43 protein-coding genes (2 of these 43 cut by a window edge) are annotated in these 57671 nt (G+C 43.9%); 19 read left to right on the forward strand and 24 right to left on the reverse strand.

Annotation, left to right across the window (positions count from 1 at the left end):
* On the reverse strand, nucleotides 1-1724 hold the 5' portion of the coding sequence (gene xsc, locus OCT63_RS00500; protein ID WP_050643312.1) for a sulfoacetaldehyde acetyltransferase. 88 nt of this gene lie to the left of the window's left edge; 1724 of the gene's 1812 nt are visible here — the first part of the coding sequence; it begins with the start codon at nucleotides 1722-1724; the stop codon falls past the left edge of the window.
* A 265-nt stretch (nucleotides 1725-1989) separates the two neighbouring features.
* Here xsc and OCT63_RS00505 point away from each other — a divergent pair, with 265 nt between their 5' ends.
* Nucleotides 1990-2970, forward strand: coding sequence for an AAA family ATPase (locus tag OCT63_RS00505; RefSeq protein WP_269982991.1), 981 nt, complete (start codon nucleotides 1990-1992; stop codon nucleotides 2968-2970).
* A 3-nt stretch (nucleotides 2971-2973) separates the two neighbouring features.
* The gene (locus OCT63_RS00510) at nucleotides 2974-4695 is read left to right on the forward strand and encodes a cobaltochelatase CobT-related protein (protein WP_269982992.1); all 1722 of its coding nucleotides are present in this window, start codon (nucleotides 2974-2976) and stop codon (nucleotides 4693-4695) included.
* Between the two features lie 50 nt (nucleotides 4696-4745).
* Here the strand turns inward: OCT63_RS00510 and OCT63_RS00515 are convergent, their stop codons facing one another.
* Both OCT63_RS00515 and pta read right to left on the reverse strand, forming a co-directional pair.
* Nucleotides 4746-5513 (reverse strand): sulfite exporter TauE/SafE family protein, encoded by a 768-nt coding sequence (locus tag OCT63_RS00515; protein ID WP_269982993.1) that lies wholly within the window; start codon nucleotides 5511-5513, stop codon nucleotides 4746-4748.
* Between the two features lie 58 nt (nucleotides 5514-5571).
* Entirely contained in the window at nucleotides 5572-6690 is a 1119-nt protein-coding gene (gene pta / locus OCT63_RS00520) for a phosphate acetyltransferase (RefSeq protein WP_269982994.1), read from the reverse strand.
* Nucleotides 6691-6844: 154 nt separating this feature from the next.
* Here pta and OCT63_RS00525 point away from each other — a divergent pair, with 154 nt between their 5' ends.
* Both OCT63_RS00525 and OCT63_RS00530 read left to right on the forward strand, forming a co-directional pair.
* Complete coding sequence (locus tag OCT63_RS00525; protein ID WP_269982995.1) at nucleotides 6845-7633, forward strand: IclR family transcriptional regulator; 789 nt, start codon at nucleotides 6845-6847, stop codon at nucleotides 7631-7633.
* 94 nt (nucleotides 7634-7727) lie between these two features.
* On the forward strand, nucleotides 7728-9155 hold the full coding sequence (locus OCT63_RS00530; RefSeq protein ID WP_269982996.1) for an NAD-dependent succinate-semialdehyde dehydrogenase: 1428 nt from the start codon (nucleotides 7728-7730) through the stop codon (nucleotides 9153-9155).
* A 232-nt stretch (nucleotides 9156-9387) separates the two neighbouring features.
* On the opposite strand, the gene OCT63_RS00535 is transcribed toward OCT63_RS00530, so the two are convergent.
* Complete coding sequence (locus OCT63_RS00535; RefSeq protein ID WP_269982997.1) at nucleotides 9388-11571, reverse strand: malate synthase G; 2184 nt, start codon at nucleotides 11569-11571, stop codon at nucleotides 9388-9390.
* 155 nt (nucleotides 11572-11726) lie between these two features.
* Nucleotides 11727-12680 (reverse strand): LysR family transcriptional regulator, encoded by a 954-nt coding sequence (locus tag OCT63_RS00540; RefSeq protein WP_017057927.1) that lies wholly within the window; start codon nucleotides 12678-12680, stop codon nucleotides 11727-11729.
* Nucleotides 12681-12821: 141 nt separating this feature from the next.
* On the opposite strand from OCT63_RS00540, the gene OCT63_RS00545 reads away from it, so the two are divergent.
* Nucleotides 12822-14420 carry an isocitrate lyase gene (locus OCT63_RS00545; RefSeq protein WP_269982998.1) on the forward strand — a complete coding sequence of 533 codons (1599 nt, stop codon included), beginning with the start codon at nucleotides 12822-12824 and terminating at the stop codon, nucleotides 14418-14420.
* 220 nt (nucleotides 14421-14640) lie between these two features.
* The gene (locus OCT63_RS00550) at nucleotides 14641-15198 is read left to right on the forward strand and encodes an RNA 2'-phosphotransferase (protein ID WP_161678637.1); all 558 of its coding nucleotides are present in this window, start codon (nucleotides 14641-14643) and stop codon (nucleotides 15196-15198) included.
* 157 nt (nucleotides 15199-15355) lie between these two features.
* Here OCT63_RS00550 and OCT63_RS00555 read toward each other — a convergent pair whose 3' ends face one another.
* Nucleotides 15356-15730: a cystatin family protein gene (locus OCT63_RS00555; RefSeq protein WP_269982999.1), complete on the reverse strand. Its 375-nt coding sequence runs from the start codon at nucleotides 15728-15730 to the stop codon at nucleotides 15356-15358.
* Between the two features lie 248 nt (nucleotides 15731-15978).
* Nucleotides 15979-18432 carry a M9 family metallopeptidase gene (locus OCT63_RS00560; protein WP_269983000.1) on the reverse strand — a complete coding sequence of 818 codons (2454 nt, stop codon included), beginning with the start codon at nucleotides 18430-18432 and terminating at the stop codon, nucleotides 15979-15981.
* A gap of 419 nt (nucleotides 18433-18851) precedes the next feature.
* Between OCT63_RS00560 and OCT63_RS00565 the strand changes: the two genes are divergently transcribed.
* Entirely contained in the window at nucleotides 18852-20087 is a 1236-nt protein-coding gene (locus OCT63_RS00565; RefSeq protein ID WP_269983001.1) for an acyl-homoserine-lactone synthase, read from the forward strand.
* Nucleotides 20080-22650: a quorum-sensing autoinducer 1 sensor kinase/phosphatase LuxN gene (gene luxN / locus OCT63_RS00570; protein ID WP_269983002.1), complete on the forward strand. Its 2571-nt coding sequence runs from the start codon at nucleotides 20080-20082 to the stop codon at nucleotides 22648-22650. Before OCT63_RS00565 ends, luxN begins: the two co-directional genes overlap by 8 nt.
* Before the next feature lie 188 nt (nucleotides 22651-22838).
* Here luxN and OCT63_RS00575 read toward each other — a convergent pair whose 3' ends face one another.
* The 3 genes from OCT63_RS00575 to OCT63_RS00590 form a co-directional block, all read right to left on the reverse strand.
* Nucleotides 22839-24167: a GGDEF domain-containing protein gene (locus OCT63_RS00575; RefSeq protein WP_060469305.1), complete on the reverse strand. Its 1329-nt coding sequence runs from the start codon at nucleotides 24165-24167 to the stop codon at nucleotides 22839-22841.
* Entirely contained in the window at nucleotides 24164-25144 is a 981-nt protein-coding gene (locus tag OCT63_RS00580) for an ABC transporter substrate-binding protein (protein ID WP_269983003.1), read from the reverse strand. The genes OCT63_RS00575 and OCT63_RS00580 overlap by 4 nt, the downstream gene beginning before the upstream one ends.
* Nucleotides 25145-25537: 393 nt before the next feature.
* On the reverse strand, nucleotides 25538-26326 hold the full coding sequence (locus tag OCT63_RS00590; protein WP_060469303.1) for an AraC family transcriptional regulator: 789 nt from the start codon (nucleotides 26324-26326) through the stop codon (nucleotides 25538-25540).
* 98 nt (nucleotides 26327-26424) lie between these two features.
* On the opposite strand from OCT63_RS00590, the gene OCT63_RS00595 reads away from it, so the two are divergent.
* From OCT63_RS00595 to OCT63_RS00605, 3 genes are all read left to right on the forward strand, one after another.
* On the forward strand, nucleotides 26425-27318 hold the full coding sequence (locus OCT63_RS00595) for a DMT family transporter (protein WP_269983004.1): 894 nt from the start codon (nucleotides 26425-26427) through the stop codon (nucleotides 27316-27318).
* Between the two features lie 618 nt (nucleotides 27319-27936).
* Nucleotides 27937-28440, forward strand: coding sequence for an acyl-CoA thioesterase (locus OCT63_RS00600; protein WP_269983005.1), 504 nt, complete (start codon nucleotides 27937-27939; stop codon nucleotides 28438-28440).
* A gap of 247 nt (nucleotides 28441-28687) precedes the next feature.
* On the forward strand, nucleotides 28688-28933 hold the full coding sequence (locus tag OCT63_RS00605; protein ID WP_060469302.1) for a hypothetical protein: 246 nt from the start codon (nucleotides 28688-28690) through the stop codon (nucleotides 28931-28933).
* Nucleotides 28934-28942: 9 nt separating this feature from the next.
* Here OCT63_RS00605 and OCT63_RS00610 read toward each other — a convergent pair whose 3' ends face one another.
* From OCT63_RS00610 to malE, 5 genes are all read right to left on the reverse strand, one after another.
* Nucleotides 28943-30595 carry an ABC transporter substrate-binding protein gene (locus OCT63_RS00610; RefSeq protein WP_269983006.1) on the reverse strand — a complete coding sequence of 551 codons (1653 nt, stop codon included), beginning with the start codon at nucleotides 30593-30595 and terminating at the stop codon, nucleotides 28943-28945.
* An 87-nt stretch (nucleotides 30596-30682) separates the two neighbouring features.
* The gene (locus OCT63_RS00615; protein WP_269983007.1) at nucleotides 30683-31294 is read right to left on the reverse strand and encodes an outer membrane beta-barrel protein; all 612 of its coding nucleotides are present in this window, start codon (nucleotides 31292-31294) and stop codon (nucleotides 30683-30685) included.
* A 558-nt stretch (nucleotides 31295-31852) separates the two neighbouring features.
* Complete coding sequence (malG, locus tag OCT63_RS00620; RefSeq protein WP_050632832.1) at nucleotides 31853-32743, reverse strand: maltose ABC transporter permease MalG; 891 nt, start codon at nucleotides 32741-32743, stop codon at nucleotides 31853-31855.
* Nucleotides 32744-32754: 11 nt separating this feature from the next.
* A complete protein-coding gene (gene malF / locus OCT63_RS00625) occupies nucleotides 32755-34326 on the reverse strand; it encodes a maltose ABC transporter permease MalF (protein WP_269983008.1) in 1572 nt (523 codons plus the stop codon).
* Nucleotides 34327-34407: 81 nt separating this feature from the next.
* The gene (gene malE / locus OCT63_RS00630; RefSeq protein ID WP_060469298.1) at nucleotides 34408-35592 is read right to left on the reverse strand and encodes a maltose/maltodextrin ABC transporter substrate-binding protein MalE; all 1185 of its coding nucleotides are present in this window, start codon (nucleotides 35590-35592) and stop codon (nucleotides 34408-34410) included.
* 665 nt (nucleotides 35593-36257) lie between these two features.
* Between malE and malK the strand changes: the two genes are divergently transcribed.
* A complete protein-coding gene (gene malK, locus OCT63_RS00635; protein WP_269983009.1) occupies nucleotides 36258-37370 on the forward strand; it encodes a maltose/maltodextrin ABC transporter ATP-binding protein MalK in 1113 nt (370 codons plus the stop codon).
* A 213-nt stretch (nucleotides 37371-37583) separates the two neighbouring features.
* Here the strand turns inward: malK and OCT63_RS00640 are convergent, their stop codons facing one another.
* Both OCT63_RS00640 and OCT63_RS00645 read right to left on the reverse strand, forming a co-directional pair.
* Complete coding sequence (locus OCT63_RS00640) at nucleotides 37584-37784, reverse strand: hypothetical protein (RefSeq protein ID WP_017057910.1); 201 nt, start codon at nucleotides 37782-37784, stop codon at nucleotides 37584-37586.
* A gap of 224 nt (nucleotides 37785-38008) precedes the next feature.
* Nucleotides 38009-39925, reverse strand: coding sequence for a methyl-accepting chemotaxis protein (locus tag OCT63_RS00645; RefSeq protein ID WP_060469295.1), 1917 nt, complete (start codon nucleotides 39923-39925; stop codon nucleotides 38009-38011).
* Between the two features lie 454 nt (nucleotides 39926-40379).
* On the opposite strand from OCT63_RS00645, the gene OCT63_RS00650 reads away from it, so the two are divergent.
* From OCT63_RS00650 to OCT63_RS00675, 6 genes are read left to right on the forward strand one after another with little or no spacing between them, the layout of a single operon-like run.
* Nucleotides 40380-41336, forward strand: coding sequence for an AAA family ATPase (locus OCT63_RS00650; RefSeq protein ID WP_161684818.1), 957 nt, complete (start codon nucleotides 40380-40382; stop codon nucleotides 41334-41336).
* Nucleotides 41337-41346: 10 nt separating this feature from the next.
* Nucleotides 41347-42273, forward strand: a complete 927-nt coding sequence (locus OCT63_RS00655) for a DUF58 domain-containing protein (RefSeq protein ID WP_060469293.1) — start codon at nucleotides 41347-41349, stop codon at nucleotides 42271-42273.
* Nucleotides 42270-42755: a DUF4381 domain-containing protein gene (locus OCT63_RS00660; protein WP_060469292.1), complete on the forward strand. Its 486-nt coding sequence runs from the start codon at nucleotides 42270-42272 to the stop codon at nucleotides 42753-42755. Before OCT63_RS00655 ends, OCT63_RS00660 begins: the two co-directional genes overlap by 4 nt.
* Nucleotides 42748-43740 (forward strand): vWA domain-containing protein, encoded by a 993-nt coding sequence (locus tag OCT63_RS00665; protein WP_161684820.1) that lies wholly within the window; start codon nucleotides 42748-42750, stop codon nucleotides 43738-43740. Before OCT63_RS00660 ends, OCT63_RS00665 begins: the two co-directional genes overlap by 8 nt.
* On the forward strand, nucleotides 43733-45703 hold the full coding sequence (locus OCT63_RS00670; RefSeq protein ID WP_161684822.1) for a vWA domain-containing protein: 1971 nt from the start codon (nucleotides 43733-43735) through the stop codon (nucleotides 45701-45703). Before OCT63_RS00665 ends, OCT63_RS00670 begins: the two co-directional genes overlap by 8 nt.
* 2 nt (nucleotides 45704-45705) lie before the next feature.
* The gene (locus tag OCT63_RS00675; RefSeq protein ID WP_269983010.1) at nucleotides 45706-47385 is read left to right on the forward strand and encodes a BatD family protein; all 1680 of its coding nucleotides are present in this window, start codon (nucleotides 45706-45708) and stop codon (nucleotides 47383-47385) included.
* A gap of 108 nt (nucleotides 47386-47493) precedes the next feature.
* On the opposite strand, the gene OCT63_RS00680 is transcribed toward OCT63_RS00675, so the two are convergent.
* The 5 genes from OCT63_RS00680 to OCT63_RS00700 form a co-directional block, all read right to left on the reverse strand.
* Nucleotides 47494-49638 carry a sensor domain-containing diguanylate cyclase gene (locus tag OCT63_RS00680; protein WP_269983011.1) on the reverse strand — a complete coding sequence of 715 codons (2145 nt, stop codon included), beginning with the start codon at nucleotides 49636-49638 and terminating at the stop codon, nucleotides 47494-47496.
* Nucleotides 49639-49985: 347 nt separating this feature from the next.
* On the reverse strand, nucleotides 49986-50735 hold the full coding sequence (gene pstB, locus OCT63_RS00685) for a phosphate ABC transporter ATP-binding protein PstB (RefSeq protein WP_269983012.1): 750 nt from the start codon (nucleotides 50733-50735) through the stop codon (nucleotides 49986-49988).
* 75 nt (nucleotides 50736-50810) lie between these two features.
* Nucleotides 50811-51674, reverse strand: coding sequence for a phosphate ABC transporter permease PstA (gene pstA / locus OCT63_RS00690; protein ID WP_029627204.1), 864 nt, complete (start codon nucleotides 51672-51674; stop codon nucleotides 50811-50813).
* 65 nt (nucleotides 51675-51739) lie between these two features.
* Nucleotides 51740-52669 (reverse strand): phosphate ABC transporter permease subunit PstC, encoded by a 930-nt coding sequence (gene pstC, locus OCT63_RS00695; protein ID WP_017057899.1) that lies wholly within the window; start codon nucleotides 52667-52669, stop codon nucleotides 51740-51742.
* Nucleotides 52670-52793: 124 nt separating this feature from the next.
* The gene (locus OCT63_RS00700; RefSeq protein WP_017057898.1) at nucleotides 52794-53615 is read right to left on the reverse strand and encodes a phosphate ABC transporter substrate-binding protein; all 822 of its coding nucleotides are present in this window, start codon (nucleotides 53613-53615) and stop codon (nucleotides 52794-52796) included.
* 466 nt (nucleotides 53616-54081) lie between these two features.
* Here OCT63_RS00700 and OCT63_RS00705 point away from each other — a divergent pair, with 466 nt between their 5' ends.
* Nucleotides 54082-55725 (forward strand): methyl-accepting chemotaxis protein, encoded by a 1644-nt coding sequence (locus OCT63_RS00705; protein WP_269983013.1) that lies wholly within the window; start codon nucleotides 54082-54084, stop codon nucleotides 55723-55725.
* 93 nt (nucleotides 55726-55818) lie between these two features.
* On the opposite strand, the gene OCT63_RS00710 is transcribed toward OCT63_RS00705, so the two are convergent.
* Nucleotides 55819-56376, reverse strand: coding sequence for an Lcl C-terminal domain-containing protein (locus OCT63_RS00710; RefSeq protein WP_017057896.1), 558 nt, complete (start codon nucleotides 56374-56376; stop codon nucleotides 55819-55821).
* Nucleotides 56377-56378: 2 nt separating this feature from the next.
* Nucleotides 56379-57671: the 3' portion of an Lcl domain-containing protein gene (locus OCT63_RS00715; protein WP_269983014.1), read on the reverse strand. The gene runs 192 nt beyond the window's last position; the window shows 1293 of its 1485 coding nt (coding positions 193-1485); the start codon falls outside the window, past its right edge; it ends in the stop codon at nucleotides 56379-56381.

Consider the following 57671-nt stretch of genomic DNA (forward strand, 5'->3'; position numbering starts at 1 on the left):
ATGATTTCAATGATGGTTGTTTTGCCTTCGTTCATTTGCATGTCGATGGCTTTTTGAAGAGTTGGGCCTACATCTTCTAGCTTATCAACCGTGATACCTTCAGCGCCCATTGCTCGTGCGATTTCCGCAAAACTTTGGTTATCCAGTTCACCAGCAACAAAGCGTCGGTTGTAGAAGTCGACTTGGTTCTTCTTCTCTGCACCCCATTGACGGTTGTGGAATACCACGGCTGTCACTGGAATGTTATGACGAACACATGTCATGGTCTCCATCAAGCTCATACCCCACGCACCGTCACCTGCATAAGAGATAGCAGGGCGATGAGGTGCGGCCGCTTTAGCACCAATGATGGTAGGGAACGCGTAGCCACAGTTACCGAAACTCATTGCCGCAAAGAAGCTGCGTGGTTTTTCAAAGCGTAAGTAGCTGTTTGCCACTGAGTTGATGTTACCGATGTCCGTAGAGACCATTACGTCTTCTGGCATCGCTTTTTCTAGTTCACGCAATACTTGGCGAGGGTGTAGATATTCGCCACCAGAGAACGGAGTCTCGTGCGAATTTTCTTCAATCATATCTAAGCTGAACGAATCACGTTCGTGCGTCCACTCATCAAGCTCTTTTTCCCACAATGCTTTTTCTGTTGCCACTGTGTCTTGGCGAGCGCCTTTGTTGTCATCACACAACAATGCACGACCTTCCAGTCTTTCAGCTAATGCCACAGCCGCTGCTTTTGCGTCGCCACAGATACCAACAGAGATCTTCTTAACGAGGCCAAGCATCTTGTTGTCTGCATCGATCTGAATGATTTTCGCGTCTTTTGGCCAGTAATCCATGCCATGTTGAGGCAAGGTACCGAATGGACCAAGACGTGTACCCAGAGCGATAACCACATCCGCTTGAGCCATCAACTTCATTGCTGCTTTCGAACCTTGGTAGCCTAAAGGACCACACCATAATGGGTGACTCGCAGGGAAAGAGTCATTGTGTAGGTAGCTGTTTACTACGGGTGCGCCTAGTCGTTCTGCCAATGCCGCACACTCTTGAACTGCATCAGCCATTACCACACCGCCACCAGAAATGATGACTGGGAATTTCGCTTCAGCAATCAGGTCTGCCGCTTCATTCAGAGACTTCTCACCACCAGGACCACGGTCCAAGCGCGCTGGTTTAGGGATCTCGGTTTGAGTTTCGCCGTAGAAATAGTCACGTGGAATATTCAGTTGAGTCGGACCCATTTCGCTCATTGCGCGGTCAAAGCATCGACCTGTGTATTCCGCCATACGGTCTGGGTGCGTTACGTGTCCTTGATACTTAGTAAACTCTTGGAACATTGGAAGTTGGTTACACTCTTGGAAACCACCTAAGCCCATTGTTTTGGTACCTGTTTCTGGCGTCACAATCACGACCGGGCTGTGTGCCCAGAATGCCGCGGCAATCGCAGTTACACAGTTACTAATACCAGGGCCATTTTGCCCGATAACCACACCATGGCGACCAGATACACGAGAGTAACCATCTGCCATGTGAGCAGCACCTTGCTCGTGTACCACTGGGACCAATCGAATGCCAGCAGGAGCAAAGATATCCATTGCGTCCATAAATGCTGACCCCATGATGCCGAACATGTCGGTAACATCATTAGCAACCATAGTTTCAACGAACGCTTCTGATGGTGTCATTGTTACTGTGCCGGAAACAACCGTACGTTTTTCTTGCTCACTCATTCTTCCATTCTCCTTGAGTTAACCAAAATTTCATTTTTCGGAATGAATTGTCTCTTTTTCGAATTCATTTTCACCTTAGTAGTAGATTTTTTGCGCGTCAACTTTTTATATTAAATTGGAACAAATCATTCTAATTAATAAAACTGGATCACATTATTGATAGTTTTTCGTACAAAAAGTGTCGTTAACTTAGAGTGAGCTGTTAATAATCGGTGACATATCGCCCATCGAGGCAGTCAATGGAAGCTATTGAGAGGGAACAAAAATGAATGATCCGGAATTGATACCTACACAACCAGTAAATGTGAGAGAGTGTTTTGGAATCGACAGCAACCTAACGGTATTGGCGTTTGAACATGCGGGAGAGTATGTACCCAAGGTCGATCCTAACTACTGTTTTGATCCTGAAGTAACGCTAGCGATATTGGCGGGGTTCACCTCTAATCGCCGCACGCTGATACAAGGTACACACGGAACGGGCAAGTCTTCTCACATTGAACAAATTGCCGCGAGATTAAATTGGCCGTGTTTAAGGATCAACTTAGACGGACACTTAAGCCGCTTGGATTTCATAGGAAAGGACAGCATCGTCATTAAATATGGAATGCAGGTGACGGAGTTTAAAGAAGGCATTCTTCCGCAAAGCATCCAGCAACCCATCGCTCTGGTGTTAGACGAATACGATGCTGGCCGACCAGATGTGATGTTTGTGATTCAACAACTCTTAGAGCAAGACGGAAAATACACCTCTTTAGAGCAAAACCGAGTGATCACACCTCACCCTTCTTTTCGCCTATTTGCTACCTGTAACACGCTGGGGTTGGGTAATTTCTCGGGGTTATATTCCGGAACTCAAGTACTTAACCATAGCCAACTTGACCGATGGAACATCATCGCCACGCTTAACTATCTAGATCCGCGACATGAAGCCAAGATCGTGTTATCCAAGCGCCCAGAACTGAACAATGAAAGTGGTCAGCAATTAGTTGAGAAAATGATCGCAACCGCTGGTTTAACGCGAAATGGTTTTATAGTGGGCGATCTGTCGACGGTAATGTCTCCGAGAACCGTGATCACATGGGCCGAAAACATTCGAATATTCGACGATGTAGCGACGGCATTTAGACTGTCATTCTTGAATCGCTGTGAAGACGAAGAGAAAGAACTGGTTAGCGAATACTATTTCCGTTGCTTTGGTGAATATTTAGAAACACCTACTCAAAACTATTCACACTCGGAGTCGTAAACCATGGCCAATGTTTCTTCTCAGCAGAAAAAGATCCTCGACCTTGGTGTGTCTGTCGCTAGAGCGATCAGTGGTGAACTGAACCTGAACTATCGGGGAGAGCGTCTCTATAACGGCAACAGCCCCTGCTATTATCAGTCTGCACACACCAACGATCTCACCTTTGTGTCCCGCCATGAGCTAACAAACAGCAAACTTTCAATGCAAGGCAAGATCGATTCATCGGCACTGCGACTGCTGCTTTCCGACACTGAACTTCACTGTTCACTGCGACCTAAAAACGAAGTCGAACGTCTGCTGTATGATTTCTGCGAGCAGGTACGAATTGAATCTCAAGTCCCGCCTTATCTAAAAGGCGTGACCACCAGCATCCAATTCAACTTTGCGTATTGGAGCGACCAATATCATCAAAATGGCTTCACTGAATCACGAATCGGCATGTTACTGTTCACGCTGATGCAGGTCATCCACACCCGCTTAACCGGTATTCCAGTTTCGGAACCGATTGCTGAAACCATTGAATCGACACGTGCGGGCATCGTGCCTATTTTCGGAAGCAGCCTGAAGCGCTTAAAGGAACATAGAACCAACCAACGACAGTTTGCTCACTGCGCCAATAAACTCGCCTCTGTAGCGCAAGAGCTCATCAACCAAGAACAAGAGAGTAATAACTCGCCAACACCTACGGTTGAAGAAGACATCAAGATTCTCGCGCAGCTGGCTCTTATCGTTGATGGCGACATTCAAGATGAAGACGTCAATACTGACATCACAGGCAATAGCAAGGTGTTCGAGCTGTCGGGCGCTAATTATCAGGTATTCAATTCAGAATTTGACCAAGTGGTCGCCGCAGATAAACTCGTCAGGCGCACCCTGTTACTCGAACTGAGGCAAAAGCTCACCGATGACATTATGGCGAGACAAGTGAACACTCGCCGCTTGGCCGCTATGCTCACCCGCTTTGTTGCGACTCCGCAAAGGAATCGACGTCAGGATCATTTGGAAGAAGGCATTGTTAACGCCACTACCATCACCAAACTCATCACGTCACCGCTGGATCGTGCTGTCTTTTATCAGCCTGACATTGGCGCATCTCATCAATGTGCCATCACGTTTTTAATGGACTGTTCGGGATCGATGCAAAAACACAGTCACAAACTCAGTCTGTTGATGGATACGATTCTCAAATCCGTTGGGCTAGCCAACATCCCTTTCGAAATTATCGGCTTCACCACCAACAACTGGAATGGTGGCAAGGTTTACCGACAGTGGCTCAAGCAAGGTCAACCGAAACACCCAGGCCGTTTAAACGAAGTTCGACATATCGTGTTTAAAGATTTTGATACCCATTGGAGACGCTCTCGCCTTGGTATTGCCAGCCTTCGAAAAGCAGACATCTTTAAAGAAGGAATTGATGGCGAAGCGGTTCAGTTCGCTAGCCAGCGCTTGCAGCAACATAGCGCACCGCGAAAGATGTTGATCGTTTTCTCAGACGGCTGCCCTATGGATACCGCCACCAGCACAGCCAATGATCAGTTCTATTTGGATAACCACCTAAAACAAGTCATTGAACGCGAGTCGAATAGAAACAGTATCGAAATTCATGGCGTGGGAATGGGCGTCGATTTGAGCCCGTACTATCGCAGCAACATCACGTTAGATGTACAAGAGAGCTGCTTGTTTGGGTTATCTAGGAGTATCTTTGAGATGCTAAAGCGTGTTTAAACAGAAAGGCTTAGGCTAGCGAATCACTAGCCTACTTTGTAGAGAATGGTTTACGAAGCGCCAAACAACGACCGTGCCGATACGGCCATCAAATACCCACCAATCAACATCAACACAATAAATACTAACTTTCTAAGTTGGTCATTCGACAATGGTGGCGGGAAGCGCCGAGCAAACATAGTCACAAGCGCCACCAAGGGAACAGCAATAGCAGACAACCACAGTATGCTCGCTTCCATATCGCCTGCAGCGTAGACATTGACGGTACGAGACATCGATGTACAAGCGAACACCATCAGCAGCGTGCTTCGCACCAGATCGAGTGTAAAAGGTTGCCGATAGAGATGGTAAACAATCGGTGGACCCGCCATCCCAAACAGCCCGCCCGCTAGGCCAGAACTAAAGCCAGACACCAAAAAGGATACGGTTGTCGAGCGTTCTGTTCTGGTTTTAGGCTTGAACATAAAGCTCAGACCTGCGAATAACACCATAGCGCCCAATAGCCCTCGCAGGATATGCGTCGCCGACTCGCTCAACTCGTCCAGTAAAAACACACCAAGCGATACGCCGGGGATAATACCGATCACTAACACCACCAGAATTTTGAGTTCCCCAAGAAGTGGCTTACCCATCAACGCGACCAAACAATTAAACAAGGTCACGATACTGACCACGGCGGCAATCACGGGCAACGAAACCAGATTAAGGCTGACCGTAAGACCAATCACGATGATACCAAGCCCAAACCCTGTGACAGTTTGGAAATAGGTACCTACCGCAATGGTGGCAAGAATGGCGAGTAAAACAAGTAGCTCCATTGGCAATCCTAGTTAGGTCTTTTTTAGTTAGTATGAGTGCGATCTTTAAGTGTGAGCCTTAGTATCTAAACTCAAATTCTGATTCTTCTCTTTCTTTAGCTTCTTGATTTGTTGTAGCGTATTGATCTTCTGGAGCTTTTTGAGCATCAGCTTCAATATCCGTCGTTGCATTTACCGCTTTAGCTTGTTGTGCTTGTACGGCAGTCACCGCGATTACATTAAAGATATCTTCGACGCTGCACCCTCTGGATAAGTCATTGGCAGGTTGATTCAGCCCTTGCAACAACGGACCAATCGCAACCGCGCCACCTAGCCTTTCAGCAAGCTTGTAGCCGATATTGCCAGCTTCTAAGTTAGGAAATATCAACACGTTAGATTCCCCCTTCACCTCGGAATCGGGCAATTTTTTCGCCGCAATTTCAGTCACAATTGCCGCGTCGAGTTGAACGTCCTGATCAACCGCAATTCCTGGGCAACGCTGCTTCACTAACTGGGCGGCATTACGCACCTTATCAACCGATTCATGCTTGGCACTGCCATTGGTCGAAAACGAGAGCATTGCCACTTTCGGCTCTTCCATCAACAGCGTTTGTGCACTGTTTGATGCCGCCACTGCAATTGATGCAAGCTCGGTTTCATTGGGGTTAATCACCAACCCACAATCACTGAAAATCATGCCACCTTTAAGGTTATGGAAAGGCTCGCACAACATCATTAAAAAGAAGCTAGACACCAACTCACTGTCTGGCGCCGGCCCAATAATCTGCAGCGCCGCTCGTACCACATCAGACGTGGTGTAAACCGCACCATTCACGGTACCGTCGACCAGCCCTTCCCTTACCATCAAATTGGCAAAAATCAGTGGGTCTTTGATCTTCTCCAATGCATCTTCATAAGTCATGCCTTTCGCTTTTCTTAACTCATACAGTCGTCCAGCCAACACAGCTTTGAGTGCTGATGTTTGTGGTGAAACAATATGAATGCCCGCGAGGTTAATATGATGCAGCTGAGCGGCTTCGATAATCGCCTTTTCGTCGCCCACCAGCGTGATATAAGCGAGCTGTTTATCTATCGCTAATCGTGCCGCTTTCAGTACACGAGGGTCTTCAGCTTCGCTCAAAACCACACGCTTACGATCTAAGTGCGCCTTATCAATAATCCGTTCAATTGCTTTCATCTTAAAATTCCATTTATTGAAACTAATTATTCCGTAATTTGCATTTATATTATTGAAATAATAAAAAAGGTCAAACTTTATTCAGATAATTGAAGAATATTAATTTGATATGTACACTCTTACACATAGACATATCGCAAGGATGAATCACTGTATGCAAACAGAAACACCACAAGTTCAAGGAGATACGCCCACTCTCCGACTTTTTGCACTATTAGAGGTGATAGCGCAAAAAGACGAGTTTATTTCCCTTCAAGGGCTCGTCGAAGAAACCGGACTACCGAAACCCACTCTGCACCGTATGCTGCAACAATTAGAGTCCGCAGGCATCATTCAAAGAGACGGTGATGAAAAGCATTACAGCTCTGGCATTCGACTCAGAAAGTTGGCTGAAAACCTACTGTTTAACAGCACAATGCACAGTGCAAGACGCACGATTCTTGAAAACCTTCGAGCAGAAGTCGGCGAGAGCTGCAACCTAACCGCACTATCGAGCGGTGAGATCATCTACCTTGACCGTGCAGAGACCGAAGCGCCACTTCGCTTCCACTTGCAGCCTGGCTCTCGCGTTCCTGTGCACTGCTCAGCGACAGGCAAACTGTTTTTGGCTCACATGTCGAAATCACAACGCAGAAGACTGATCGAAAACGTGCCACTGACTCAGTACACAGTCAAAACCATCACTGACTACTCAGTGTTAGAGCAAGACATCGAACAAGCGAAGATCCAAGGCTTTGCGATTGATGATGAAGAGTTTCTACCGGGTTTGGTGTGTATTGCGGTACTCATTCCATCGCCAACCGGTCAATCCAATCTCGGTTTAGCAATCCAAGCACCAGTGATTCGAGTGAAACCAGGCGAAGCGATCAAGTTCCTACCTGCTCTACAAAAAGCCGCGAAAGCATTGGCAAAGATAGAGGCAGACAACTGGGCGCAAGAATAACCTTGGTAGGCTAAAGCGAATCATCAGCACTGCCATAGACATCAACTCAATAACAGCACCAACACGTGTTAAGTAATCATCAAGAAGGAATCACATGCTAGAAATTAATAACCAGCGCTTACTCTCTTTTATGGTGACAGAAGCGAATAACGCGGTTGCCGTGAGCAATCCAGCAACGGGTGAGCTTATTGGGCATGCGCCTATCTCATCTGAGGCGGAATTAGACAGTGCTATCGAGCGAGCTCATATTGCGCAGAAAGAGTGGGCGAAAATTCCTGCTAAATCTCGTGCTGCGATATTGAAGGCTTGGCATCAACTGATCCTTGAAAACAAGGATGATCTTGCTCACTTAATGACGATTGAACAAGGCAAGCCGTTGGTAGAAGCTGCTGGCGAAGTGGTTTATGGTGCAAGCTTTATTGAATGGTTCGCCGAAGAAGCCAAGCGCACTTATGGTGACTCGATTCCAAGTACCGCTGGGGATAAGCGTTTAGTGACAATCAAGCAGCCAATTGGCGTCGCATGTGCCATCACACCGTGGAACTTCCCGATTGCGATGATCACTCGTAAGGCTGCGCCTGCTCTAGCGGCTGGGTGTAGTTTTATTGTGAAGCCTTCTGACGAAACGCCACTTTCTGCGTTTGCTGTTGTTGAGCTGGCTTATCAAGCGGGTGTCCCTAAAGATCTGCTTCAAGTGGTATTGGGTGACAGCCCAGAACAGATTGGTGAGCTATTCACATCACATCCATTGATCAAAAAGATCTCTTTTACAGGCTCTACTCGCGTCGGCAGTATCTTGATGGCTCAAGCGGCAAAAGGCATCAAACGTACCTCAATGGAGCTTGGTGGTAATGCTCCATTTATTGTGTTTGACGATGCCGATATCGATGCTGCGGTTCAAGGTGCAATGGCTTCGAAATTCCGTAATGCAGGCCAAACCTGTGTTTGTGCTAATCGATTCTATATTCACAGCAAAGTACACGATGAGTTTGTGGCGAAATTCGACCAAGCGGTGCAGCAACTCAAAATTGGCAACGGCTTAGACGAAGGCGTAAATATTGGCCCCGTGATCAATGAAAGAGCGAAACAGAACATCCAAGGTTTGATTGACCGCGCCATTGAACAAGGTGCATTGCCTGTAACCCCAACGCAAGAGCTTGCGGGCCTATTCATTCAGCCTGTCATTCTTAAAGACGTGAAGCACGATATGGACATCGTTCAACAAGAGATCTTTGGCCCTGTCGCTCCTGTTATGAAGTTCGACAGCGATGAAGAGCTGATCGAAATGGCGAACGATACAATCTATGGTTTAGCGTCTTACTTCTACAGCCAGAATATCCACCGTGTGTGGAAGGTAGCAGAAGCACTTGAATACGGTATGGTTGGCATTAATGACGGCATGATCTCAACTGAGGTTGCACCTTTCGGTGGTGTTAAGCAGTCAGGTATTGGCCGCGAAGGCGCTAAAGAAGGCATCGATGAGTACATGGATATTAAGTATCTATGTTTTGGTGGAAAATGAGGTTAGTAGTAAATACGTTTTATCACTAAGTCAGTTCTTCCCTTTCCATTCCCGAAAACACTCAAAAAAAAGCCGCGCTATATAGCGCGGCACCTTGGGCTCGGTTTAAATGGGTATTTATTTTCTTAGTAGTTTTATTATTGAGTGACGTTGTTATTTAGTTATTCTGTAACACGGTTACGTTGCTTTGCTATTTTGTTCTCTAGCTATCTAACAATTTAGCAGCCTTGTTTTATGCAAGTGCTTTTAACTTCAGTCGCATAGCATGCAATACAGGCTCGGTGTAACCACTTGGCTGAGCACAGCCTTCAAATACCAACTGACACGCAGCTGAAAACGCAATGCTGTTTTCAAAATCAGGCGCCATATTTTGGTAGCTTGGATCCCCTGCATTTTGCTCATCAACCACTGCTGCCATGCGCTTCATGGTTTTCATTACTTGGACTTCATCGCAAATACCGTGACGTAACCAGTTAGCGATGTGTTGGCTTGAAATACGTAGCGTCGCTCGGTCTTCCATTAGCCCTACATCGTTAATATCAGGTACTTTCGAACAACCTACGCCTTGGTCAATCCAACGCACTACGTAACCAAGAATACCTTGCGTATTATTGTCCAATTCATTTTGGATATCTTGAGCAGTCAGCTTTTGATTGCCTAGCAACGGGATAGTAAGAATATCGTCAACATTTGCTCTCACACGCTCGCGAAGCTCTTTCTGACGGCTTGGTACATTCACTTTATGGTAGTGCAAAGCATGCAGAGTCGCCGCCGTTGGTGATGGAACCCAAGCAGTATTTGCACCCGCTTGTGGGTGTCCGATTTTTGCATCCATCATCTTCGCCATGTTATCTGGTTCTGGCCACATACCTTTACCAATCTGGGCTTTACCTTGCAGGCCACAAGCTAAGCCAAGATCAACGTTTTGATCTTCGTATGCGCCGATCCAAGTCATGGTTTTAAGCTGTGTTTTAGGAGCAAACGGACCCGCTTCCATACTGGTATGGATCTCATCACCTGTTCGATCTAAGAAACCTGTGTTGATGAACACGACACGGTCTTTTGCTGCGCGAATACACTCTTTCAAGTTCACAGAGGTACGACGCTCTTCGTCCATGATGCCGACTTTAATCGTGAAGCGATCCAAACCTAATGCATCTTCAATGCGGCCAAACAACTCATTGGTGAAAGCCACTTCTTCTGGGCCATGCATCTTAGGTTTAACAATATTGATGCTGTTCGCGGTCGAGTTTTGGTACGGGCTATTACCCTTTAAATCGTGCATTGCGATAAGCGATGTCACCATGCCATCCATGATACCTTCAGGCACTTCATTACCTTCGGCATCAATAATCGCAGGGTTAGTCATTAGATGGCCCACATTGCGTATGAACAACATGCTGCGACCTTTAAGCGAGATTTCACCCCCCGTCACACTGGTGTATTGACGATCAGGGTTCAGATTACGAACAATGGTTTTGCCGTTTTTCTCTAGCGACTCTTGCAGATCACCCTTCATTAAGCCTAACCAGTTTCGGTAAGCCAATGCTTTGTCTTCGCCATCAACCGCAGCGACCGAATCTTCGCAATCCATAATCGTGGTCAGTGCCGATTCCACCAGCACATCTTTAATACCTGCAACATCGACGCTACCAATTGGCGCGCTCGGGTCGATTTGAATTTCGATATGGAGATTGTTGTGTTTAAGCAGGATACAAGAAGGCGCGCTTGCGTCTCCTTGATAACCAATAAACTGGTTACGATCAATGAGAGTGACTTCTTCGCCATTATCTAGCGTTGCTGTCAGCGTGTTGCCGATGCTCACATTGCTGATGCTGTATTTGGTCACGTCTTTATGAGAAACACCATTCAGCGGTGCGGCGTCATCAAGGAACCCGCGAGCATAGCTCACGACTTTAGCGCCACGAACAGGGTTAAAGCTTCCACCTTTCTCTGCACCGTCGCTTTCGCTGATCACATCGGTGCCGTAGAGCGCATCGTATAAACTGCCCCAGCGCGCATTAGCCGCGTTAAGTGCAAAACGTGCGTTCATAATAGGCACCACAAGCTGCGGCCCAGCTTGGGTTGCGATTTCAGGCTCTACGCTTGCGGTGGTAACTTGGAAGTCTTCGCCTTCTGGCACTAGGTAGCCAATCTGCTGTAGGAACTTTTTGTACTCTGCCGCATCCAGTGTTTGACCAGCACGTTCTTGGTGCCACACATCGATTTGATGTTGAAGATCGTCGCGCTTGATAAGCAGAGCTCGATTCTTTGGTGCCAAATCTTTAAGGATGGCTGCGAAAGATTGCCAAAAGTCTTCTGCAACAATGCCTGTTCCAGGAATGACTTGCTCATTAATTAATTGGTAGAGGGTGCTATCAATGTTCAAGCTTCCCTGTTGAATACGACTGCTCATAAAATCTCTCTCAAGCTAACTGATGACTACTCAATATATTTACTTAACTGACTTAAATTTAAATAACTCGTTTAAACTTACTTAACAGGCGTAAATTTAGCTAATTTATGCCAGTTATACTGAATATTCATATAAAAAATACCATGCAAGCTATGTTATTCCGTCACACCGCTTTCTATTTCATTGGCGACGCTTTTAATCAATCGGCGCATCCACTGATGGTCTGGATTGGTTTGTAATAATGGGCTCCACGCCATTTTCACCTCAAAAGGTTCAATCGCAAATGGGGCTGGTTTGATTAACAAATTAGGATTGTTGCGCTGCAATTGCGCGGCTTTAGTTGGAATAGTAAGGATAAGGTTTTTCTGCTGAGCAAAGAGAATCGCAGATAGGTAATGTCGGGTAAACACCGTGATATTGCGGGTTTTACCAATGCGCATTAATGCTTCATCTATCCAACCGAGCTTTTGCGCTTCACTTGGGTTGATCCCGACTCCAGTTCCCATACCCGTCTTACTTACCCAAATGTGTTGCGCCTTTAAATAAGACAAAATATCAAAGTTGTCGGCTATTGGATTGTCACAGCTAAATAGGCAAGAAAACCCGTCGTGCCAAAGGCTCATCTGATGGAAGGACTGTGGAATATCATCAAAACGGTTGATGATAATATCAACAGTGCCTTGTTCTACATCCTGATAGCTCACATCACTTGGCGTCATTATATCCAGTCGTATTTTCGGTGCTATCTCACTCAACTTCTTGAGCAACGGCTGAATAAGGGTTGATTCAGCATAATCACTCGCCATGATACGGAACACACGTTCACTATCTTCTGCCCTAAACTCAGTGGTGGGTTGCAGCGTCTTTTCTACATTTGCCAATATGTTGCGAACCAGCGGCTGCAACTTTTGCGCGCGCTCAGTTGGAACCATTCCTTCACTGGTTCTCACCAACAGTGGGTCTTCAAACAGATCACGCAATCGGCGCAGCCCATTACTCATAGCTGGCTGAGTGATTCCTAATTGATTTGCAGCTCGTGTTACATTTCTTTCGCGTAGCAGCATATCTAAATACACAAGTAAATTAAGGTCTATACGAGCAATATTCATAAGAAAAATACCGAATATAATAACTATAAATTAACAAAATTATCACATACATGGTTATTCTTTGTCCATGGTTAGATTTAATCCAAATCAAATGACCTCGCCGAATTGGCCAACATGTCCACGTGAAACTAAGGAATAGTTATGTCGCAAATTACACAAGATATCGAAAAGATTGAAGTTGCAAAAAGCGCTGCTGGTGCTCCATGGGATGCAATTAACCCTGAATCTGCTGCTCGTATGCGAGCTCAAAACAAATTCAAAACCGGTTTAGATATTGCGCAATACACGGCTGATATTATGCGTGCAGACATGGCGGCTTACGACAAGGATAGCTCTCAATACACTCAGTCTTTAGGTTGCTGGCATGGTTTCATCGGCCAACAAAAACTGATCTCAATTAAAAAGCACTTTGATGGCAAGACAGATCGCCGCTACTTATACCTTTCGGGTTGGATGGTAGCTGCACTTCGCTCTGACTTCGGTCCACTTCCAGACCAATCAATGCATGAGAAAACATCGGTTGCAGGCCTAGTAGAAGAGCTATACACATTCCTGCGCCAAGCTGATGCACGTGAACTGGGTGGTTTATTCCGTGAGCTAGACGCTGCACGTGAAGCAGGCGACGTTAACCAACAAGACCTTATCCAAGACAAAATCGACAATCACGTAACACACGTGGTGCCAATCATCGCGGATATCGATGCAGGTTTCGGTAACGCAGAAGCGACCTACCTAATGGCTAAGCAGATGATTGAAGCGGGCGCATGTTGTCTACAAATTGAAAACCAAGTTGCCGATGAGAAGCAATGTGGTCACCAAGATGGCAAAGTAACGGTGCCACACGCTGATTTCCACGCAAAACTTCGTGCACTTCGTTACGCTTTCCTTGAACTAGGCATCGACAACGGCGTTATTGTTGCTCGTACCGATTCTCAAGGTGCTGGTCTAACAAAAGAAATCGCCGTAGTGAAAGAGCCGGGCGACCAAGGTGATGTCTACAACTCATACCTAGATGTTGAAGAGATCGATGTTGCAGATATGGCAGAAGGTGACGTTTGCTTTAACCGTGACGGCAAGCTAGTTCGACCTAAGCGTCTACCTTCAGGCTTATACCAATTCCGCGAAGGTACCGGTGAAGACCGTTGTGTATTTGACTGTATTGAAGCTATTAACGCAGGTGCTGATCTACTTTGGATTGAAACTGAGAAACCACACATCGGTCAAATCAAAGAGATGATGGACGGCGTTCGCGAAGTTCACCCTAACGCGAAACTGGTTTACAACAACTCTCCATCATTCAACTGGACACTAAACTTCCGTCAGCAAGCTTACGATGCATTGGTTGCTGAAGGTAAAGATGTATCAGCTTACGATCGTGCGAACCTAATGAGCGCGGAATACGACGAAACTGAACTGTCTGCAAGTGCTGACGACAAGATTCGTACATTCCAAGCGGACGCATCTCGTGAAGCGGGTATCTTCCACCACTTGATCACTCTACCGACTTACCACACTGCTGCTTTGTCTACCGACAACCTAGCTAAAGAGTACTTTGGTGACCAAGGCATGCTGGGTTACGTTGCTAATGTTCAACGTAAGGAAATCCGCCAAGGTATCGCCTGTGTTAAACACCAAAATATGTCTGGTTCAGATATGGGTGACGACCACAAAGAATACTTTGCTGGCGAAAATGCACTAAAGGCAGCGGGTGAAGCGAATACGTCTAATCAATTTGATTAATCGTTAACAGCGTTTCCCCTCTAAAATCTCCCCTTCCCTTTTCCCTGTTAGGTGCTGGGAGGGAGGAGGTTTTGGGATGAAGCTAGTACTGCCAGCTTCATCTCAAAGCCTCAGATTTGTGTTCCACACCACTGTTGCCCTGAAAAATTCTGTTTAAACTGAGCACATTCTGTTTGATGATTTTTCTATTTATTGACATGCCTATTTATTGAGAGTGCCTATGACTTCAATACCGACACACCTACAAGATGCTAAAACACTGCTGTCAGAAAATGGTTTCGCTACTGGTGAGACTTGGTATCACGGTACATCTTCTGCCTTACTTGATTCAATTAAAGCTCAAGGGCTCAAGCGCTCTGGCGACAAATCACTCACCGAAGCTGCCTTAAAAACCATGGCTACTATCGGAAACGACTACACAGAATCCGTCCAACCTATCTTTTTAACTCAGAGTAAAGAGCTCGCGTATTACTGGGCTCAACAAACCGTTCGCGAGCGCAGTGTTCGTTTTGCAGGTACAGAACTACCAGTCGTGTTAGCGGTGAACCTATCAGAACAACAACGTGAAAAAGTAAGACCAGACGTTGGTGCTATGAGTCTACTAATGATGAGTACGGGAGAGCAATTCATAGAACACTTGGGGCAGATCTATCAAGAAAACAACATTGCAGGCCCTGACATAGAATTACGTACTGCTGATCGCATGGACTATCTCAACAAACTTGGGATGGCATATATTGATGAAGACATAAGTCGTGCTTGTGTGAAAGAGTTATAGGAGTTCGAATTCAACAATTTTTATGGGATTCACTACATAACCCCTCTTCAGAATCAAAAATGGCTCCCGTTACGGAGCCATTTGCTATTCTCTGTCTGCAAGCATAGCTTATCTATAAATATAGATTTTCTAAAAATATCAGATATTAAAAACTAAACTATGAGCACAAACGACCTTGTTGTACGGCTTGCATTATTTCGATATCACCTTGAAGAGAGCGATAGACGATGGTATTCCACACTTCACCATTATCCATTTCAAACTCGATAGCATAGTTTAAACCAGCGACTACCTGAGTTCGAACACCCACTATTTTTTTGAGCTTAGCAGTGGTATCCATTTGCCCTAGAACCACATCTAACGCTTGCTTAGCTTCTCGCGTGATGTCACTTTGTGACCAACCGCCGGTCAGGTTCTTAGTGCTACAAATAGGATTCGTTTTCTCTTGTGATTGTTCAGAAACCTCAGTTTTCTGACTACATCCAGCTAACGCAACGACACTAAACAAGGTTGCCAATAGTACTTTCTTCATAAATTCTCTCTACATCTATCATTCACGAGAGGTCACTCGAAATGATGTTTTATATGCAGGAAAGCTTAAACCTCGAATGTCATCACTTCATCAGAGATTACGCTGTAACTAACCCATAAACACAGAACACTGTCAGAAATACAAAGCCGGACACTGATGTCCGGCTTTTATCTGTCTACCTACATGATATTTAACCATTTAAGTAGGTGATGTTTCAGTTAATACTGTTTGTGTTAATGTCTGGTTTATTAATGAAAATACACCAACATTTCGACTTCATCCCCTTGTTGTTCTGCATCGAGCAAGAAGTGCAGATAACCCGCTTCAGTTACCGGTATTTGTAAGTATTCATTGCTTCCATTGGAGTCAGACTGATATTCATGTTGCCCTGCCGTTGGCCAATATGAATTGCTTGCGTATAAGTCGACGTTGCCTGTGTTTGACTGTCCATTTTCCGCATTATTACTTTTATCATTCAGCCACACTCGAACTTCTTGTACACCTTGCGGAACATAGACTGCAGCGTAGCGTCGTTGATGAACGGTAAGGGTTTGAGCGTGACCGGATTCCAATACTACCGGTGTTAAATCATCTTTATCTTGTGTTGGTGGTGTTGGCGTTTCTGTCTCCACAGATGCCACCAATGTCACATTACTAAAATCAGTTCGACCTGTGATACTCATGTAGTAGCGACCTGATTTAATATAACCTGACGGCTCAGGATCAAACGTCACTAACTCATTACTGTCGTCTCGATACTGGCTAAACTCAAAGTCATAGTAATGTGCTTCTCTGTTATAACTCATGTACAGATCCGCATCGCCGTGTCCTTCACCTTCGCGTCGAATTGCAACCTCAAAATGCGTTGCGTTCTCTGGCACATCAACATAGAACAACTGCTCGCTGTACGCCTCACCGCTCAACACCACACTTTGATTTTCAGCAAGTACTTTGACTTGATCTGTCGGTTTTGTAGGGTCCGTCGGCTCTGTAGTATCAATCGGATCTGTTGGCTCACTTGAAACTGTGTCTAACCAACGTTCAAACTCACCATTATATTGCGACCCAAGGGCTCTCACTTGTTGCGCCCATTCAGCAAACTGACCAGAGCGAGATAATACCAATAAGCTTTCTACATCTTGCGGATGTTCTTCCAACATAAAGCGCACCGCTAAGTAACCCCAGCGATAGATACGATTAGTGTCGTGAGAGTATGTAGTCGCGAACACATCCGACAGCGTCATTTTGCCATTGCTTATAAGGCCAACCGCTGCATCGTAGCCTTGCTTGTAATGCATGTACTCGGCAAATCCCTCTAACCACCACACCACATAACCGTGTGCCAGATTGTCGTTAAACGATCCATACTGGTTAAAGCGTGCATCGAGGTAGTGAGTGTATTCATGCTCTAAGTTGAGAATAGAAAGGTCATCGCCATTGGCGTAACGATAAGCCACAAAACGCGCTACGTTACCCACCTCAGCAGGGTTGCCCTCTAAATACTGACCGCCGTTGTCTGTGGTATTACCAAATAAGAATGAAGAGTAATCTATGTAACTGCCTTTGCTGCCAAACACTGCGACTTCAACTCGCTCGTTGTTATCGTCGGCGACAGGTTGTTGCCCCGTATTCGCTACTTGGTGGAAATCGGCCTCTTTGGCAGCCAACACATTACAAGCTTCCATCGCTTGTGCTTGCGTTAAATCTTGTGAGCGAATAATCGCAGGCCCTTGACACTCATGACGATTGGGAAGTATACGTGTTGCTACGTCGTGCTTCGCTTGCTCTAAATCCAGCTCATTCAGCCCTTCTGGTGCATAATAGCCCATCATATCAACTGCCGCTAACCATAACTTATCGTGCTCGCTACCCAGTGGGTTTTGTGCCATCACTTGTTGCATCACTCGCAATGCTTTGTCTTTGGTTGCTTTATCTGGACTTGCCAACAAGCGACCCGTTTCACGCACGGCGTTATAAACCAGAAAGCTCGCATCCGTGTCCAAAGCCCACATGTTATCACGCGCGAATACCGCCAACGTATCGATGTGTTGTGTATGGTTAGCCATGTAATCGTAGAAATCATCTCGAGCAACATGTCCTGCCATTGCGCGAAATAGATTGTTGAGACCATCAACCCATTGAGTATCTTGTGCGGTTTCTCGGTTGAATTGACGAAGTGCCGCAAGCTGTGCATCCATGGTCAGTGGTAATTGCTTAACGTTATCGACCATCAACGTCAGACTTTTCATTGCCCCGACTTGTTCACGACCTTGATCTAGCGCGTTAGGGTTAGCTAAAAAAGCGTTGGTTGATTGAGCAAATCGCTGACTCAACGCTTCGCTGAAGTCTTGTGCTTGCGCGTTATAGCGAACGTAATAAGCCGCACGAATAAACTCGCCAAGGTTCTCCAGTTTACGTGCTTGCTCAGCTTCACCTCGGTAACGGGCAATTTCTAAGTCAAGTGCAGTTTGAATACGGCTTAGACTCGCTTCACTGTAGATATTATCTAATGAATTATCCGGGGCTGAGAACCAAGAGCTATAACAGCTACTGTCCGCAGCTGAAACAGCGAGGGCGAGATCAGGAGGTCGCTGAAGGTCACTAACATCACACTGATGTTGAGCAAAAGTAAAACTGGAAATACTGGCAAGAACAAGAGCCAGTGCCAAACGATGACGTGGAAATAAACGGGTATGAGACATAACAACACTCATGAATTGATTATATATTTAAGGCCGCCGTTATATTCCTTGCAATTCATAAGGTGAATTCTGTTGCGTATTAATTATGAGGTTGGTTCAAAAAATAGATATTTCACACTCATTTATCGAACCCAAAAGTGAGTGCTAGACATGAACACGTCAGGCTAAAAGTATAAAAAACCAACGTAAGATACTGATAATAATATAATTTAATAATTAACATCTACATGATAAAGCGATGTTGTTAAGGGTAAGCGTAAGTAGTAAACTTGGCCCGATTATGCAACTTATGTTTCACGTAATAGATGAGAGTTGTTGTTGCTCACTCTATGTAACGTTACATCACATACTTAAAATAAATGTCCGGTGACTGGTGCCAGATCGAATAAAAATCAATAAACCCAGGCTAGGCTAACTACATGAAATTAACGTCGTCTTTAGACTCACTGTTGGCTAGCAGTCTGTCTATCGAAAAAAAACAACGAGCGCTAATAAAACTCGTTATTGATGCTTATCAGCCACAGGAGCGCGCAGCTCTTTTCCATACCGTCACAAACTATCGTAGAAACCAATTAGAATTACTCTTCTCTGAACACCAAAACAAGAGCTTCTCTGTATTATTTGAATTAATAGATTTCCGGGATCTCATTCAGCGCTATCCAAGCACCTTATCATCCGAGATAACTCAACTTGAAACCGTCGTAGGCCAGTGCTACATGCATTGGTTAGAATTTTGGTGTGAGTGTGAAATTGCCGTAATCAAAGCAAAGTCACCATTAAAAGCACCGCTCCACTCTTCTGTAGATCTTCCCGTTGAAGATAGTGCTTACTATGGTGCGATCATTGAACAGATAGAGAATGATCAACTTATCGTACAAACACCGAGTCACCCACAAGGAATGCCAATATGCGATGCTATCGCTTTGAGCAATCTTGAGGTATTCATAAAGGGTGAAAAATGGTTTGAGATGCTGCCTTTACTGCACCTATCTCAAACGGGTAAGCACTTTATTCTGCTCAAGCACCCAGCTAACGAAGCCTTTCCTACACTGGTTTCTTCTGCGCTCATTCAAGACTGGTCAAAGAATGAAACTTGGTTAAGTTACGCACCGCCGTTCAGTAATGAGCAATGGCAATACTGTTTACCAAGTCATGGTTACGATCAATTAGTAAAGTTACAGCTTTTCACGCCGTCGACACTGTCAAAATGTTACTCTTTGCCTGAATTTGATAATCAGTTCCAATTACAATTGACCGATGAGCGCGCTATTTGTGAAATCCTCCGTCTAACAGTAAGCGGGAATACCCAACAAAAGCTCTACTTCCTCTATCTCGCTCAAAAAGAGTTGATGAGCGTATTACACCAAGTTGGCTACAAAATCGGCTTCACCATTATTGAGCAACCTTTCATGCTTCAGTTTTATCAAGCTATCGACCCGAAAGCCTATTTTCACTCTGGATATTGCGAGTTAAATGGTGACGGTACAACAATTTATCGCGGGTTCTGGAATTTAGAAATGTTGGTAAAAGTGTTCAATGACACAGATTTTCGCCGTTACAAACACCGAGTTCGTGAAAGCAGAAAACTTGTCTCGATAGAAAAACCAAACTCTGTACATAAACCAAGCTCGGTCAATAAGGATGAACATGTTTGATTTCGGCTTAGGAGCAGTCATCCATGCCAAAGCGATAACGCTTCTTGCGACGGTTGCTGTGGTCGTAATGTGGTTACTCTACTATTGCTATCGCCTTAAACAAAAAAACGAAGTGATCGCAGGTACACACCATGCACCTTACATCGCGTACTCGGTTTGTATTGTTGCGTGGATCAGCAGTAACGCCTACTTTCATACCGACTTGTTGCCGGATCTTGGCACTTCAGCCGCAATATTGGCCGCAAAAATTGCCAATCTTGCCTCGTTCTTTGCATTTGCCTTCGCCTACTACTTTTCGTGCCAACTCGCTGCAGAGCAACGTAATGGTAAGGTCCGCCTGTGGCAACAAGCTATTTTCGTTACTTTTACGGTCTACTCCTTCTTTATTAACTTAAGTCCGGGGTTAACCGTTGAAGATGTCACCATTACTGGCCCTAGCAAATTCGTTATTGAATTCGGTCCGCATACGCCATATTTTTTCATTGGAATGATTAGTTTTGTTGTTCTTACACTAAGTAACCTAATGGCCATGCGCGCCAACAGTAGCAAGCTCACATTAACTAAAACCAGCTACATGATTGCAGGTATCTTGGTATTCATGCTGTCGACCGCGACAATCCACCTCGGTATGACCTATTTTTTGCGTGATTTCTCACTCACTTGGTTGCCTCCTGCATTGTCTATTAGTGAAATGTTATTCGTTGGTTATGCCCTGCTAACCTCGCGCTTCTACAGTGTGAAGTATCTCGCCTACATGAGCCTCAACGCGCTGTTGGCTTGTGTTATTTTAGTGATACCTTTCGGCGCTGTATTCATCCCATTGACCGACAACAATCAATGGCTAGTAGCAGTCCCAATCTGCGCACTTATCGGTATCACCTGGCATGTTCTCTACAAACGCGTGAGTCGCTATGCCTCTTTCTTGATTTACGGAAACCCAAAAACACCAGTCCAGCAAATCCTTGCTCTGGAAGAAGATTTCAAGCTCTCTATTGATGATGCGATGCGTCGCTTAGGTCACCTACTACAAATTCCAGAGGACAAGCTACGGCTCATTAACAGTAACTACAATGAAACCCTCTACGAGGATTACCTTTCGACAAACAAGTCAGTTTTGGTGTTCGATGAACTTTCTGAGGAGCTAGGTTACACAGCGCCGATGAAACGCTCAATAAAAGCACTGTATGACAAAATGCGTTCCAACAACACCGCCTTGGTGATGCCGTTGTTTGGCCAGGGTGAGTCAGTCACACACTTATTGGTTTCTTCACACAAGAGCAATGATCAGATGTTCTCTAATGAAGAGATCTCTGCGCTACAGACATTATTAACTCGTGTACAAAGTACCATCGAAGCAGATAAGCGCATTCGCCAAAGTCGAGCACTGGCTAACTCCATTGCCCATGAGATGCGTAACCCGCTTGCTCAAGTACAACTGCATTTCGAAGTACTAAAACAGCACATTGACAATCAAGCGCCTGCGAAACAGATCCTACTTGATATCGAGAACGGCCAAGCTGCGATCCAACGTGGGCGACAGCTGATTGACATCATCTTACGCGAAGTCGGTGATAGCTCACCAGAACATGAACCAATTACGATGACCTCTATTCACAAAGCCGTAGATCAGGCTGTAAGCCATTATGGTTTCGAAAATGAGAATATTATTGAGCGGATTCGTTTACCACAACATGATGATTTTGTAGTAAAACTGAATGAGACCTTATTTAACTTCGTTATTTTTAACTTAATACGTAATGCGATCTATTACTTTGACTCGTATCCAGATAGCCAAATTGAAATCAGTACCACAGTCGGATCTTACGAAAACGTACTCAAATTCCGAGATACAGGCCCAGGCATTGACGAAACCATTTCTCACAAGATCTTCGATGACTTTTTTTCTCACCAAAAAAGCGGTGGTAGCGGCTTAGGCTTAGGTTATTGCCAACGCGTTATGCGCTCATTTGGTGGTAGAGTTGAATGCCAATCTAAACTTGGTGAGTTTACTGAGTTCAAGTTGTATTTCCCGGTTGTGCCTAACGCTCCCAAAGCAGCCACGCTGCGTACACCTTACTTCAATGATTGGAAACAAAGCCAAACAACGGCAGAAGATAAAGCCAAAGCCGACGTTCAGCCAGTAAAACAAGCAGGGAGTGGTAGCCAAGCACCGACAGTACTTATTGTCGACGACAAAGAAATACAACGTACGCTTGTTCAAATGTATTTAACTCGACTTGGGGTTAACAGCATACAAGCAAAAAACGGTGAAAATGCCATCGAACTGTGTAGAACCAACCAAGTAGACTTGATCTTAATGGATGTGCAAATGCCAGTAATGAATGGCTTTGACGCAAGCCAAGTAATCAAGGCTCGTTCGCCCCATGTACCTATCATTGCACTGTCTGGAGAGTCAGGACAATACGAATTAGATATGATACGTAAATTGATGGATGGCCGCCTAGAAAAGCCGACCTCATTGGATGCGCTACAACATGTGCTCGACAACTGGTTAAGCAATTACGTTAAGCCCAACGCTTTTAAAGTAACAGAAAGTGATTAGTGATGCCGCTAATCATTTGGCACAAGCAACCAATTAAATACATGACTTAATAAACAATCCATTGGTTAGCTAAAATCCCTTCAAAAGTTTTACTTGAAGGGATTTAATTTAAGTAACAACAAGGTAGCCTCCATGCTAAGGCCGATATATCTATTATGATTAAAATATAAATCATGACTTAACATTAACTACACTACTTTGTTATTGACTTGATAACTTTTCAATAAAACAGAGTCCAATTTTTTATTTTTCGCTACATACATGGCCTTATCAGCTGAATTAATAAGTTGCTCGTAGCTATCACCGTCATCGGGAAAGTAGGATATACCGATACTTGCACCCACTTGGTAATCAGTACTGTCAATAGAAACTGTTCGCGTTATAGCGCTAACTAATTGTGTTTTTTTGTCTAAGACTGACTCTTTATCATCAAGCAAATCTAAACCAATAACAAACTCATCACCTCCGTATCGACTGACAAGATCGGTACATCGAGTATTTTCTCGCAAACGTTCGGCTACCTTAACTAAAACTTGATCACCAACTCGGTGTCCGTGATTATCATTTATAGATTTGAATTTATCCAAATCTATAAACAGAACTCCTATAATTCTTCCCGTTCGTTGGGCTCTTGATATCATCGCCTTAAGGCTCACTTCAAAGGAACGTCGATTCATCACTCCGGTTAAGGAATCGTGATCTGACAAATATTCCAGTGCAACCTTTTGCCGTTTAAGCTCTAGTGTTTGTTTATTAACTTCATTTTCCAATACAGATTTTGTCACTACATTTTGCTCTAATTCCTCACTCATAGTGTTGAAAGCTTCACCTAAAGAACTAAATTCTAGGTCAATATTGGCACATTCTATCCGATGAGAAAAATCGCGAGCCTTGATCTTCATTATCCCTTCAGATATAGCTGTCGATCCTGTCCGGAACTTTCTAAGCAAACGGTAAGAGATTGCTGTGATAGCGAAAAAAAACAGAGCGAGTACTCGCGTAATATCAATGATTGTATTTTCGGTCCTCTTCTCCGTTTGTAATAACTCTCTTTTTTGCTGGGTCGCTAAGTGTTCATGTATGTTTTGTATTAACATGTTATATCGAGCGTTTAGTAATGCACGCCTTTGCATCAGGGAGTTTGAATCTTGAATCGAATTTTTTACAACTATTTGAAACTTCTTATCTTGCTCAATCAATTCTTCAAGTTGGGTATTTAGCAATTTAATTTTTTTTATTTGAGGTTTTGGAATATTAGATTCTTCTATACCAAGAGAAAACTTGGCCTGCTGATTAACTAAGTTATTATAACTCTTATTGTCTTGATACTCTAAGAATAGCCATAATTGCCCTTGTAGAGAACTGACTTCTCTTTGAAGATTAACAAGCTGGTTTTGGTTATTAGTCGCAATGATATGGCTGTTGTAGAGTTCATAAAGCAACCATGCTGTCGAAAAAGCCATCACCACGCTAATACCGAGTAAAATTTTCATCTTAAATATTAAAGAATGAATCATTTAATGGCTCCGCTTGTTTGAAGATCACGATACGCAGCATCGTCAATAAATGACCTAACGTCTATGGGCTCTCCTTCTATTATTTTTCTTTCTGAGGCCCACCTCGCTTGTAGCTGTAAATTTGAAAGCAAAGTATAACCGTTAGTTAATTCAAATATGTAATCCCCCCACGCCCACTTAACCTGCTGAGGGTTAACTCCTAATTCATTTGAGATCAACGAAATACTTTCACTAGGGTAATTTTCAATCCATTGAGTCGCTTGATAAATTGCAGACAAAATTTCTTTATCTGTCGAACTTAATATGGTTCTAGGCGATTTTGCGAGTAAATTGAAAGAAAGTTGATAAATACCCTTTAATCCTAAATCAATGACAGGCGTCGTCGATAATAACGAAGCTTTATATCCATATGGCTCCCAGACGGATATGGCATCAACTTGAAAAGAAAGTAAAGCGGATACCATTTCATGAGGTTGAAGATATACTCTTTCAACATCGAGCTCCTGAAGTGCATTTGATATTAAGAGAAAGTCAAAATACAATTCGCTGGCACTTGATTTGATAATTCCAACTTTTTTCCCTGATAAGTCTTGAAGGCTATTTATCTTTAATTGCTCAAGGGTCAGTAGTTTTATATCGTTGCTCGAAGTAACGAAGCTTGCAAGTATTAATATATTATTGTATTGATGCTGATTAAATAGAGCAACAGTCCCAGACGCCGTCGCATAGTCCACAGTATTATTTTGAAGTAAGTTTGCGCAATTTACGCCACCTTCACATGGGATGAGTTCAACATCGATACCGTTATCAACGAAAAAGCCCAACCTTTCTGCTATAAACAAAGGTGTACTAAGCGGAGTTAAAGAAACGGCAATTTTTACCTTGGGAATATGGCCTGTTTGGGGTGTTCTGCTTACGCCAAAACTCGACCATCCACAGATTAAGGTGGCAATCACAGCAACTATAATCCCTTTCATTTTTAAAGCCCTGCAGTAACTTATCGTATAATTTCAATCTTAGACTACAAAAAACGAGGAAGCTATATCTACCCAAATCTAGATTAGATTTTGTATTGGCTATGTAGTTATGAGAATTGATGAACATAACCCTCAATAACGTGGTAGGTAGACTTGCCCATGACAGATTCCAGTTATTGAGTGTAGGAGTATACCAAACACCTCAATCTCAAGACAAAATGCCGAAATCGTTCAGAAACAGAATGCCGATAGTTTTCACTATACCCGCCTAGGTGAATCACTCGAAGATGTCGATGAACTATTGGTATACGAAGTGATGACGAAAAATTGCGTTACGCATACTTCAATATCAAAGAAAGCAGAAAAATATACAGTTTTAGCGAGATAAGTGAATTACAACAACCGATTCTTATATTGTTCAGGGGTACTTCCCGAATATTTTTTGAACATTGAAATGAACGGGCTGGCTTGGTTATAACCTAAAGTGAGAGCAACCTCTTTGACTGATTGGCCGTTTCTCAACAAATCCATAGAGTACAAGTAGCGTACTCTCAATCGCCACTCCGTAAAACTCATCCCTAACTCACTCTGGCAATGTCGTGACAAAGTACGCTCTGTCGTGTGTACTTTTTCTGCCCAATCTTTTAAGGAAATATCATCAGTCGGGTTTTCTTCTATAGCGGATAGGATCGGCGCTAAGTATTTGTTGTCTGTCGATGGTAAAAAATGATGCTCAACCTGACGCTCAGCCAATTGATCCAGTAATACTTGGATTAGTCTTTGGTCTTGCTCGCTCTCAGCAACATTGATGCTTCTCTGACGAAAGTCATCAATGATCGAAGACACAATTGGAGTAATCGTTATTAAGCTTGTTTTTTCAGGCAAGTGATGAGTTAACTCACGAGCGATATTTAGTGAACAGTAGTCCAATGGCTTACGGTTGTAACTACAGTGCGTCACCCCAGCAGGTACCCAAATAGCTAAATGTGGCGGTGCTAGGAAGCGAGTATTTTCAGCTTCCATTTCAAGAATTCCACCGCTGATCAACTGCACTTGCCCCCAAGGGTGGCTATGTACACGAGTTTCGGTGTTCGATAAGAACGCTTCGAAATTCATAAATACGTTGGATGGTGCCTTATCAATTGATAAGGATGGGTGAAGGTTTCTCGAGTGTTTTTTCAAACTTGTCTTCCTATCGCGCCTGATGTCTTTTTAAAGATATCTATAAGTATAACGACCTGTCAAACTAGCCGCATCAAATCATTTGCAACGGAACTAACATGTATTACCTCTTACCATTTTTTACGGTCTGTATATGGGGCGCAAATGCAATCGTCAATAAACTTGCAGCAAGCGCCATTGAACCTAGCGCAATGAGTTTTTACCGCTGGTTCATCGCGATGTTAATTCTTACTCCTTTTTGTATACGTTCAGTGATAAAACAATGGGCAATAATCAAGCCTAACCTACCTAAGCTCGCTTTCCTTGGCTTTTTAGGCATGGCGATGAACCAATCTCTGGGTTATTACGCGGGTTTAACGACAACGGCTTCTAACATGGCATTGATCACTTCTTTGGTACCATTGTTCAGTGTCTTCTTGAGCGTTCCTTTACTACACAAATCGATTTCACGCTTAAGTATTATTGGTGGTGTATTGTCATTGTCGGGTTTGGCACTAATGCTTGGTAAAGGAGAGCCTCTGTTCTTCATCCATCAAGAACTCACTCAAGGTGATGGGTACATGCTGATTGCAGCACTCGTTTACGCTTCTTATTGTGTTTTGCTAAAACGTTGGAAAATGCCAGTTAGCAGCGGAGTTGTTATTTATGTTCAAGGTTTGTTTGCCGTAGCGATGTTGACTCCACTTTGGTTGACAAGTAAGCAACTAATACCATCACAGCAAGCCATCCCGCTCATAGCTTACGCTGCGGTTGCTGCTTCTATTCTCGCGCCATGGATGTGGGTGAAGGCGATTGACACCATAGGAGCAGATTCCAGTGCGATGTTTATGAACTTAATGCCTGTTGTCGCGATTGTACTGGCTGCTACATGGTTAGGTGAAGAGATTAATCAATTCCATATCATTGGCGGTGTGATGGTGATCTCTGGTGTTATTCTCGCGCAAATTAAAAGAAAACCGATACTTGAAGCGCCTTTGCCACAGCAAAGCTAAGCTCGGTTAGATTACGACATTTCCTCAGTACCTGCTCCTTAGCTACAGTGAGCTTTTGCAACAAGTTCACAAGGTGGGAAAATCAACTTGAACGTGTAACGTGATTAAAAAATCACTTAATGTACTTTTAACATTAATGTCTTTACAAGATTGAAGTTAGTACCAAGTGTACATAAGTAATTACCAATCAATAATCCGAAAGGCAAAACTCACGGGAAGGATCTATACTTTGTAAAAGAGTAAAAGATGAGCTGATTAACAAAACAATCTAACTACCACTTTAGTGTTAAGTGAGCTAGAATCATTTAAACTACACCAGACAAACAGCGGTTAGTTGGCAAATATAAAAAGGTACCAATATGAGTATCTAATGGCTTAAAAACACCTAGCATCGCGCTAGGTGTTTTTTCTTCTCCTCAGCTTACTCACAAGATAGCCACCTAGCGTTTACCTCTCGCCTCCCACACCAATAGACATCATTATTCACCGGTTCGTCATCTGTTTGAAAAAATAGTCTTAACCGTGAGATTATCCACTTTAATTTATGTCATCTTAAGTATATTGTTATTAGCAAGTAACAAACATGTTATGCAGCACAATAATAATGAAGGAAGATAGATGAGCAGTAACAATAGCCCAAAAAATGGTAAACGAGACGTTATACTGCGTTTTTTAGCTGAGCCTGGGGACGTGAACTTTGGTGGTAAGGTTCATGGGGGAGCAGTAATGAAATGGGTCGATTTAGCGGCTTATGCCTGTTCTGCAGGGTGGAGTGGTAAGTATTGTATAACGGCCTATGCCGGCGGTATCCGATTTGTCGCACCAATCCATGTAGGCAACTTGGTGGAGGTCAGCGCGAAGGTAATCTACACGGGGTCATCTTCAATGCATATTGCAATAGACGTTCAAGCGAGCGATCCAAAAGACCTTAACAACCGCCTGACGACTCACTGTATTGTTATTATGGTGGCTGTAGATGAAAATGGCACTCCAACTAAAGTGCCTGAATGGGTTCCTGAAACACCAGAAGACATCGAGTTAAGAGATTCTGCTATTCGTCTAATGAAAATGCGAAAACAAATTGGCGAAGAGATGGAAGCGCACGTGAAGTACCTTAAATAAGGTCATGCTACACTACGTAGATTTATTAATATGCCAAGCACATGCTTGGCATTTGTGTATCTAATACCCCACACAAATAAAACCGCTAAAAATTCAATGTTGTCGATAGAACGTGATATTCAGCCAAAGGCTGGAATGATTTAACGCTGGTTCACTGATTTATTTTGACTGTAATAAAGTCGTCATTTTGCTCTGATTAAATACCACCACTCATAATAGATTGTATTTTATTTCCCCGGAGCCAAACTTGAGCGTGACACCCCCTACTCTTAGCGAAGCTACACTGAACAATTTGAAGGCTGTTGAGTATCAATGGGTTAGAACGTTGTACGTCGAAGGCTACGACAACAATGAGATTAACCACTATATCCAGACTTGTTTCGGCGGTGACCCAACTTTTGCGGATTTATTTCGTCGCGTCGCACTCGATCAAGAAAGCATCTATGTGTTGTTGCAGCATTTGGGTTGCGCGCCTTCGAGCAGAGAATTCTAATATTAAAAATTACTGGGCTATCCAAAGTCGATAAAAATCGCTATAGCCTGTATTTCTAACTTGAACTCCTCTGACTTGTTGAGTTTTGGACGTTTCCTCATAACCACAAAATAAAGGCAGATAGGTATAACTTAAACGTAAACTCCTTTCTATCTCCAACAGCTCATTAGATGCTAATTCGCTACTTATCGCTCGCTTTATCCTAGCTTGATGCTCATCCATTTGAAAACGGTCAAAACTAAACCGTAATCCCGTTGACACACTTAACCATTCGTAAGTTCCGTAATCGATTGGAGCCTCTATTACATCTTCAATAAGGAGAATATCCGCTAACTCAGACACTAAATGAGGGTGACTAATGTTATCGACGATAATAACTTCCAACTCGAGTCCTGTTGAACGGATAACATCATGTAGCCATTGAGAATTACGAATTAAATATGGAATTGTCCATCTGGGTTCAGCTAAGACGATCTTCCCTCTCAAACTTGGGCAAGCGATTATCTCAGGCTTAGCTTTACAAGGTTCAAATGCCAAGCTTTCGACCGCATTAATAGGATCATATAGCTGTTTTTGCTGATGGATATAATCAGCTAGCTCACACCACGTCTCACGAGAGATGCTCGCACCAAGCCTTTCGCGATAAGTTAGGTAAAATAGAGAGCTAATACTTTGAATTTCAACTTGATCCGATGGGCAATTGAAACTGATCATATGTTGCATATCTACATCGGCATACGACAAAGTGACTCGTTCTAACAAAGCTCGAGTAGAGAAGTAATCTTTATGTGCTTGCAGCTGAATACTGTCTTGGCACCAGCGTTCAATCTTGAACGGCCCAGTCCCAATATGATAACTGTATTGACCGTCAAAGTTTTGTATATCTCGACACACAATAGATGCGTTAGACATAGCTAACATATAAGGAAAAAACTTGTTAGCATACTTTAGAGTAATAACTAAACAGTTAGGTGCGACTGCATCTACGCGTTCAGCGCATTGCCATAAGTCTTTTATAGGTCCATCACCCTCAATTAAACGCCTAATACTCCAAACCACATCTTTAACTTGCAAAAGCTCACCATCATGTCGGTAAACACCGGGACGCAGCCAAAGAGTCATTGTTTTGTCTTCCATTACCCAATCGTGGGCTAGGGAAGGCATTAAGTCACCATCTGGACTCTGAACCAGCAAAACATCATATACACTTTTTGCGATATGCAGTTCTGCATGACGAAAAGTTTTGATTGGATCAATAGTGTTTACCCATGGATAGGCAGCTATCAATACAGCATTACTTGATTCGTTTTCTTGGTTGAGGTGTTCGGTCGCCAAAGTAAGGGCTCGGACGGCTGTCGAACCATATAGATCGACAAGGCGGGAAACTAATTTAAAACTGCCTTTATTCAATTCGCTAATCAATAATTCGGTAATTGCTTGTTGCAAAGATCTTTTAATTGTAAGTTTGCTAGGATTACTCCTACCTACTGCAGGAGTCCATTCTATCCAACCTTGTTCGGACAGCTTTTTCATAACAATTGATACATTGCGTTTGGAAGTACATAACGCAATCTCTAATTCGCCTAAGCCTACCGAATGGGATAAGTGAACCTCAAAATGCTTAAGTAGCTGATCTAAATGTCTAAGGTTTACATCATTCACAAAACAATTCCAATGATACTTCTATCAACAGAAACATAGCAAAGGGAGCTACATATTACTAGCTCCCTATATTCTAGAGATTAGAGATTAGAAGTGGTAATTCATTCCAAGAGAGAAAACACTAATCTCAGCGTCAACAGAAGCAGAAGTTCCAAGCAACTTAGCCACTTCTAGATCAGGTTTCATGTAGTCCCATGTAGCTTCAATTCGAAGGTTCTCTGTCAACGAAAAATCAGCCCCTAAACCATACATCCCCGTCATTGTCGTATCAGAAAATGTTGAATGGCCGGTTGCACCTACGAAAGAGTTACTTACTTTAAATTCTGCATTAAAATAAGCTACTCCTGCTTTAGCAAAAAGATTAAAGCGGTCATTAACTGGTAAAATGACTTTAGGTTGAATCGCTGCAAACTTCATGTCACCAACAGTCACTGAACCACCGTCTAGGGCATCATAACCTCCAATTGAACCTTCCAAAGCAATGTAACGGTTGAACTGATACCCACCGTAGATTTTGCCCGCTAAACTAGAATCATCATCTAACTTTAATGGCATTTTGGTAGAGCCGCGTGTTGAATCTACAGAAAGGTTCGTACTATCAAAATTGGCTTGACCAACAGACGCTCCAATATATGGGTTTGCGTATGCTGCAGAAGTTAACATAAGGAGAGTTGTTGTGATTATGGTTTTTCTTAACATTGTATTTAACTGCCTATCTAAAAATATTATTTATTATTTTTCTATATCCTATAGCAACCAATGCAATCCCTTTCACTGAGTTTCGAAACAGGATAATTTTAATCAATCAGACACCATTAAAACATGTAATTGTTTGCCATCTTTTTTCTACATATCAACACAATCAGACACAACTATTCATACCCAAATTGCTAACAATAAGGATTCTTGGCTTTTGGCTAGTACGTCAAGATCACGAATCAAAGTGTAATGTAAGTATGAATACTCAATATTTACGCTTTACGTCGCATGTTGATTTAGCTGAAGTGTTGTTCGGAAGTGAGATTCTTATAATAAATAAACTAAAATCTAGGCATAAAAAAACCCAAGTAAGTACCTGGGTTAGAGTTACAAAAACCACTAATCATTAATAGCGTAAGGAACCTGATTAGCAGCCAGCTATGCGTAACCTGAGGGTTATTTTTATTACTGATCGGCGGCCAAACCAAATGGTGTAATAAAAATGCCAATATAGAGCGACCAAGAAGGTCGCTCTTTTTCTTTCTTATGAGATACAGCTTATCCTTTTACACCACCAGCCGTCAAACCGCCCACTAACCAGCGCTGAGCAAGTAAGAACACGATAGTAATCGGAAGTGCTGACAGTACAGCGGCTGCCGCAAAGTCACCCCATAGGTAGTTCTGAGGATATAGGTATTGCTGCATACCTACTGCTAGCGTGTAAGAGTTCACATCTGTAAGCAGGATAGACGCTACTGGTACTTCACCTACTGTTGCAATGAACGACAGGATAAACACAACCGCTAGGATTGGCACAGACAATGGCAGTAGAACCAGTCTGAATGCTTGCCAAGGCGTTGCACCATCCAGTGCTGCAGCTTCTTCCAAAGAGTTATCAATCGTCTCAAAGTAGCCTTTAATCGTCCAAACGTGCAGTGCGATACCGCCTAGGTAAGAGAAGATCAGACCACCATGCGTGTTCAAGCCTAAGAACGGGATGTATTGACCAAGTTTGTCGAACAACGCGTAGATAGCGACTAGAGCCAGTACCGCTGGGAACATTTGGAAAATCATCATCGCTTTCAGGATAGTTTCTTTACCCTTGAAGCGCATACGAGCAAATGCGTAAGCCGATGTCGTTGACAGTGCCACAATTAGAATCGATGTAACACCCGCCACTTTTATGGAGTTCCATAACCAAGTAAGTACTGGGAATGGCGGCGCTGTTACCGAACCATCTGCGTTCGTCACTGACATACCCAGAGCCAATTTCCAGTGCTCCAATGATGGGTTATCTGGAATCAAACTACCGGTTGCGAAATTACCTTCACGGAATGAGATCGCGATGATCATCAATAATGGGAAGATAATCATTGCCAAGAAGCACCACAACACAGCATGCGTTGCCCACACTCGGTATTTAAGGCCTTTACCTTGTACCATAGCCATTGTCGTGCTCCTTAATCTTGAGACAGTTTAGTGAAACGAAGGTTGAGTAACGCTAGTGCACCAACCAATAGGAAGATAAGCGTTGCGATTGCACTTGCTAGACCAAAGTCTTGACCGCCGCCACCTTCGAATGCAATACGGTACGTGTAGCTTACAAGCAAGTCTGTGTAACCCGCAGGCTCAGAAGTGCCAATCATGTTCGGTCCACCATTGGTCAATAGTTGAATCATTACAAAGTTGTTGAAGTTAAACGCAAACGCTGCAATCAATAGCGGTGTTAGCGGCTTAATCATCAATGGGAACGTAATGCGCTTGAAGTTATCAAGAAAGTTCGCACCATCAATCGCTGACGCTTCATATAGATCGTCAGGAATCGCTTTCAACAGACCCATACATAGAATCATCATGTAAGGGAAACCTAGCCAAGTGTTAACAATCAACACCATGGTTTTCGCAAGAATCGGGTCAGAGAACCAGTTCGGGCTTAAGCCGAAGATGTTCTCTAGCACCATGTTGATCTCACCAAAGCTTTGGTTGAATAGACCTTTAAAGATAAGAATCGAGATGAACGCGGGGACGGCGTAAGGCAAAATCAGTAAAACACGATAGATAGAACGACCTTTCAGCTCTTCCCATTGCACGATGTTTGCCAGCACAAGGCCGATAACAAGCGTGAACGCTACGGTACATACCGAGAAGATAACCGTCCAAATAAAGATGCTGATAAATGGTTCTTTAATGCCGTCATCTTTCCATACACGCTCAAAGTTATGCGTACCAATGCTAACCACGAAACCTGGAGAGATGGTATTACCCGTAAACTCACCGTTTGCATCAACAGGCTGGTAGAAACCCACATCCATATTTGGCTTGAGAACTTCACCCGTTTCATTGTTGATTAACGTTTCTTGATCGTCTTGTAGCGTGTAGAGTGGAGCAACAGAAGCAAACTTACGTAAGCCGCTCATGCGGATGTCATCACCGTTTGGTAGATTGAAATCAACACCACTGATCGCTGCTCGGTTTTGGATGATCGCTTTGATTTTCTCTTTTTCACCTTGCGCAGACTCAATGACAGATAGGTCCATCTCTGTTGCCGTCATATTGTCTAGAGAAAATACGTCAGTCGCTAACAGCTGATCGCCATCTTTAACCACGATCTGGTGGCCGTCATCAGTCTTGTACAAAGTAAATGGGTAGCTCTCACCACTTTGGAATGAGCGATCTAAAAGAACGGTTTGAGTACGCTCTAAAGAAAGCTGGTTTTTTGCGCTGTAATTGGTAAATGCAAGCCCGACTGTGTATGCCAATGGGAAAAGAATGAACAGGATCATTCCGGCGATACCTGGATAAATATAACGGTGGGCGTAAGTTTTTTTACTGCCAAAAATGTAAAGTGCCAAAGCCGTTAAGATCACAGTAAGCAACGCAAAAGCGAGCTCACCACGAGAATACATTAGAATTGTAGCGTAGCCGTTAATTAAGCCAACGCTACCAAGCAACCCCCATTTGATGAAGACGCTTTTACTGCCTGGAAGGCTTGATGGTGCTGGAATAGCATCTGTACCTTGAACTGACTGCATAGAGGAACCTGCTAGCGATATAGATAAAAAATAGAAAAGTAAGGAGAGGTTACCCTCTCCTTAAAAGGTAGTGCTTGGTTATTACTTAGTCATACGACCTTCAGCAGCTTTCAGTGCTTGGTCTACTGATTGACGGCCGTCAACTACGTTGCCGATCGCTTCTTCCATGCTGTACCAGAACGTTGTGAACTGAGGGATGTTAGGCATGATTTCACCGTTCATCGCGTTGTCCATTGTTGCTGCAATACGAGTGTCGCTATCTAATTGACGTTGGAAAGAGTTAAGAGCAACAGCGCCTAGTGGCTTGTCGTCGTTCAGGCTCTTCATACCTTCATCAGTGAGTAGGTAGTTTTCCATGAACTCAACCGCTAAATCACGGTTTGGAGACGCAGTGCTGATACCACCCGCCCAAACACCAACGAAAGGTTTAGACGCTTTACCGTTGAACTTAGGTAAAGTTGTTACGCCGTAATCTACGCCAGCTTTCTTGATGTTTTCCCAACCCCAAGGACCGTTGATTGTCATTGCAACATTACCCGCAACAAATTCAGACTCAGCGACTGAGTAATCCATGTCTGCAGAGATAACTTTGTCTTGTACCATCTTCTCGATGAAACCTAGAGACTTCTGAACACCGTCAGTCGCTACGCCCGCATCTTTAATGTCGTAACCTTCTGCAGTCTGTTTGAATGCGTAACCGCCATCAGCTGCAAGTAGAGGCCATGTGAAGTAAGCGCCGCCACGTAGAGGCCACATGATCGCTTTTTTGCCATCTTTTTGAAGCTCAGCATCAAGTGCTGGGATTTCTTCCCAAGACTTAGGTGGGTTAGGAACAAGCGCTTTGTTGTAAATTAGAGAAACTGACTCAACCGCCACAGGGTATGCGATTGTTTTACCTTCGTATGAAACAGCGTCCCATGCGAAATCTACGATACCTTCTTTCGTTTCTTTAGAAGGTTTGATATCAACAAGAAGACCTGCTTCTGCATAGCCGCCAAAACGGTCATGTGCGTAGAAGATCACGTCTGGGCCATCGCCAGCCGCTGCAACTTGGGAGAATTTCTCTTCTAGTTTGTCAGGGAAAGCCACTGTTACTTTAACACCTGTATCTTCTTCGAAACGTTTACCTACTTCAGCCATGCCTTCATAAGCTTTGTCACCACCTACCCAGATTGTTAGTTGTCCTTCTTCGATAGCAGCATTTGCACCAAAAGAACCCAGAGCAACTAATGTACCTAGAGCTACAGCGCTTAGAGCGTTTTTCATGTGAATATCCTTTTTATATTTATACGTAGGGCACATCAACCAAGACGAGCCAGTTTTCAGCGCTTATGATCTGAGAAAATAGACTTTAACTCATCATCCTAGCCACTACGCCCTAGCTATTATGGCTTAATTTCGTGATCATCATCTGGTCAGATTAGAGACTAAAATCACAAAATGCATACTCATCGTGATCAGAGTCACCGTTATGCCGTGGATTTATTTGAACTGGATCGCCTATTATCAATAACCTCATTTATCTACTCCTCCCCTCCTACTCCCCCTCGTTAAATTTTCATTGGGAGGATGTACGATTGCACCAATTAACCGAAACTGCATTCATCCAAGAGTGGATAGTAAGAACCCTTTACCAGCAGATGTTGTGCGTTTAAGCATTGTTCATTTAGTTGGCTTCACTGCCCGCTGTTGTCTTTATTAAGCATCGAGCTAAATCTGTGATTGAATCACGGGGGAGATTTAGCTGGATGTGGGGGAAATAGGCACCAGTTTGGCTATGACGGGTGGGCTTGGTTACAGAATCCAAGTCTCACCCACTTTTTTTCTTACTCACTCAAGACTTACCAATTCCTACAGTTACTGCTGACCCAAAAATTTCTTATAATGATAAGCAGTAAAACTTAAAATTTGATCGATCGAGGACTAGCTAGATGGCGAATGTCACGTTAAAAAACGTTTATAAATCATATGGGGATGTACAGATTTCTAAGGACGTAACCTTAGACATCAACGAAGGTGAGTTCGTAGTATTCGTGGGGCCATCAGGTTGTGGTAAATCGACGCTATTACGATGTATCGCAGGTCTAGAGGACATTACGTCTGGTGATTTGTACATTGGTGACCAACGTATGAATGACGTTGAACCTTCCAAACGTGGCGTAGGTATGGTATTTCAGTCTTACGCGCTCTACCCTCACCTAAACCTTTACGACAACATGTCTTTTGGCCTGAAGCTAGCAAACGCTAACAAAGCTGAAATTGATAAGCGTGTTGAACATGCTGCTGAGATTCTTCAGCTTGGTCACTTACTAGAGCGTCAACCTAAAGCATTGTCTGGTGGTCAACGTCAACGTGTTGCAATTGGTCGTACTTTGGTTTCTCAACCAAACGTATTCCTACTTGATGAGCCTCTATCAAACCTAGATGCTGCACTACGTGTTCAAATGCGTTCGCAAATCACTAAGCTGCAACGTCAACTTGGTTGTACCATGATTTACGTGACCCACGACCAAGTCGAAGCGATGACAATGGCCGATAAGATCGTTGTTCTTGACGGTGGTTCCGTATCTCAAGTAGGTAAGCCGCTAGACCTTTATCACTACCCTCAAAACCGTTTCGTTGCTGGTTTTATTGGTTCGCCGAAGATGAACTTTATGTCTGTACACATTGAACAGGCTGAAGCCGAACGCGTATTGGTACAGCTTTCAAACGGCATGACTTTCTGGATCCCTGTTGATGGTACAACAGTTAATGCTGGTGATCGCATGTCTATGGGTGTTCGTCCTGAGCACTTGATGTCTGCTGAATCAGGTGACGCGACAATTGAAGCTGAAGTGATGATGGTTGAGAAGCTGGGTAACGAAACTCAGGTTTACCTAAACCTTGAAAGTGCCGATGCTGACGTTATCTATCGCCAGCCAGACACGTTAACAATCGAATCAGGTGACAAGTTGGCGATTGGTATTCCAGCGCACCGTTGTCACCTGTTCCATAGCGATGGCCGCGGATGTCGTCGTTTGTACAAAGAGTATGGTACAGATTAACCAGTTCGCCTTTTAAGATATGACTTGCCCATATCAAATCCCTCTTACTTAGTAAGGGGGATTTTTTCATTTGCTAAAACTCGTTTCTCTTTCATTGAATAGGCGGTTTTTGATAACGGCAATAAAAAAGGTCTAGCATGTACTAGACCTTTATCTATTTAATTTGAGCTTCAACACAACCAGGTACTTTAAGCACTATGGCTTGTTTTGAGCTTAGTGGATTGGCGTATCACTTTTTTTATTGAACTGGCCAAAATGCTTTTCTAACACTTCAGGTGTTAGCTTGCCTTCCGCTTCTAGTCGCTTAAATTCAGCAACGATCGCTTTTTGCTCTTCAAGTGATGGCAGTTTTACCTCAGGCTCATCGCCCATCTCTTGAGTCATCTGCTCTAGTTCTTTTTCAAAATCGCTCATGATACTTACCTAAATATTAAACCTAATCATATTTTACTCATTTAGACACTGTGATGCTAGGGTGATTGAGTTTAAAGCCCGAAACCAGATCAAGCTAAGGTCAGTTAGAAGAAAACAAAATCACAAAATAAAAAGAGCTGGATTCACGATTAAATGAATCCAGCTCTTCGTCTATGTAACTATCTAAGCCATGCTATGACCTACAGTATGAAAGCTTAAAGGCATTAAAGCTTGAATGAACCAACCATCTTATCTAGACGAGAAGAAAGGTCGCGAAGCTCTTGGCTCGCTTCAGCAAGTTGCTCAGCAGTGCCCGTCGTCACTTCGTTGATCGCATTGATCTCTTCAATGTTCTGGTTGATGGTATGCACCACGGTTGATTGCTCTTCCGTTGCCGTAGCAACTTGCGTGTTGCGGTCGGTAATATCAACGATACGGTCTGAGATACCACTCAGTACATCTACCGCTTCATCCGATGCTGATACACCTTCAAGCGTAATAACCTTACCTGCACTCATTGCAGTTACCGCATCTTTCGCATCGCTTTGCAGTTGGTTGATCATCTTCTGAATCTCTTCCGTTGAATCTGCAGTACGGCTTGCTAGGTTTCGTACTTCATCTGCTACCACGGCAAAACCGCGACCTTGTTCACCCGCACGGGCTGCTTCAATCGCTGCGTTCAGTGCAAGTAAGTTAGTTTGCTCTGAAATATCACGGATAACACCCAGAATAGAGCCAATGTCTTGCGTTGTTGAAGCAAGCTGCTCAACCACTTGACCTGTACTTTCAATGTCTTGAGCTAAACGGCTAATCGCGTCTTTTGCTTTGTTCACAACAGAACGACCCACTTCAGTATTGCCCGAAGCTTGCGTGGCTGTTTCTGCTGCTGTTGCTGCATTTGATGCAATCTCACTGATGGTCATGCCCATTTGGTTAATGGCAGCAACCACTTGAAGCGTTTGGTCACGTTGTTCTTGGCTATTATCATGAGTGGTATGTGCTTTGTTAGAAACGCTCTCCGCCGCCACTTGAAGTGCTTGACTGGTTGAGCATACCTCTTTCATCGACTCATGGATTTTTTCAATGAATCCATTAAAGCCAGCAGAAAGCTGTGCAATTTCATCGTTACCTTTCACTTCAATTCGCTGTGCAAGATCGCCATCACCTTCGCCAAGGTCACCAAAACGCTTAGCCAACAGCTTAATCGGTTGAGTAATGCTGTTTGCTAGCACTACGCCCATTAGGATAAAGACTAAAGCAACGATAGCCGTCATGATCAGCATCTTTTGCGCGGTAGCATCGAGCTCAGCAAAGACTTCATCGGTTGGTACTACACCAACAACAAACCAGTCCATTGACGACACGTATAAACTCGCAACGAACAGCTCTTGTCCTTGGCTTTCAGTGGTAATCAGGTTGAAACCCGACTTGTTCAATAATTGGCTTGATTGAGAACCGTAAAGTTGTTGAAGTGAAGAATCACTACGAGAACGTTCGCGGTGAATTTGTACGTCACCTTGACTATCCGTTAAAAACACAAAGCCTGTATCTTCAATCTTAAAACTGTTAAGTAGGCTAACCATGTCATCCATCGATTTTGATAGACCTGACATCGCCAAACCTGAAGGCTGTTGGTAGTTAGCGAACATTTTCACATCACCATTGGCTTCTTGGAACATACTGACCATTGTCTTCTGACCAGATTGTGTAAATCCAAAGAACCAGCCATCTTGTTGTTGATTAAGTTGACGTAAAAAACCATCTTGATTCCAGTAGTAAGCCGTTTCGCGGTTAGCTACCGAGGCATCGTTCAACTGATATTGATTACGAACATTATTCAGTTGTTTAACCAGCTTATTCTCTAATACTGCATCGCGATCGGTCGATTCGATAGCATCAGAAACAAATTCATTTGAAGCAATTTGTTCCGCCGCCAACAACAGCTGAGAGACTTCGCGATCAACTTCACCATTGATTCGCTCCAGCATCCCAGGAAGCTCAATATCGATCAATCGATGACTCAATACATCTCTTGCTTGTTGCTGAGCCATCGCACCAACAATCACTGTCGATGCAAGAACCGCAAAGGTAATTCCAAGTACAACTTTTTGTTTGATACTCAGAGAGTTAGTTTTCAACATATTTGGACCTTTAAAAGAATCGCTCGTTATTGGTATACCCAAAACAGGACTTGTTGAGTGCACTCCAACAAGCAATGCACAACCTGAGCAATGTATCGGCCAGAGCCTATAAAACTAGAGAGGATTCTCGCAAAAATTTGCAAATATGATGTAACAACTGGCTCCGTTTATTCTTAAGTCATGATAACCAAGGCAAATATAATGATTTTTGTTATGAATTTTTAATCTGAACTTTAGATTTCACCTAACTCACACAACTATGCACTTTTTTGAGCTTTAGTATATAAAAAGTGATTGATATGATAAAAATCATTGCTAACGGTATTTTAGCTAACCGCGCGTAAACCACTCCAATTTTGGAAAAATAAATTCCGCAAATGTACTGGAACTTTTTCCTAAAAATCAGTGACTAATACTCAAAATAAAAATCAAATGGATACCCAGAGAGTCCAAAATGCACAAAACAAATTTCGAAGTCCTTCAAAACTATTTAGAGTCTCAAATCATTGGTCAACAAGAACTAGTGAAACAACTGATGATCGCCCTGTTGGCGGATGGTCACATCCTAGTCGAAGGGCCTCCCGGCTTAGCAAAAACTCGCGCAGTAAAATCACTGGCAGACTGTGTCGAGGGCGACTTTCACCGCATTCAATTTACCCCTGACTTACTGCCTGCTGACTTAACGGGTACCGATATTTTCCGACCAGAAACCGGAGAGTTTACCTTCCAATCTGGCCCGATTTTTAACTCACTCATTCTAGCGGATGAGATCAACCGTGCTCCTGCGAAAGTACAAGCTGCAATGTTAGAAGCAATGGCGGAAAAACAAGTCACTGCGGGTCGAAAAACCTATGCTCTACCTGAACTGTTTTTGGTGATGGCAACACAAAACCCGATTGAGCAAGAAGGCACATACCCACTGCCAGAAGCCCAGCTAGACCGTTTCTTACTGCATCTAGAAGTTGAATACCCAGATATGGAAAGTGAACTTGATATCCTGCGACTCAACCGCGGTGAAGCGCAAGGTAATGAGTCGGTTCAGCCACAAGAGATATCTCAGCAAACGATCTTTGAAGCACGCCAAGAAGTACTCAAGATCCATATGGCAGATACCATTGAGCAGTACATCATCAGACTGGTGATGGCGACTCGCCAACCTAAGCAATACAGCGACCAACTTGATCAATGGCTGGATATGGGTGTTAGCCCGCGTGCAACGATTGCCCTAGACCGCTGTGCTCGTGCACACGCTTGGCTTGCTGGACGCGACTATGTTACTCCACAAGATGTTCAAGCGATGGCATTCCCTGTACTGCGTCACCGCCTACTTCGTAGCTACCACGCACAAGCTGAAGGTGTCACTGCAAACCAAGTGATCGCACACCTTATTTCACTGGTTGGTAGCGCATAGGAATACGCGCATGAATAATCAACTACCAAACCACAGTGACGGCGTGATGTTGAATCTGGATGAGCTGCTGCAATATAAGGCGCAGTCTGTTCGATGGTTGCCTCCGGCGAAAAGCCTCTGGTCACAACTTAATGGCCAACACGAGAGCAACCGCAAAGGGCGCGGGATGAATTTCTCTGAAGTTCGTCAGTACCAAGCGGGCGATGACATTCGCAGCATTGACTGGCGCGTGACAGCAAGAACGGGCAAGGCACATACTAAACTGTTCTCTGAAGAAAGAGAGCAGCCTGTCATTTTGTTTTTGGACCTATCAAGCAGCATGATTTTCGGCTCAACCTTGTTGCTTAAATCGGTTCAACTTGCGCACTTTGCCAGTCAACTGTGCTGGTTAACTGTGGCGCAAAAAGACCGAATTGGTGCTGTGATTGATACGGGCAAAGAGATCATTGAGATTAAACCCAGTGCAAGCAACCATGCTCCGCTGCGTATTTTGCAAAAAGTCATAGAAATCAATAATTCGGCACTGACTAATCACGACCATCATAGTGACACGACCTTAGAGCATGGACTGAAATCTCTGCACCAGCTTTGCCCGAAAGGGAGTGACATCATTATGCTCAGTGACTTTGTACGTTACCAAGAAAGTGATTACTCACTTATCAGTCAAATTCGAAGGCACAACCGAGTACGTCTGGTGCATTTTTACGACCCGCTAGAACAAGGTCAAACGACCTATAAAGGCTCTAAACAAGTCACAGATGGCAGTAAAACACAGTGGTTCAACTTCTCCTCTAATAAAGAGAAGGAAAAGCTTAACCATGCCTTCTCGACCAAGCAGCAACAGCTACAACAGATGGGGTTATCTCTCGCGATACCCTATAGCTCACTGTCGAGTGCACAGCCACTGATGAGCCAGATATCGGGAGCCCAATCATGAAGCAACTCTTAGATTTAAGCCCGGTTATTGCGCCTGACGCACCAACATGGTGGCCTTTGGCGTGGGGTTGGTGGGCCGTAGTTATCACAGCCATTATCCTGATTGCCTTGGTGTTTTTTATTCTAAAACGCAGAAAAAACAGTCAACAGGCGAAGCAAGAAGCGCTGTCTTATTTTGGCAATCGTCAACCTTCAAATCGCTTGTCTCCGAGCGAAGCACAACACATCCTTCGTCAGGCAGCATTGAGCTATTTCCCACGTGAGAAAGTAGCAAGCCTAGCGGGTGATGATTGGTTGAAGTTCTTAGACGCACAACTAAAAAAGCCGTTGTTTGTAGAAAAACAATCCCAGTGGCAACAGTCGCTCTATCAAGATCCAACTTCAATAAATGACGAGCAACGTAAGGTTCAACAGCAATTAGTTAATGACTGTGAGACTTGGATTCGTAAAGCTCTTCCTCCAAAGCGAGGTCGTTATGAATAACCTTTTAAACACGAGCTTACTCAACATTGAATTCGTGTGGTGGTGGATGTTTTTCCTCACGCCACTGCCGTTTCTCGTTTACTTGTTCTCACCTAAGGCGGAATCAAACAGCGCTCTTAAGCTTCCATTTCTGCCAGAGGACAGTAATACCAAAACGCCAAGCACTCGCTTGCCAAAGGCGTTGTCCGTCATTATCTGGCTTTTCTTGGTGACTGCAGTCGCACGCCCCGTTTGGTATGGCAAACCGGTGGAATTTCAACCGAAGCACCGTGACTTGATGTTGGTTGTCGACCTCTCCTACTCGATGAGCCAAGAGGACATGCAGTTCAATGGTGAATACATCGACCGCTTATCAGCAGTCAAACATGTGTTGAGTGACTTTATTGAACGCCGCAAAGGCGACCGAGTTGGGTTGGTGCTCTTTGCCGACCATGCGTATTTGCAAACTCCGCTGACGTTAGACCGAGACACACTGTCACAGCAACTCAATCAAGCGGTACTGAGACTAATCGGTAATCAAACTGCGATTGGCGATGGCATTGGCCTTGCGACCAAGACCTTTGTTGATAGTGATGCTCCGCAACGTGTGATGGTGCTACTCAGTGACGGAAGCAATACCGCTGGGGTATTAGACCCATTAGAAGCTGCGGATATTGCCAAGAAATACAACGCGACTATTTACACCGTCGGTGTTGGCGCAGGCGAAATGATGGTTAAAGAGTTCTTCATGACTCGTAAAGTGAATACTGCTCAAGATTTGGATGAACGCACACTAATAGAAATTGCTAAACGCACTGGCGGTCAATATTTCCGAGCGCGTGATAGTAAAGAGCTAGCGACCATTTACGACACCATCAACCAGTTAGAACCCGTGACAAACGCCACCAAGGTTTGGCGACCCCAACAAGAGTGGTTTGTATGGCCTTTGTCTGCGGCCATGTTCTTCGCATTTATGCTGTTAGCCATTAGGAGAAACAATGTCTAACTTTACTTTTATCTACCCATATTGGTTCTTAGCGCTTGTCGTGTTGCCTGCGATTTGGTGGCTTAGCAAAAAGCAATCTAAACAAGGGTTACTGGCCTCTCATATCGCTCGTTACTTGGCGCCAGAATCAAGCAAGCCATCAAAAAACCGCAGCACTTACTTTGGTATCTGGTGGATGGTCGGTGTTGTTGCACTAGCCGGCCCCAGCTTTCAGAACAATGAGCAGCCGAGCTTTGAAAAAACGCAGGTGCGAGTTGTGATGATGGACATGTCGATGTCTCTATACGCTACCGACATAAAACCCAATCGTCTGACTCAAGCGCGATACAAAGCTCTTGATCTGCTTTCGTTGTGGAAAGAAGGTTTAACCGGAATGGTCGCGTACGCTGGCGATGCTTACACCATTAGCCCGCTAACGTCCGACATCAACACCATCAAGAGCCAAGTGCCGAATCTCTCCCCGGATATCATGCCTTACCAAGGCAGTAACGCCCCCGCTGCGGTAAAGCTTGCCATTGAGATGATAACTCGCGCGAAGATATATCAAGGTGACTTGGTATTGATTGCTGATGACGTAGATGACCAAGAGAAGAAAGAAATCGACTCGCTGCTATCTGGTAGCAATTGGACGCTATCTATTTTAGCGGTAGGCACTGAAAGTGGCGCACCCATCTCTTTGCCAACAGGCTCAATGCTGCAAACCGACTCAGGGCAAACCGTGGTCGCGAGAACCCACTTAGAGAACATGCGCGACCTGACTCGCAGTTATGGTGGCACGTTCACTGAGGTTCAATTTGATAACTCAGATGTTGAACACATCGCGAGTTACCTCGACCGAGTTGCAACAACCTCTGAGGTGACCAAGACCAATAACTCACTCAACACCAGAGTCAACAATGGCTTCTGGCTTCTACCATTCCTATTACTACCCGCACTTGGGTTATTCAGGAAAGGGGTTATTTGGTGCGGATTAGCTGTGGTTTTGTCGTTCAGCCAACCGAATACTGCGTTTGCGAACCCTTGGAAAACCGACGATCAGGTGGGTTATCAGCTTTATCAAGATGAAGATTTCCAACAAGCTGCAGAGCAGTTCCAACAACAAGAGTGGAAAGGCATCGCACAATACAAAGCGGGAGACTTCGAAGCTGCAGAGCAGACACTACAAGGTTTGAATGGCGAAGATGCTCGCTACAACCTAGCGAATGCACAAGCGCAGCAAGGAAAGTACGATCAAGCGATAGAAGAGTATCAACACATTCTAGAAAACAACCCTGAGCATACTTATGCGAAGAAGAATCTAGAGATCGTCAAACAAGCCCAACAGCAACAGCAACAGCAACAGCAACAGCAACAGCAACAGCAAGGCAATTCTGAATCCAAAGATCAAAAAGACCAAGACCAGCAGAATCAGCAAGGTCAGCAAGGTCAGCAAGGTCAGCAAGGTCAGCAAGGTCAGCAAGGTCAGCAAGGTCAGCAAGGTCAGCAAGGTCAGCAAGGTCAGCAAGGTCAGCAAGGTCAGCAAAATGATTCTTCGCAAGACTCGTCGGATCAACAGCAAAGTTCTGCAGACAATAAAAACTCCCAGAACCCAACAGATGACCAAGCTGAAAGTGCAAACCAAGCACAAGCCAAAGACCAACCGGATGCAAATGCAGGCGAACAAGAAGGCGAGCAAACAGCACAGTCTAAACAGCCAAGTAAAGCCGAGCAGTCAGAAGATCAAGAGCAAGATGAATCACAACCTCAAAGTGCGAGCACACAGCAAGCTTCAAGCGAAAAAGGTGAAGACGATGCTCAACAAGCTGTAGCACAAACTTCAGGGCAACCGCTATCGAGTGACCCAGATATGCGAAAGCTTGAGCAAGTAGAAAGTGCTCGTGACCCAAGCCAGCTGCTTAAAGCGCAAATGATTTTACAAGCACGACAAAAAAGTGCTCCTAACAACCAGAACAAAAAGTGGTAACCATGCGATTTCTTAACAAGCCATTTTTATCCATACTCCTAACGCTGTTATTAGGCGCTTTCTCGTCCTTTTCGGCCTTGGCGGCGACTGCCGTAGCAAGCGTTTCACAAAACAGTGTCACCAAAGATCAAGTATTCCTACTTAGAGTCGCAACCGATGAAAAGGTCTCTTCTGATGCTCTTGATCTAACGGCGCTTCAGAAGGACTTCTATGTCGGCACACCAAGTTTTGGGTCGTCGATGCGAATCGTCAATGGTAGCCGTTCGGTGTCAAGTGAATGGAACATCAGCCTTGCTCCCCTTCGTTTGGGCAAGGTTCAGATTCCTAGCTTCGATATTGAAGGGGCAAAAACCAAGCCAATCACCATCAATGTTGCCGTTAATAAAGCGGCACCTACTCAACATGATATGGCTGAATTCAAGCTTAATCTGAGTAAAGACTCGCTGTACCCACAAGAAGTCGCTGAGCTGGATGTAAAACTCATTATTAAAGCTGACCCAAGAAGACTGCAAGATCCTAAAATAGCGCCACCAAGCTCGCCGGGCTTAGATGTTGAACCTATTGGTGAATCGAAACAATTTCAAGATGTCCTCAATGGACAAGAAGTGACGGTTGTTCAACAGTCTTTCCGTATCTCTTCACAAAAGGCCGGACAGTTTAAGCTGAATGGACCGAAGCTGACTGGAGCCGTTGTCTACTCGACCAACAACTCAAGCACAACGCGATTGTTCCAACTCGACACTCCCGTTGAAACCCTAGAGGTAACTGTCAAAGAGGTGCCAAAAGGCTACCAAGGTGAGTGGTTACCAACATCGAACTTCAAGTTGATTCAACAATGGTCAGATAGCCAAGGCAATGAGCTGGAAAATAGTAATGGTTTAGAAGGCGACAACCAAACCATCGAAATGGAAGCGGGTGATTCGTTAACTCGAACCATCACCATGACAGCTGGCAACTTAACACAGCATCAACTGCCGAAACTCAATATCACCTACCCTAAATCGGTTCGTGTTTATGAAGAGAAGCCGCAATTTGGCACAACACAGTCCGGCGATGCAGTGGTGGTTTACAAGCAGGTATTAATCCCGAAAGAAGCCGGAGAGATTTCGCTTCCGGAAGTATCTCAAGCTTGGTTCAACACTGATTCACAATCGGAGAAAACCAGTAAAGCACTTGGGTTAGAGTTAGCGGTAAAGGCAAGTGACCGCGCGACATCTAGCACACCACCAGTTACAGCACCGCCAGCCCAACAAGTCAGCCCTACGGTTGTGACTGTTGATAGTCCGGGGTTCTGGCCTTATCTCACCGCGCTATTCGCAGCCTTGTGGTTGATTAGCTCAGTGACGGCTTTCTACTTCTGGTCACGCCGCGGTGTAACGACAAAACCAACACACACAGTTGAACGTCAATCAGATACAGCTAAAGCGCTTATTGAAGCTCTAAAAACAAAAGATGGCGTGATGAGCAGAACCTTGTTTGAACAGTGGAAAGCTGAAAACCCAGACTTGTGTGATGAAACGTTAGCAACCATGGAAACCGAGCTAACCAAGTTAAACCAAAGCCTTTATGGTGAAGCTAACTCGACAAACCCATCATGGAACCCTACTGAGGCAATCAAAGCGGTTAAGAACCCAAAGCGACTCTCTAGCAAAACGCGTAAAAACACGTTAGAAAGACTTTAATTAGGTAGAAACCGCTGTCATAAAACAGGAAAAGAGCGAAGCCGTGATGAACACTTACTGTTCATCACGGCTTCATTCGTTTTTCAGAGCGGAAAAATAAATGCCACACTAAGTCAGTGGCGTCGTAACCTTTCTTCGCTTCAAAGCAGAAACGATTCTATTTCTTCCCGAACCTTTAGCTTGATATAAGGCTTTGTCTGCCTTGCCATACAGCAAATCAAAGTCGAACTGATGTTGGTCAGAAGTTATCGACGCGTAACCGACGGATGCAGTTAAATACTGGCTAGTACTGCTTTCACAATGAAGGATCTTCGCCTCTTCAATGCACTTTCTAATAGACTCTGCGCGCTGTTTAGTTTCAGAGTAATTAGTGCCGATCATCAACAACATAAACTCTTCACCACCAATACGACAGAAAGTCTCATTATCACGATAAACGTGGGCATTAAGTATCTTGCCGATGGTTCGCAGAGCAGCGTCACCCTTAGTATGGCCATAAACGCTGTTGTACAAACCAAAGTGATCTAGGTCGACTAAAACCAATCCAAATGTGACTTCGCATTGCGTGGCGAACGCGCCTTGATCGTCGCAATTTAAATCATCTAGAGCCTGAGCCAACATTCGGCGGTTGCCAAGGCGAGTCAACGGATCGAGCTTAGAAATCACATCCAGTTGCTCATTGGCCAACTCTAGCTCTTGAGTTCGCTTACTGACTTCTTGCTCTAGCGTTTCATTGAGCTTTTTCAGCTCCTCTTGCGCCATGGTTCTTTGCAGCACCTCGGCAAGGCTTGAAGCAAAGATACGTATAACCTCACGAAGCTGTGAGGTTAAAGGGCTTCGAGTTAAAAGGTTATCGGCAGCAATAAACGCAATCGGCTCACCGGTGTTTGTGGTGAGCATGGTCATTGCCGTCCAACCGACTCCGACAATATTGAAATCGTGATAAATAGGCACAGACTCTTCGAACGCGACTTGGTTAGGGCAAGCACGAGCCGCGGCTACGATGTCACGTTCCACCAGCTCTGAACGGTAATAGGATTCATCGACAATATCACCCTTAATGTCTGTACCCCAAGTGCCTTGCATATAGCTACAGTTTTTATCCGTGAGGAACACCGCTAATCGGTCAATGCCTAAGTGCTGAATAGCGAAGCTCACTGCGGACTTACATACTTCACTGACGCTGTCGCAGCGAGACAGTTCGACCATACTCGAATGCAACATGCGGATGTTCTGCTCTTGACGCTTACGTATGTAGATCTGAGAAAGCAGAGATCCAAAGGATTCAAGCATCTGCTTTTGATAATTAGTAATCGGTGAACGATGAATGTAGTTATCCATGGCGATCCAGCCGACAGGTTTGTCTCCTTCACGCAATATAAGCATACCGTTCCACCCCTGCCCGACTACGTTTCCTTCTGTATATAAGGGGGCTTGCTCGATGACAACCAGACTAGTGTGATTATCTGACAACGCCTCAATGTATTCAGCATCTAATTGATGTAAATCGTACTGAGTATGGTGTTCGCTGTTTGTTTTGCCGGCTTCGTCAGTGCCATAAGTACCACTGAAACAACGCTTCTTCATATCGAGTAGCATGAAAATGGCACGATCAAAGCCTAATCGGTCGCGAACCGCTTCGACTGAAGCCTTGTACAACGCATCCAATGACTCAGGGTTAGAAAGCTCTAACGCCACCTGATGGACTAACTTCATGTTGTCGACAAATAGATCACGTAGCTTGATCTCATCGAGGTATTGAGCTTCACGAATATCTCTGTGTTTTATCTCAATTGCCGCATTTTTTTCTGCGCGAATACCCTGCCAACGGGCTGCGGCTAACAGAAGAATATCAAACCTCCGTTCAAAGGCCTGGTTGAGTTTTTCAGTATTACAATTGTGAGCCATTAAATACGTTCTACAATCAGAGGCATTGTCGAGCACCATGATGAATGACTCACCACCCAATACGTCTATATGCTTCCATAGACATGGATTAGTGGCCATAGGCAACATTCCATCAGCAGTATCAAATTGTGAAATCCATGACCAAAATGGCGCGGGGTAGCTCGACAATGGAGTTAGGTTACCGAAAGAAAATAGCAGCAACGATTCACTTTCCGGTTTCGGCTCAGTAAATATTCCAATCCCTTTAGGAATAAGCACTCCAACAAGATATTCAAAAAGAGATTCAGCCAATAAGCGATGATCACGAATAGCAGATATTTGCTTTGCAAAGGCTTTTACAGACACAGCTCTCGTCCATTGGCTATTAAGAATAAAGCAAAAATACCGAAGGCTTAATATGCAATCAATATAAGTAAAAATGAGATGTTAAGCGGCTCGCAATTTCACTTTTAACATTATTACAGACATGAGAAGCACTACAAAAATGGGATTTCTTGCCCAAAGTTACATCGACATAAGTACTTTTTTAGAAGCACAAAAAAGCCCCACCTAAAGTGGGGCAAAACTTCCATCGCTTATAGTTATAGTGATAATTCTGTCGATCTATTCGATTATCTAACCTGCGTTTCAGTTAGCGTGCTTGGGTATTTGACAATGAAAACAAAAGCCAAATACTGCACTTAAATAATCAATTAACCAAAGTCACCGTTTACGTAACCTTTAGTACGATCATCTTTTGGTTCGCTGAAAATAACACTCGTTTGGTTGTGCTCAACAAGCTCTCCCATTAGGAAGAAAGCAGTACGGTCTGAAATACGACGCGCTTGCTGCATTGAGTGCGTTACGATAACGATAGTGAAATCTTTCTTCAGGTCTTCCATCAACTCTTCAATCTTGTGTGTCGCGATTGGGTCTAGCGCCGATGTTGGTTCATCCATTAGGATTACATCCGGTTCCATTGCAATAGTACGAGCGATACATAAACGCTGTTGCTGACCACCAGATAGACCGAATGCGTGCGACTTCAGTCGATCCTTTACTTCATCCCACAATGCCGCACCACGAAGTGAGCTTTCCACAACTTCATCAATGTGCTTTTTATCTTTAATGCCTTGAGCACGTAACCCGTAAGCTACATTTTCATAAATGCTCATTGGGAATGGGTTTGGCTTTTGGAATACCATACCCACTTTAATACGCAAGTCTGCAACATCGATGTTGCCGTAGATATTGGTACCGTCCATCTCAAGAAGGCCTGTAATCTTAACACCTTCAATTAGGTCATTCATGCGGTTAAGACAACGTAATAGCGTTGATTTTCCACAACCAGACGGGCCAATAAGCGCAGTAACTTGACGCTCAGGTACGGGTAAATTGATTGACTTAAGTGCTTGGTTATCACCATAAAAAAGGTCTAGGTCTTTAATATTAAATTTGTTCATGTTCGTAATCTCGTAATTCGTCAAAGTCTGTACTGTGTTTGTTTTATGAGCTCATTTAGCTCTAGAAAAACCTGCTTAGTAAGTTGCAGTATTAAAACGTCTTGCGATCAACTTAGTGAGTGTGTTGATCAGCAGTACAAGAACAATCAGTACTGTTGCTGTGCCGTATGCTTGATTCCATTCTTCAATGGTAAACAGTTCGGTCGTTAACTTATATAAGTGAACCGTTAGTGTACGACCAGAATCCAATAATGAATCTGGGATACGAGCAACCATACCTGCGGTCAAAAATACTGGCGCAGATTCACCAATTACACGACCAATACTAAGAATGACCGAAGTTAAGATACCTGGCATTGCACTTGGAAGTATCAAACGCCAGATTGTATATATTTTAGAAGCTCCCAAACCATACGAACCTTCACGGTAAGTTTGAGAAACAGCCATCAACGCTTCTTCTGTGGTTCGAATAATCACCGGGAGAATCAGGATACTCAAGGTCAACGCACCCGATAGGATAGAGAAGCCTAAACCTAAAATAGCTACGAAGAATGTCATACCAAACAAGCCGAAAATGATCGACGGGATACCCGCTAACGATTCTGTACAAAAACGAATGATCTTAACCAAACGACTGCCAACTTTTGCATACTCCGTTAGATAAATTGCCGTCATAATGCCAAGTGGAGCGGCAACAGCAATTGAAGCGATAACCATATAAATCGTAGAGATTATCATCGGGAAAATACCGTGCTCATCGCCAGTGCGAGTGTAGTCATCAGTAATGAACTTCCAATCTACGTGTTGTAAACCGTTAGATAGGATGTACCACATAATCCAGAACAGGAAGCCAACAGTTAAAGCGGCTGCCGCCCAAATAAAGCCACTTAGAACTACATCTGTACGTACACGTGCTTTCTTTAATGCGACTCTATCCATCTTGCTGCCTTGTGACATTATTGTTTTAGCTTGAGGTGTTACGTTATTTTCTAAAGACATAATGTTTACCTCGCCTTCTCGCGGTTCAAGTAAAGGAGAATCGCATTTAGAGACATAATGAAAATAAGGAGAACAACACCCGTTGCGTATAGTGCACTTGCGTGAACACCACTTGCGTAAGACATTTCAATTGCAATATTCGCGGTCAGTGTACGAGCAGAATCCAAAATACCTTCTGGCATAGCTGGAGCATTACCCATCACCATGATGATTGCCATCGTTTCACCTAGCGCACGACCGATACCCAAAATCACACCAGTCATAATACCTGAACGAGCAGCAGGAACGAGCAGCTTAAAAATGGTAAAGATCTTTGAAGCACCTAACGCTAAAGAGCCTTCTTTATATGTTCTTGGCACGGCACGAATGGACGTTTCTGACACCGTGATTACTGTCGGAAGGATCATCACACCGAGTACAATGATTCCCGCCAAAATGGTGTTACCCGCAGGGACTTGAAATACGTTTTGTATCAAAGGGACAATAATGACGAGGCCAAAGAAGCCGTAAACTACTGATGGGATACCCGCTAACAATTCAACAGCAGGGCGAATGATGTCTGCCAGACGCTTTGGTGCAATTTCCGCAATAAATATTGCCGTTAGTACACCAATAGGGACACCAACAACGACCGCACCTAATGTTGACACGACAGAAGCTACAATCATGGTAGCAACACCGTAAAGTGCAGGTGGTAGCCAGTTTTGCCCTAAAACGATACCTGATAGGCCCGCTTCTTGGAATGCGGGGATACTTTCTTTAACGATGAAGTAAGCAATAACAGCAAGAGATACAATGCCGATAATTGCGCTTGTAAGAAATAAGCCGTGAAAAATACGCTCTTTCCAATCTACACGCTTCTTTTGACGTAAGCTGCGTTTCAGTTGAGTCGCTTCGCTATTCATAAGCTGTTCACTATTCGTTGCGATGGTCATAACAAGTCTCACATATCGATAATCCCTAGCACGCAACATGAGCGCATGGGGTTAACTCGAAGTGGGATAGAAAAGGCTCAGCCTGAAAAGGTAGGCTGAGCAATATTATTAATTTAGGTTTAGATTAGTTAATTGAGATGTAGCCGTTGCTCTCAACTAAAGACTGAGCTTCGTCTGTTAGCATCCAATCTAGAAACTTTTGAGTTTCAGAAGAAGGCTGGCCTTCTTTATAAAGAACTAGGAAAGGGCGAGCTACTTTGTAAGAGCCGTTCTTAACGTTGTCCACAGATGCTTCAGTACCGTCAATTGCAAGCGCGTTTACTGAGTTATCTACTGTACCTAGAGAGATGTAGCCGATTGCGTAAGGGTTAGATGCAACCATTGTTTTTAGTGCGCCGTTACCGTTAGCAACTTGAGCACGTTGAGAGATTGCTGATACTTTCTTACCAGAAATCTTCATTTTAAGAGACATGATGTCTTCGAATGCACCGCGAGTACCAGATGCTGTATCACGAGTGATTGCTACGATTGGCTTGTCTGCACCGCCAACGTCTTTCCAATTTGTAACTTCGCCTTTGTAGATAGCTGTTACTTGCTCAGCGGTTAGACCCGGAAGGCTATTCTTAGGGTTAACAACGACTGCGATACCATCACGAGCAACCACTTCTTCAACTAGAGTTGCTTCTTTTTCGCTGTCTTTAAGGTTACGAGAAGACATGCCTAAATCTGCACTGCCGTTCTTAGCCGCTTTAACACCAGCCGAAGAACCAGGGCCTTGCACTTCAATAAATACATTTGAATTCGTTTTCATGTATGTTTCAGAGAAAACTTCCATCAGTGGAGTCACGCTGCTTGAACCAACTGCTGAAATAGTTTCTTTAGCTGAAGCTGGAGTCACTGTTAGTGCACCTAGAAGGGCGATTGCACCGATAACTGTCTTTTTCATCACAAATTTCCTTTAGTGGCGTTATTGCCGTAATGTTATGTTTTGCTTGAACGGTGCCCACTTTAGAATCTGAATGTGACAGTTGTGTTTCACTAAATTGAAGCCTATATGACAACTACAGATTAATGACTCATTTCTCCCCTACTCCACCAGTTGATAGTCATAGCCATTGATTCACTTATTCCATCCATTTCTCGCAAAAATCTAATTGCTCAACTTCAAGTAACGGCTTTACTTATCTCGAACCCTTGCCACTATTTCTTACTAAACAGCCATAAATTAATGATCGAAATATTTAGCAAACTGCCATTTAAAACGAGAAATAATAATGCATATCAAATATCTATCGCATTTATCAAAGCAATAGCCATTACTGATTGAATTATCAATCTTATTAGTTAAAATCGCCAATCAATCCTAATAAGAACAATTCTCATTTATTCGTTTATTCAAAGAGGGACAATACATGCGCCAACTACTCAGTGGCTTATCTATAAAAATACAGATTCTTATTCCAGTGCTATTTTCCGTTGTAGTACTTTTAGCGGGCATCATTATTGGTGGTGATAAGCTGGAAAGCGCATTTAAAGATGTATCAACAGCAACGGACCAACTCATCCTACATAAAGAAGAGCTTAGCGAAATCGTCGACAACAGCTACGGTATGCGCATTAAAGCAATTTACAGTCTATTTAACGCTGATGATGTAAAAACTCTAGTAGAAACGCTTAACCAAAAGCGTGATCAGAATACTCGCCTATTGGATTCATTGGACACCGTACAAGGAATGCAAAACGAAGTCGCGGGCATGCGTAAGGCCATGGAACACTACGTTGATTTCTCACGTAATACGATGCTTCCTCTATTAAGAATGAAACACAACACCAACGCCCAGCCTTCCGATTTCGATGCTCGTTATCAAGCTGCCACTGACCAATACCGTCACGCTGGCAATGAAATGGTCAAAGCAATCAACCTGCTTTCAAAACAACTTAACCACCTCGCTACTCAAGCAATCAGCGTGAATGGTCAGCAACACACCAACACACTGGATACCGCCACCATAGCCCTGCCAGTGGTTCTTTCTATTGCATTAGTCATCAGTTGGACGCTTGCAGGCATCATTGTTAAGCCGCTGAGCAATATTCAAGAAACCATGCGCGAAGTAGCCAAAGGTAACCTACTGGTTAAAGCCGAAGAGTGTGGAGATAACGAAGTATCACGCCTTGCACAAAACGTAAACACATCCATTGAACAGTTAAGAGAAACCGTCAGTTCACTGTCTCGAATCAGTATCGAGGTTGCCTCAGCATCGACGGAGTTGGCAACTGTGATGACTCAATCAAGCGCCAACTCAGACCAAGAAAAGCAAGAAGTCGAACAAGTCGCTTCTGCTGTAAACCAACTTGAGAGCACAGCATCGCACGTTAACGAAAATGCGGTACAAGCCGATTCGGCTTCGAAACAAGCAGATGAAATGGCGGCTCACAGCATGAGCTTGTTCAATGAAAGCAGCCAAGCTAACGAACAAATGGCTATTCAACTTAGCGAAGCCGCTAACGTTGTAAGCACACTGAAAGAACACTCTGAACAAATTGGGAACGTCATCGAAGTGATTCAAAGCATCTCAGAACAAACCAACCTGCTTGCGCTGAATGCAGCCATCGAGGCCGCTCGCGCAGGTGAAAGTGGCCGTGGTTTTGCCGTAGTTGCAGACGAGGTACGATTACTAGCGGCTCGTACGCAAGATTCAACCAAAGAGATACAAACAATTATCGAGGGCTTACAGGTTCAATCAGGTAACGCAAACGAGAGTATGAACAGTTCACTGTCAATGCTACAGCGTAACCAACACTTAGCAGGTGAAGTTAGCTCAGCGCTTGCAGGCATTGCCAACTCAGTAACAGATATGACAGAAATTAACACTCAAGTAGCCTCTGCTGCCGAAGAGCAAAGCCAGGTGACATCAGACATCAACCGCAATATCTCAAACATCTATAGCTTGGTGAGCCAAAACGTAACCGGTATTACTCAAGCCGCAGCAGCGAGCTACGAGTTATCTAACCTAGCTGAACAACAGAAGCAGCAGTTAGGCTTTTTCAAAGTATAAGGTTCGAGGTTTAAGGCTCAGGTGTAGCCAAAACCTATAGAACAAAAAGGCCGTGGTAAACCACGGCCTTTTTAGTAGAACATTACTCGATGATCATTCCGCTACCAACAAAACACTAAACTTATATTCCGCAGCGTTGTACTGGTAAACCTCACCATTAATTGAATCAAGCGTCACTATGTTTTGTCCATCACCCGCTGGAGTCGAACTCCATAAATAAGCGGCTAGGTTACCTGTTTCAAAATTGAACGTATCACCGAACACTTTGGTACTCATTGCAGGAGAATGGCAAGCCACTTCTTTTAAAGATACCAACTCTTTAATATTTGGCATACGCCACTCTTTCTGCCCAGCAAACTGATGCAAAGCATGATGACCGCTCTTATCATTAATAGATTCGACCATAACAAGAGCACTCTGCCAGTGATACGTTTCGGCAGTTCCTTCACAGGATAAAGACTTTGCATCCCAGGTTTTTCCCAGTTGACAACGCATCCAAGTCAACCCCGTCGATTCATCGCTAAACGTACCGTTATCATTCGCGATGTAACGCGAACTAGCCGCAGATTTCTCCATATCTAAACTGCACTCTTGTGCCATTACACCCGCAGAAAATAGACCAAGTAAAGTTATAGTTAGTAAGTTTTTCATCGCTATTTACCTTGTAGTGAAACTAGACGAGCAGGGAATTGGTACGAGTCATTATTGGCTGAAGAATCAACATCACCTGAATAGATTTCAAGAGGACCAACGTTTCCTCTATCGGCCCCCTGGGTACCAATTTCGTTATAATAGAAGCCACCTTCAACGGCAGTGTTCGTATATAGGTTATAAGTAATGGATTGAGTCCATACCGAACCAGTATAAGTCGTATATTCAATACCAAGAGTCTGATGTGGGAAGTACTTGTAAGTTAAACCGTAAACTTCACCATCTTTATTTTTTTCGGTTTCGCCAAAATCGAGAAGGTTGTAGAACTCATGGAACTTTGGCAAACGCCAGTCTGACTTGCCACACAAATTAATGGAATTAATATATTCAACATAGTCTTGGGTAGTACAAACGTGATCGCCTTTTGTGTGACACGTGGCTAGGGCAACATCCTGATCATAAGGTGTTACTAACCCAGGTAATTCAAGTGCTAATAGACGGTCTTTGTATTGCAGTGAATTTTCATCGTCCGTTTTAGATTCCCACACCAAACCACTGCGTTGATCCAGAACACAAGACCACTGGGTCGCATCATCAGCAAGCACCTGACCACTTGAATCTAACTTTGCGAACTGGAAACCATTGCCAGTTTGGGCATTCAACTCTGTTTTATCAAAGCCATATCCTGCATCTTGACCTGGGAAGGAGCTCTGTGGCTCAACGACATCTTGTTTGTCATCGATATCTGAGAAATAGCGTAAAACACCAGTATCATTCAATGCTGTCGCAGCTTTTAGCTCTCCTTCGAGGAAATTTGCAAAAGCCGTAATTTGGTCAGTATCTAGGATTCCCCACACATAATCGGACGCACTCTTATCAAATTTCGCACTCAATTGAGCCAGCATGAATGCACGATTAGAGTGTTTAAATGCCTTAATAGTTGATACGACATTTTGTTCCAGACTCGCGAGTTCAGACGCAGATAAATCGTCTTGAATATTGCCAGAGATAGTGATGCCACTTTTCGCCAACTGCGCTTTTAATTTGATATTGGCATTCTCAATTGTCAGTCCATCAGCCACATAACCCGCAAGTAGTGAGCTGATACCGTTAATCTCATTTCCAGACGTCTTTTGAAAACCTGGGGCTGCAATGTAAGCGTAAGACGATGCAGAACCACCCGAGCTATTGGCTGCTATACCCGAATCCACTTGAGCTAATAAAGGAACCGATAAAATCGATTTCTTAGTGCTGGTGATACTAAATTCGCCACTCGTGTTTGCCGTCGAACTTGG

This window comes from Vibrio sp. RW (assembly GCF_027587105.1).
Lineage (GTDB): Bacteria > Pseudomonadota > Gammaproteobacteria > Enterobacterales > Vibrionaceae > Vibrio > Vibrio toranzoniae.

What these genes read in the sequence shown, in the direction of transcription:
- OCT63_RS00505 (WP_269982991.1), top strand. Translation starts at nt 1,990, where the DNA reads ATGAATGATCCGGAATTGATACCTACACAACCAGTAAATGTGAGAGAG.
- OCT63_RS00510 (WP_269982992.1), top strand. Translation starts at nt 2,974, where the DNA reads ATGGCCAATGTTTCTTCTCAGCAGAAAAAGATCCTCGACCTTGGTGTG.
- OCT63_RS00515 (WP_269982993.1), bottom strand. Translation starts at nt 5,513, where the DNA reads ATGGAGCTACTTGTTTTACTCGCCATTCTTGCCACCATTGCGGTAGGT.
- pta (WP_269982994.1), bottom strand. Translation starts at nt 6,690, where the DNA reads ATGAAAGCAATTGAACGGATTATTGATAAGGCGCACTTAGATCGTAAG.
- OCT63_RS00525 (WP_269982995.1), top strand. Translation starts at nt 6,845, where the DNA reads ATGCAAACAGAAACACCACAAGTTCAAGGAGATACGCCCACTCTCCGA.
- OCT63_RS00530 (WP_269982996.1), top strand. Translation starts at nt 7,728, where the DNA reads ATGCTAGAAATTAATAACCAGCGCTTACTCTCTTTTATGGTGACAGAA.
- OCT63_RS00535 (WP_269982997.1), bottom strand. Translation starts at nt 11,571, where the DNA reads ATGAGCAGTCGTATTCAACAGGGAAGCTTGAACATTGATAGCACCCTC.
- OCT63_RS00540 (WP_017057927.1), bottom strand. Translation starts at nt 12,680, where the DNA reads ATGAATATTGCTCGTATAGACCTTAATTTACTTGTGTATTTAGATATG.
- OCT63_RS00545 (WP_269982998.1), top strand. Translation starts at nt 12,822, where the DNA reads ATGTCGCAAATTACACAAGATATCGAAAAGATTGAAGTTGCAAAAAGC.
- OCT63_RS00550 (WP_161678637.1), top strand. Translation starts at nt 14,641, where the DNA reads ATGACTTCAATACCGACACACCTACAAGATGCTAAAACACTGCTGTCA.
- OCT63_RS00555 (WP_269982999.1), bottom strand. Translation starts at nt 15,730, where the DNA reads ATGAAGAAAGTACTATTGGCAACCTTGTTTAGTGTCGTTGCGTTAGCT.
- OCT63_RS00560 (WP_269983000.1), bottom strand. Translation starts at nt 18,432, where the DNA reads ATGTCTCATACCCGTTTATTTCCACGTCATCGTTTGGCACTGGCTCTT.
- OCT63_RS00565 (WP_269983001.1), top strand. Translation starts at nt 18,852, where the DNA reads ATGAAATTAACGTCGTCTTTAGACTCACTGTTGGCTAGCAGTCTGTCT.
- luxN (WP_269983002.1), top strand. Translation starts at nt 20,080, where the DNA reads ATGTTTGATTTCGGCTTAGGAGCAGTCATCCATGCCAAAGCGATAACG.
- OCT63_RS00575 (WP_060469305.1), bottom strand. Translation starts at nt 24,167, where the DNA reads ATGATTCATTCTTTAATATTTAAGATGAAAATTTTACTCGGTATTAGC.
- OCT63_RS00580 (WP_269983003.1), bottom strand. Translation starts at nt 25,144, where the DNA reads ATGAAAGGGATTATAGTTGCTGTGATTGCCACCTTAATCTGTGGATGG.
- OCT63_RS00595 (WP_269983004.1), top strand. Translation starts at nt 26,425, where the DNA reads ATGTATTACCTCTTACCATTTTTTACGGTCTGTATATGGGGCGCAAAT.
- OCT63_RS00600 (WP_269983005.1), top strand. Translation starts at nt 27,937, where the DNA reads ATGAGCAGTAACAATAGCCCAAAAAATGGTAAACGAGACGTTATACTG.
- OCT63_RS00615 (WP_269983007.1), bottom strand. Translation starts at nt 31,294, where the DNA reads ATGTTAAGAAAAACCATAATCACAACAACTCTCCTTATGTTAACTTCT.
- malG (WP_050632832.1), bottom strand. Translation starts at nt 32,743, where the DNA reads ATGGCTATGGTACAAGGTAAAGGCCTTAAATACCGAGTGTGGGCAACG.
- malF (WP_269983008.1), bottom strand. Translation starts at nt 34,326, where the DNA reads ATGCAGTCAGTTCAAGGTACAGATGCTATTCCAGCACCATCAAGCCTT.
- malE (WP_060469298.1), bottom strand. Translation starts at nt 35,592, where the DNA reads ATGAAAAACGCTCTAAGCGCTGTAGCTCTAGGTACATTAGTTGCTCTG.
- malK (WP_269983009.1), top strand. Translation starts at nt 36,258, where the DNA reads ATGGCGAATGTCACGTTAAAAAACGTTTATAAATCATATGGGGATGTA.
- OCT63_RS00640 (WP_017057910.1), bottom strand. Translation starts at nt 37,784, where the DNA reads ATGAGCGATTTTGAAAAAGAACTAGAGCAGATGACTCAAGAGATGGGC.
- OCT63_RS00645 (WP_060469295.1), bottom strand. Translation starts at nt 39,925, where the DNA reads ATGTTGAAAACTAACTCTCTGAGTATCAAACAAAAAGTTGTACTTGGA.
- OCT63_RS00650 (WP_161684818.1), top strand. Translation starts at nt 40,380, where the DNA reads ATGCACAAAACAAATTTCGAAGTCCTTCAAAACTATTTAGAGTCTCAA.
- OCT63_RS00655 (WP_060469293.1), top strand. Translation starts at nt 41,347, where the DNA reads ATGAATAATCAACTACCAAACCACAGTGACGGCGTGATGTTGAATCTG.
- OCT63_RS00660 (WP_060469292.1), top strand. Translation starts at nt 42,270, where the DNA reads ATGAAGCAACTCTTAGATTTAAGCCCGGTTATTGCGCCTGACGCACCA.
- OCT63_RS00665 (WP_161684820.1), top strand. Translation starts at nt 42,748, where the DNA reads ATGAATAACCTTTTAAACACGAGCTTACTCAACATTGAATTCGTGTGG.
- OCT63_RS00670 (WP_161684822.1), top strand. Translation starts at nt 43,733, where the DNA reads ATGTCTAACTTTACTTTTATCTACCCATATTGGTTCTTAGCGCTTGTC.
- OCT63_RS00675 (WP_269983010.1), top strand. Translation starts at nt 45,706, where the DNA reads ATGCGATTTCTTAACAAGCCATTTTTATCCATACTCCTAACGCTGTTA.
- pstB (WP_269983012.1), bottom strand. Translation starts at nt 50,735, where the DNA reads ATGAACAAATTTAATATTAAAGACCTAGACCTTTTTTATGGTGATAAC.
- pstA (WP_029627204.1), bottom strand. Translation starts at nt 51,674, where the DNA reads ATGGATAGAGTCGCATTAAAGAAAGCACGTGTACGTACAGATGTAGTT.
- pstC (WP_017057899.1), bottom strand. Translation starts at nt 52,669, where the DNA reads ATGACCATCGCAACGAATAGTGAACAGCTTATGAATAGCGAAGCGACT.
- OCT63_RS00700 (WP_017057898.1), bottom strand. Translation starts at nt 53,615, where the DNA reads ATGAAAAAGACAGTTATCGGTGCAATCGCCCTTCTAGGTGCACTAACA.
- OCT63_RS00705 (WP_269983013.1), top strand. Translation starts at nt 54,082, where the DNA reads ATGCGCCAACTACTCAGTGGCTTATCTATAAAAATACAGATTCTTATT.
- OCT63_RS00710 (WP_017057896.1), bottom strand. Translation starts at nt 56,376, where the DNA reads ATGAAAAACTTACTAACTATAACTTTACTTGGTCTATTTTCTGCGGGT.